Here is a 43202-nt window from a genome sequence, read left to right as displayed (position 1 = left end):
GTCGGGGTTTCCGACACGGGTGGGCTTGTGGTCTGAGTCAGCGGCGATTCCGAGACCGTGGCCGTCGGTGACACCGTGTCCGTGGGAACGTCGGTCGGCACATCTGTCGGCACGTCGGTCGGCGGAAGCGTGTCCGTCGGCGTCGGTACGGGCTGACAGGTGAACGTGGCCGTCACTGTCTCTGTGACAGTCGGGCCGGGCTCGGTGACCGTGGGACCTGGCTCGGTGACCGTGACGGTCGCCTGCTCTGTCACCGTTGAAGTCACGGTCACCGTCGCGGCCGGAGCCTCGGTGTCGGTGGCCGTGGGGCTGGCCGTCACCGTGACGGTCGGCCAGGGCAGCGGCGTCATGCTGACGGACGCCTTGCCCCTCTTCTTGTACGTGCCCTTGCCCAGTTTCTTCGTGGACGTTCCCGCGCCGGTGGTGACCGGGACCTCCGTGCTCGCGGTCTTACACGACTTGCTCTTGCACACCCTCTGCTTGACGGTGAAGCGCGCCGCCCCGTCGTACTTGACGGAAACGTTCAGATAGGAGACGCCCTTCTTCTTGACGACCTTCGTCTTGGCGGTGTAATCCCCGACTGTGGGACTCTCTGAAGGAGTCGGGCTTGTCGTCGTCGGGGCGGTGACTAACGCCACCTGCGCGCCTAGTGCGCCTAGAGGGCTGTCGGTGGATAGGGGATCGGTCGCTGACGTCTGGGTAATCGCAGCTCCGCCGGCTCCTGCCAGTGCGACGGTGCCGAGCAGCGCGCCCAGGATGGAGAATCTCATAATCCTGCTCTTTGGGAGATTTCAGGACGCAGATCATTATTCCGACTTGTCAAGATTGGTCAAGACTGAGACGCATGGACAGGCGCTTCCGGTTCCGGCGTGCGGCGAACTACATCAACCTCGCCACTCCGCTCGGACTGCTGATCTCTGTCATCGGTGGCACGTCCAGGCAGCCTGGTCCCAACGGGCTCATCCTGGCCTTCGGCTACCGCTACCGCTTTCCCATCGCGGGGGCGTTCACCGTGGGAAATGTGGTCCTGACCAAGTGGAACGCGCTCGACGAGCGGCTCATCCTGCATGAGGACCGGCACGCCAGCCAGTGGGCCTGGTGCGTCGGGCTGCCCATGCTGCCGCTCTATCTGATCTCGATGCTCGTCTCGGTGATCGTCTGTGGGCATCAGGCTTCGTACAACCTTTTCGAGCGACTCGCGGATCTCGATGACGGCGGCTACCCCCGGGAACCCCTGCGCTGGCGCCGGCCGACCGGCGACGCGTGACACCCCTCACCCGGGTGGGGCGCAGTCCTCGGGGTGGCGTAGTTCGGGCGGCGAGTGGTGCGGGTTTTCGGGTGGCGCACGGTGCTGAGTGATGCGGGGGCCCGGTGGCGAGCGATGCGGGTGCCCGAGCGATGAGGTGGTACGGCTCTTTGAGTGGTGCGTGTGTGGGCTATCGGGGGTGGTCGGTCAGGGGTTGGGGTGCTTCAGGTGCGAGGGGCGGTCTGTCGGGGTGGTGGCTTGCGCCCAGGACGAGGGCGAGGATGGCCAGGCCGGAGATCGCTCCGGCGCAGAGGATCGAGGCGGTCGACGGGGTCACGAGCGTGATGCCGGCCAGGGCCAGAGCTGAGACGGCGGTGGCTAAGGCGAGGTAGGTCCAGGTCGCCAGGCGTACGAGCCGGAGGCGGACGTGCTCGGGGTGCGGCGTGCGGGACAGGAGCCACGCCAGGGCCGGCAGGAGCAGGATGCCGTGCATGAACACGGCGTGGGCGGGCTTCAGCGTCACGGCCACCGTGTAGGCGAGCTGCTGGTTACCGGTCACCACCTCCACGACGCCACGGGCGATCATGACGGCGCCGAAGGCCATGGCCGCCAGCAGGGTCGCGAATCCGGCGCGCACGGCCAGGCGGGTGCTCGGGGCGAGCTCCGGATCGGGGCGGAACGCGGCGATCGTCATGATGATCACGATGGCGATGAGGATGCCGCCGCCCGCCGCCAGGGTCCTCGCTATGGCTGTGTCGAGGCCGGTCTCCATGTTGAAGTGGGACGGGACGCCTCGCCACGTCTGGAGGGTGATCAGGGCCACCTCCAGCGCGGAGGCGATCGCGAAGGCGCCGGTCAGCAGCCGGCGGGCGCGCAGCCGGATGAAGGTGGAGACCCAGGTCAGGGTCAGGACGCTCAGCCCGAACGACACGCCGAACGTGAACGGCTTGCGCCACGAGACCGCGCCCTCCCACGGGCCGCCGTCCACGACGAACACGCCCAGGTGGACGAGGCCCGCGAGCATCAGCGCGACTCCGATGAGATACCAGAGGCGATTCATGGCGCCATGGTGGCAGGCGGGTGGTGCTGGGCGCGTCGGCCCTGGGGTTGGACCGCGGCTACGACCGTGGTCGTATGGCCAGGGGAGAGCTGCCGCTGGCCATCAGGGGCCAGGGAAAGGCTGTTGGTTATCAGGGGCCAGGGGAGAGCTGCTGGTCACACGTCGGAGGAGAGCTGCTGCCGGTCACAGGTCAGAAGGGAGCTGCCGGTCGTGGGGTCAGGGGAGGGACTGCTGGTCGTGGGGTCAGGGGGAGAGGCGCAAGGTGTGTACGGCAGCCCGCTTGACCGATTCCGGCTTCGAGCGCATCGGCAGTAATTCCCCCTTGGCCCACGCCTCCGCCTGATCCCAGTAGTTCTCGTGGAAGGCGTGCCCGGAGGCCCCCGTCAGGTTGATCCACTGGGACTTGTCCAGGTCCGACAGGTCGATGATCATGCGCATCGACGGCACGGCCGTGACCGCGTAGTCTCGCTGGACGTTCCAGCCCGTCGCGTTCACGGCGTCCTTGCTCCCCGGCGCCGCGATCGGCCCCCGGTTGAACAGCGCCTCGACCGGCCCGATCCCCGAGGTGCCCAGCGAGCCGTTGACCAGTTCGAGCTGGTGCAGGTCGCCCCAGCGCCACGACTTGACGTCCGTCCCGAGCCGCTCGGCGAGCTCCTGGTGCGCGGAGGCCAGCGCCTGGCGCAGGATGTCGTCCCTGGTCTCCGTACGGTTCTTCGTCGTCACGTCGTCCCAGAACGGGTCGGACGGGGCGTCGAGCAGCCGCCTGACCACTTCGTACCAGCGGTCCCCGCCGCTCGGCCTGGCCTGCTCGGGCAGGTCGTCGTTGAACGTCAGCGTCAGCACCTGACGCCAGACCGCGTTGAAGTAGGCGGCGGGGGCGGAGTCGAGCCCCTGCGTACGGTCCCACGTTTTCAGCAGCTCCCTGGCCGCGCCGCTAGGCCCCGCCAGGTCCACCCGCATCAGCGCGGGGACGAGCGTCTCCGCGAAGCCGTTGTAGGTGTCCTGCTGGATCGCCGACATGGTCGCCGCGTCGACCTTGCCGCTCTTGATGGCCTCCTTGACGCGGTCGCGGATGCGCTCGGAGCGGTAGCCGTGCGCCCAGTCCTCGGTCAGCAGCGGCTGGTAGCGCTTCGGGTCGATGACGGCGTTGTTCGCGGTCACGACGAACCCCTCAGCCGGGTCCTCGACCGAGGGCAGCTGGTCGTAGGGGATGGGGGCGGTCTTCCAGTCGTACTCGCCGGTCCAGCCGGGCACGGGCCAGGTGCCGTCGCCACGCAGGCGTACGGGGATGCGCCCCGGCGCCTGGTAGCCGATCTTGCCTGAAGTGTCGGCATAAATCAGGTTCTGGGAGGGGACGTCGAACAGCGCCGCCGCGGCCTTGAACTCGTTCCAGTCGCCCGCCCTGTTCAGCGCGAAGACGGCGTCCATCGTCCGGCCGGGCGTCAGCGCCGTCCATTGCAGCGCGACCGCGTTGGCCTCGCCGTCCGGCCGCGCGTCCTCGATGACCTCGTTGATCAGCGGGCCGTGCAGGGTGCTCTTGACGGTGATCGTGACGGGGGAGCCGCCCGCCACCTTGATCTGCTCCTGCCTGGTCTCCAGCTTCTGCTGCTCGCCCTTGTGGAGGTACGTGTCGCCTTCCACCTTCTCCAGGAACAGGTCGGCCACGTCGGGACCCAGGTTCGTGAACCCCCAGGAGATCTTGTCCGTGTGCCCGATGATCACGCCGGGCATGCCGGAGAAGGTGAACCCGGTGACGTCGTACGGGCACTCCTCGGTGATCTTCCGGCAGTGCAGGCCCGCCTGATACCAGACCGACGGCATCTGCGCCGACAGGTGGGGGTCGTTGGCCAGCAGCGGCTTGCCGCTGGCGGTGTGCTCGCCCGAGATCACCCAGGAATTGGACCCGATGCCGTCGCGGTCCTCGGTGCCGATCATGTCGGGGACGGCGCCGAGGGTCGCGGCCCCCTGGGTGAGCGCCGGGGTGGCGCGCCGGCGCGGCTCGGCCCGCTGGTCGAAGCGTCCCCGGTCGATCGTGCCCTCGTTGACGATCGTGGCGTGCCTGTCGTACGGGTAGCCGGGGTAGAGCTGCTCGACCCGCTCCTTGGGCAGCTTGGTCAGCGCGAGCGCGCGGTCGATCTCGTCCTCCATGTTGGAGCGCAGGTCCCACGCCATGGCCTTGAGCCAGGCCACGGAGTCGACGGCGGTCCACTTCTCCGGCCGGTAGTCGCCGTTCTGGAGCTTCAGCACGGAGTATTCGAGGCTGCGGTCGGAGGCGTTGGGGTTGGCGGCGAGCCAGGCGTTCACACCGTTCGCGTACGCGTTCAGGTAGTCCTGGGTGTCCTGGGCCAGCTCGGGCACCTCCTGCTCGGCGACCTTGCGCCAGCCCATGGTCCGCAGCGCCTTGTCGGTGCCGAGCGTGGTCTTGCCGAAGAGCTCGGAGAGCCGCCCCGCGGTCGTGTGGCGGCGGAAGTCCATCTCGTAGAAGCGGTCCTGCGCGTGGACGAACCCCTGCGCGGTGAACAGGTCCGCGGCGGTGTCGGCGTAGATGTGCGGAATTCCTGATTTATCGCGATAAATCTCCACACTTCCGGTTAGTCCGGGGAGCCGCAGCGATCCGTCCACCTGCGGGAACGACTTCCGCACCGTGTAGACGAGCACCCCCGCCAGCACGAGGGCAAGTGCGAGAAGCACGGTCAACACCCGAGCGAACCACCGCAATGGCCGCGGCATCCACGCATAGGGCCTCACCGACACCTCCATCTTGCTGCCGAACTGGCACTAAGTCTGACAGCCCGGAATCACTACTCCGTCCGCTCGCACACTCCTGCAAAAGGGGCGATACGGCCGATGACCAGGGGAATCACCCGAGCGGCGTCGATCATGATCCAAAGCGTGGGCCGGTCAGCTCCAGCTCTGGCCCTCCGGCGTGTCGGACACGCGCACCCCCAGCTCGGCCAGCTCGTCCCTGAGCTGGTCGGCGGTCTCCCAGTCACCGGCCTCCCTGGCCCTGGCCCGCGACTCCAGCAGCTGCCCGGCCCCCGGCGGCAGCGTCGGCGACTTGCCGATCTCCGTCGACAGGTCCAGCCCCAGCACCTGGTCCAGGTGCAGGAACGACTCGAGCTTGGCCCCCGGCGCCACCGACTCGTCGCGCTCCAGCTCCCGCAGGACCCGCAGGGCCGAGGGCAGGTCGAGGTCGTCGTCGAAGGCGGTCTCGACCCGCTCCACGTAGTGGGCCGCCATGGGCGCGCTCGGCGACTCCGACCATTCGGCCACCCGCGCCCGCCACCTGCGCACCGTGCGGTCGGCCGCGCGCAGGGTGTCCCAGGTCAGGTTGAGCTGCTGCCGGTAGCGGTGCTCCAGGAACGCCATCCGCACGGCCAGCGGATCGAGCCCGGCCGCGACCACGTCGGACAGCAGCACCACGTTCCCCGTGGACTTGGCCATCTTGCGCCCGTCGAACAGCAGGTGCTCGCCGTGCACCCAGTGCCGTACGACCTCGTGCCCGGCCACCGAGTCGGACTGGGCCCGCTCGTCCTCGTGATGGGGGAAGCGCAGGTCCATGCCGCCGGTGTGCAGCTCGAAACGCGAGCCCAGGAACCGCAGCGACATGGCCGAGCACTCCACGTGCCAGCCGGGGAAGCCGCGGCCCCACGGCGTGTCCCAGGTCAGCTCGCCCTCAGCGGGCTTCCACAGGGCCCAGTCGGCGTGGAAGCGCTTGCGCGGATCGACGCCCTCGATGCGGTGCGCGGGCTTCAACGCGTCGAGGCGGTTGCCGGAGATCTCGCCGTACGACGGGAAGGTGCGTACGTCGAAGAAGACCGACCCGTCGGGCACCGTGTACGCGTGCCCCTTCTCGATCAGCTTGGCGATCAGCTCGACCATCAGGTCGATCGTCTCGGTCGCCCGGGGCGTGTGCTCGGGCGGGCGCAGGTTGAGCGCCGTCGTGTCGCTCCTGAACGCGTCCTCGTAGAAGCGGGCGAGCTCGCTCACCGAGCGCCCCTCGGCCCGCGCCTGGGCGAGGACCTTGTCCTCGCCCTCGCCCCCGATCTCCTCGGGGTCCTCGGCGAGGTGACCGACGTCGGTGATGTTCTGGCAGACCACCACGCGCACCCGCCGCCGCTCCAGGACCCGTCTGATCAGGTCGGACAGCAGATAGGTCCGCAGGTTGCCCACGTGCGCGTAGCGGTAGACGGTCGGGCCGCACGTGTACATCCGCAACGCCCGCCCGGCGGCGATCTGCTCGACCTGCCTGGCGCGCGTGTCGTAGATCCGCAACATCTCCCGAGCTTAGCCCGGCGTCATCCGCCCAGGAAACCGAGTATGTCCCGGTCACCGCGCTCGCGCAGCCTGGCCACGACCTCCTCGCGCGAGGCCATGTCGGACAGCCCGATCCTGGCTCCGATCAGCCGCAGCCCCTCCAGCTCCGAGTGGACCGGAGCGGTGTAGCCGAGGAGGTAGAGAGCCCGGTTCACGGGCGGCATCGCGATGGGGGCGGCCGGCAGGTAGCGGGTCAGCAGCTCGCCTCCGTCCGACACGGTCAGGAAGACGTGGTCGCCCTCGTTCGCCTTGAAGTCCACCAGCACGTTGCGGATCGACCCCATGGTGGGCTGGTTGTGCCAGCTGATCACCACGTCGCCGGACGGCGTCGAGGCGGTGAGCTGCCCGCCCGGGGCCATCCCGAGATAGGCGGCGAACCCCGTCGGCAGCGGCGATCCCGAGCCGCGCAGGTGCTCGGCGTTGACGTCCACGCGGTGCCACCAGCGCCCGTCGCGGGAGCGGAAGCTGCGCCGGGTCTCCGAGACGTCCTTGCGCGGCTGGTACGGCTCCACCTCCCCGCTCGGCGAGGTGCCGGCCACCCGGATCCAGCCCCGCTGCGTCCGCTCGAACCCTGGACCGCCCGAGTACGCGCGCACCGAGCTCTCGCTGACGTCGTAACGCGAGGTCAGGTTGGCCACGATCGTGCTCACCGAGGCCTCGCCCCCGGCCCGCTCGATCTCCCTGGCGATCATCTCCCTGATCCCCAGGTATTCGTCGCCGCCCCACCTGGTCAGCCCGTACTTGTTCCGGTCGACCCGGTGGAAGCGCTCGTCGGCGGTGAGCTGGTTGCGGATGCCGACCAGGCTGTAGTCCTCGCCGATGCGCTCCTGGATCTCCTCGGGAGACAGCGGCGCGCCGGCCACCGCCAGCACCGCCTCGGCCTTCTCGTTGATGCTGCGCGGCCACGGGACCACGTGCAGGCCGAGCACCCGCAGCTGCGGCACGGCCAGGATCCACCGCTCGGCCACGTCCTCGCGGACGCCGAGCTGGGCGACCATGGACACGGCCTCGCCGAGCGGGCGCGGGCCGTCGGCGAACAGCTGGCGCGTCTTCTCCCTCAGCTCGTCGGCCCCGCCCGCCACGAGCCACCCGTCGGACTGCTCGTAGCCGGTCAGCAGCGTGCGCACGAACCGCCACGCCGGGATCCCCAGCGACCGCAGCTCGGTCCGGTGCCACGGCACGGCGGCCTGCAGATCGTCGGCGGGCACGGCGGACCCCAGCCGGCCGCGCAGCCAGGACACGTGCGCGACCAGCGCCGTCGCGGCGGCGCCGCCCAGCCACGCCTCCACGTGGTCGCGCAGGTCGCGCTCGATCTGCCTGATCCGCTCCCTCGTCACGGAGAAGCGCTGCGCCAGCTCGTCCAGCGTGGCCCGCTGCGCCGCGTACAGCCGGTCGCGGGCGATGGCCCGCTGCCGGTCGTCCAGCGCGCCGAACAGCTCGTCGATCACGTCGGGCAGCGGCCTGTCCGGCCTGGAGGGCGCTGGCACGGCCTCCGGCACGGGTTCGAGCAGCCGCTCGAACACGCCGCTGAACAGTTTCTGCACCACGTCCTTGCCCAGCGTCTCCGGCGAGCGCTCGGCCTCGGCGGGGTCGGAGAATCGCAGCAGCGGCAGGATGTCGCCGAGCAGCAGATGCCCCCAGCAGGCCACGGCCAGGTCGGCCAGGTGGCCCGCCACGGTCTGCGTACCGACGATGGCGCAGGCGCGATCGAGGGGAATCGCCTGCCACCAGGCCTCGGGCAGCTGGGGCTCCTCCACGATCGGCGCGATCTGACCAGGGGAGGTCCAGCGCAGGGGTGGCGCGAGGTCGCTCAGGCTGAGGTTCATTGAGGTCCAACCGGCAAAGGGTAGATATCCGCAGTTCAGACTATGTGATCAGAGGGGTAGAAACGGGCTGCCTCTTCCGGAATGGGAGATATAGAGCATCGATCGAGCGCGGGTGCAGGCGACGAACAGTATGCTCCGTTCGCGTTGCAAGGCACGAGCCCGGGCTTCGGGCTCGTCCGGCAGCGGCTCGGGGACCACGCCCTCCGCCACGCCGATGAGTGCCACCCGCTCGAACTCGAGTCCCTTGAGATGCTGGAAGGTCGAGGCCCGCACGGACAGGCCGGTCAGCGCCCGTCTGGCGTCCCTGACGAGCCGGGGCGTACGCGCTCCGACGGCGATCTCCTCGGCGGGCACGCCGTCGGCCAGCCATGACTCGACCGTGGTCCGCAGGCCGGCCAGCTCCGACTCCGGGGTGTCGTACGCCCTGACCATCGGGCGCTCGCCGTTGTGCGTCGCGCGGTATCCGTACATCTCGGTCATGCCCTTGACCAGGCCGCTCGTGGGGCCGCCGCCGCGCAGCCGCACCACGAAGGACAGCAACTCCTGGGGCAGGCGGTAGGAGAGCCTGAGCGAGTGCTGGAGCGCGGGGATGCCGACCGCGCCGAGCGCCACCCGCGTGTCGGTGACGCGCTGGTGCGGGTCGCCGACCACGAACAGGTCGTCGTGCGCGTGCGGCGCCGCCGCGCGCAGCAGCCGCCACTGCGCCGGGCTGATGTCCTGTGCCTCGTCCACCACAATGTGACGGTACGGCTTACGGCCGGGATCCACGTCGTCAAGCAGATCTCCGGTCGCGATGGACAGCAGCCTGAGCGCCTCGTTCGTCAGCTCGGCCAGCGAGCGCGCCCCCGGCCCGACCAGCGGGGGACGGCGGCCCTCCGCGTCGGACACGATCCGCATGGCCAGGCGTTCCGCGTTGTCCACCTCGACCCGCTTGCGCAGGATGTCGTCCTCGATCAGCTGGTCCAGCCGCGCGGACAGCTCCTCCGCCAGCCCTTGCGAGAACGTCACCAGCAGCACCGGGCCCGAGCCGTGCGCGGCCAGGTGGGCGGCCCGGTGCAGGGCGGTGACGGTCTTGCCGGTGCCCGCCCCGCCCACGACCAGCACGGGATGCTCGTAACGGGCGGCCCTGGCCAGGCGGTGCTGCGGCGGGTACAGGAACGTGCACCACGAAGGCGCGTTGAGCACCCGGTCCAGCGCCAGCTTGTCGGGGACGAACGCCGCCTGGTCGGGGCTGCGCAGCAGCGCGGCGTACAGGTCCTCGGAGTCGACGGGACCGGTCTCCCCTTCGGTCGCGCGCCAGGCGTCCAGCTCGCGCCACGCCTCGGCGAGCGAGCCGCCGCGCGCCAGCACGGCCAGCGGGAGGTGCTGGGTGGGCGGCAGCAGCGGTTCGAGCGCGGCCACGTCGGCCTCGGTGGTGATCAGCCTGAACAGCGGCAGCGCGTGCGCGTCCAGGCCGAGCCCGAGCAGGTCGCCGTCGCAGATCGCGTCGAACAGCCCGTGTGATCTCGCGGATCTGCGTAATGCGGGCTCGACGCGTTCGAGGGCCTCGGCGTCCCACTCCTCGACGACGCCGATCGCCGGGTTGACGCCGTAGCGGTGGCGGCGGGCGTACGACCAGGCGTCGGGGCCGGGCAGTACCGTACGCAGCCAATAGACGTCCCGCTGCCGCACCACCACCCCACGATGCCCCTCGGCCAGCCGCAGCGTCGCGACCCGCGGGTCACGGGCGCCCCTGACCCGCTCGGGGTGCGGGGCGCCGGAGACGTTCAGCAGGAACCTGCGCAGCGCGACCACGGCGTCCCTGCGCACCGGCTGGGCCAGTGCGCTGAGCTCCCCGGGAAACTCGGGGCCGATCGCGAGCCGCGGCACCGGCTCAGTCCAGCAGGGCGAGCAGGTCGCGGTCTCCGCGCTCGCGGAGCCTGTTGAGCAGATCCGGCAGGCTTACCGGCCCCGTCATGCCGATCCTGGTCGCGATCACCCTGGCCGCCTGATCTCGGGTGCCGCCCGGGGCCGTGTAACCGACCAGGCGGAGCGCCTTGGTGATCTTCTCGGCCCCCTGCGCGGCGACCGGCAGGTGGCGGGCTCTCAGCACGCCCTCGTCCGACAGCGTCAGGAACAGGTGCCCGCCCTCGCGCGCTCCCACGTCCACGAGGAGGCGTTCGATGGATTCGAGCACCGGCCTGCCGTGCCACACCATGGTCAGCTCGCCGGCGGCGCTTCTGACCGTCCTGCTCTCGCCGGGCGAGAGCCCCAGGTACGACGCGAACCCCGTCGGCAGCGCGCACTCGCCGCCCGCCAGCTGCTCGGCGGTCACGTCGATGCGCAGCCACCACCGCCCGTCGGGCTGCCTGAAGCAGCGCCGGGTCTGGGAGACGTCCTTCAGCGGCTGGTACGGCTTGCCGGACTCCTCACCGGTGCCCCCGTTGGTCTCGCCCGCCGGGGGCGTGACCGGGATGAACGCCTGGAACTGCGGCGGTCCGGGCGGAGGCGGGGGAACCTGGATCGGGCCGAACGCCGACGGCGCCTGCTCGACCTGGGCCGGCTGCTCTTCGGGCGGGCCTGACATCGTGGCCAGCACGAACTGCCACGCCGGCACCTCCAGGGCCCGGATCTCCACGTTGTGCCAGGTGGCAGCGCCGATGAGCTGCTCCTTGGGCGCGGTGGGGCCCAGCGTCCTGACCAGCTCGTCCAGATGGGCCCGGTACGGGGCCGCCTCCTCGCTGGCCAGCCACTGGTCCAGTCGGGCGCGCAGCTCGGTCTCCGTGGCGGAGATCTCGGCCGGGGGCACGGCGAAGAGCTTGGCGAGCTGGTCCACGGCCGAGGGCTCGTCGGTGAAGACGCGGTTCTGGGCCACGGCCCAGCTCTTGTCGTCCAGGCCGGCGAACGCGGCCTCGATGAGCTCGGGCAGCGGCTCCGGGTGCTCCTGGCCGCCGGCCGCGGACCGGTCGGCCTCGTCCGGCTGCTCGCCGGACTCCCGGGCCGCCGCGAACGCCGCCGCGAGCTCCGGCGCCTCCTCGGCATCCTGGGCTTCCCCGGGCTCCTGGGCGTGCGCGAACTCCTGCGCATCCTCGGGCTCCCGGGCGGGCTCCTGAGCGGGCTCCTGGGCGTCGGCGCCGGCTTCCCCGGGCTCCGGCGTCGCGGCGGGCTCGGCGGCTTCGTCCTCGTAGGCGGCTTCCGCAGGCTCCGGACGCTCGCCGACGCCCTGGGCCTCCAGTGCCGCCGCCTCCTCGGCCGCGGGCAGCGGCGCGGGCTCGTCGGCGGCGCCGGGCACCGGCTCGGGCTCGGCGGCCTCCTCGGCGAGGGGCTCGGCATCGGCGTCCAGCACCGGCCGGTGCGCGTCCTCGTAGGAGGCGGCATCCTCCGGCGCGCCCTCGTACGACGCCGCACGCTCGTCCTCGGCGTCCCTGGCCTCGTGCTCGGCTTCGTCCCCGGCCTCGTCCTCGGACACGTTCTCCGCCTCGGCACGCTCGTCCGTGGCCTCAACCCCAATTTCGGGCTCAGGCTCGGACTCCGCGATGGGCGCGCCTTCGGCATGCGCGAAAGGCTCGGCGTGCCCGGACTCTCCGGCCCGGGCCTCGCCCTCGTCCGGCGTCGCCGGCTCCGGATGAGCGGCGGCGGGCTCAGAGCCCTGCTCCGCCGCGACCGGGCCGGAGGTGGCCTCATCAGTCGCGGGCACGTGCTCCGGCCCGTCTGCGACCGGCTCAGGCTCGTCGGCGGGCACAGCGGCGGGCACAGCGGCGGGCACGGCACCGGCCTGTGCCGGCCGGGCGAGCTCCGCGGGCGCGGGCGGGTGCGCCGCGTGCGGGTGCGGGATCCGCACCAGGACCGCGGAGAACAGCGTGTTCAGCACCGGGCGCGCCTGGATGAAGGGCTGGTCGACCAGCTCCCTGCTGGTCAGCGCCAGCAGCCCGGCCCACGAACCCGCCCGGTCGAGCGCGATCGCGACGGCGGGCTCGTCGGCCTCCTCCGGGTCGAGTACGTGCAGCGACGGCAGCACGTCGCCGATCGCCGCCGCGGGCCAGTGCTCCAGGGCGATCTCCGTCAGCAGCTCGCCCAGCGACTCGGGGCCGATGGCGGCCAGGACATGCGGCATGGGCAGGCTGCGCCACCACGCATCCGGCAGGTCCGGCTGCCCGGTGAGTAGCGTGATCGTCGACGCGTCGCTCCACCTCAACGGTGGTACGAGGTCGCTCAGGCAGAAGTTCATCCCGTTCCGTTCACCAGCCCCTCACGCCGCCGCAGCGGTGCAGCCATAATCTCGCCGCCCACGGAACAGACCATAGTCCGGCAAAACAGCCCTACGCATCCTGCACGACGCATCAACGCCGAACAGCGGCAAAGCGTAGACGCACGTAGTCGGCCATCCAGCCTGTTTCCCTGCGAAGAGCGGGCGCGGCCAGCTCGTTGACCCGTCGGAGCAGGGGCTCCACGATCTCGGGCGGGAGCCCTTCGAGCACCGACGAGGCGAACATGCGCACCCAGTCGGCGGCCCCGCCGGGGCACTCGTCGAGCGGGGTGGGCCGATCGAAGTATTCGAGCAGCCTGACCACGAACCCCTCCTGCTCGAGGCGGCGGGCGTACTCGGCAGGCGTGGGAAAGTACCACGGCAGCTCGGGCTCGCGCAGGCCGTATTCGCGCCAGGCGGTCAGCATCGCGGCGGTCAGCTCGGCACAGTTGCCCGATCCGCCCATTTCGGCGATGAAACGACCGCCCGGGGTGAGCGCCTCGCGCACGTTGGCGATCACGGCGGCGGGATCGCGGCTCATCCAGTGCAGCGCCGCGTTGGAGAAGACCGCGTGGTACGGGTCCACCACGGAGAAGTCGTGCCCGTCGCCGATGATGAAGTCGATGCCCGGGTACTGCGCCAGCGCCTTCTCGATCATCGCGGCCGAGCCGTCGATGCCCAGCACGTCCGCGCCTCTGAAGGCGATCTGCGCGGTGAGCACGCCGGTGCCGCATCCGAGGTCGAGCACGCGTTCGCCCGGGCGCGGGTCGAGCAGGTCGACCAGCGGCGCGCCCTGGGTGGAGACGTAGCCGAAGCTGCTGTCGTAGGCGCGACTGTTCCACCGCTCCAAGCTCGGTGTGTCATATCGCAAGACGATCAGCTCTCATTCGTCAGACATCGGGCCCCCGTGGCCGTGCTGTCTGCTCACTTTAGAGCCTGATCGTCCCTACGACATATCAAGTCACAACGGACTCATCCCACACTCTTGGTCCATTCCTTCTTCAGGTACGCCTTCGCCGCGTCTGCCTGGGGAATCGTCATCAGAACCGGCGGACCGGACGCCTTGGGCAATTTGCCCGCCTGCTCGGTGTCGAGCGTGCCCTTCATGAGCATGGCCTCGCCGCGCGCCGGGCGGGCGTACCCCTTCTGGAGCAGGTTCTGGCCCTCGTCGGAGAACAGGAACTCCTGCCACAGCCGGGCCGCGGCCGGATGCGGCGCCGCCTTGTTGATCGCCTGGACGTGGTAGTCGCCGAGCTGCGCGTCCCGGGGGATCGTCACCTTCCACGCCTCGGGCTGCGCGGCGCTGCGGGCGGCGTTCAGGTGGTCCCAGGCCACGATCACGTTGGCCTTGGCCGGGTCGGTGAGCCGGCCCTCCCGCTTGAGCTTGGCGAACAGCGCGACGCCCTGCTCGGGCTGCGGCGTGCCGGACCGCATGGACGCGGCCATCACGCCGTCGAACGCCGCCGCCGAGCGCAGCGGGTCGCCGTCGAGCGCGACGCGGTGGCCGGGTTTGAGCAGGTCGGCGAACGTGGCCGGCGCCTTGACCTCGCGGGGGTCGTACCCGATGGACATGTAGCCGCCGTAGGCGGCGTACCAGGCGCCGGACGGGTCCTTCACGTCGTCGGGCAGGTCCTGCCAGCCCTGCACCTTGTACGGGGCGAACTTGCCGGCCGCGGCCCCGGTCACGGCGACGTCCATGGTCAGGTCGAACACGTCGGGCTTGAGCTGGGCGGCGGCGTCCAGCTCGCGCTTGCTGCTGGCGCCGGGCTCCAGCTCGTTGACCTTGATGTCGTACTTGTCGGCAAAGGTGTCGATGAGCTCGCCGAAGTTCACCCACTCGCGGGGCAGCGCGATCACGTTGAGCTGGCCCTCGCGCTTGGCGGCCTCGACGAGGCGCTCCTTGGTGGCGAAGCCGTCCTTCATCGAGCCCGCCTGGACGTTGACCGGCGGAAGAGTCTTGTCGGACTGCGGCGAGGTCGATTCTGTGGACGACGCGCCGCATCCGGCGCTGGCGAGGATGGCTGCTGCGGCGGCGCAGGTACGTACGGTCACAGAACGAATACTTACTGTTACATCCGTCCAGGTCGAGGAGGCGCGACCGGAACGACCTTGGCGGCGACCAGGGTTTCCTCAAAGATCTCCACCAATGTGCCATCCTTTTTACGGACAGCGAGCACGCCGCCCTCCCACGACTCGAGGATGCCGACCGCATCGCGAAACCCGTCCGGGACGCGCCTTCGAGTGGTGATGCGTGCGCCTATGTCCTGAGTTGTGATGCTGATGACAAGGCGTGCGGCCACGAGTTTGCCACCCTCCGTTTCGGCCAGCTGGCAAGCACGGCAATACTAGGGCCTAGCAAACCGCGGTCAGAGTCATGCCATGGTGCGGAGAAGAAGGAGCTCGAGGTGACCTACGTCATCGCGCAGCCTTGCGTGGACGTCCTGGACAAGGCGTGCATCGAGGAGTGCCCCGTCGATTGCATCTACGAGGGCGAGCGCATGCTTTACATCCACCCCGACGAGTGCGTGGACTGCGGCGCGTGTGAGCCTGTATGCCCCGTCGAGGCCATTTTCTATGAGGACGACCTTCCTGAGCAGTGGAAGGACTTCTACAAGGCGAACGTGGACTTCTTCGAGGACCTCGGCTCGCCCGGTGGCGCCTCGAAGGTCGGGAAGATCGAGAAGGACCACCCGGTGGTCTCGGCCCTGCCGCCGCAGGCCGAGGAGCACTAGCCAGTCCTGTCACGCCGTGCACGGGGGCATCCGGATCGGGTGCGCCCCGTTCGCGCGGTGTGCCTTTGCGCCTCGTGGGGCAACGCGAGACCCTGGAGAAACGTGAACAAACTGCCTGACTTCCCCTGGGATCGGCTTGAGCCGTACAAAGAGCGGGCGCTCGCGCATCCCGACGGCATCGTCGACCTCTCGGTCGGCACGCCCGTCGATCCGGTGCCGCAGATCGTCCAGGAGGCGCTGACCGGGGCGGCCGACAGCCCCGGCTACCCGCTCACCCACGGCACCAAGGCCCTGCGCGAGGCCGCCGCCGGGTGGCTGCGGCGCAGGCACGGCGTCACGGTCGATCAGCAGGACGTGCTCCCGCTGATCGGCTCCAAGGAGTTCGTCGCCTGGCTGCCCACCTACCTGGGCGCTGGACGGGTGGTCTTCCCCGAGCTGGCCTACCCCACCTACGACGTGGGCGCCAGGCTGGCCGGCGCGGTGGCCACCGCCTCCGACAGCACGCTCGCGGCCGGCCCCGAGCACGTGGACCTGATCTGGGTCAACTCGCCGGGCAATCCCACGGGGCGGGTCCTGCCCGCCGAGCACCTGCGCAAGGTGGTGTCCTGGGCCCGCGAGCGCGGCACGGTCGTGGCCTCCGACGAGTGCTACATCGAGCTCGGCTGGGAAGAGCAGCCGATCTCCATCCTGCACCCCGACGTCTGCGGCGGGTCCCACGAGGGCCTGCTCGCCGTCCACTCGCTCTCCAAGCGCTCCAACCTGGCCGGCTACCGCGCCGGGTTCGTGACGGGCGACCCCGTCCTGGTCAAGCGGCTGCTGGAGACGCGCAAGCACGCCGGCATGATCATGCCGGCCCCGGTCCAGGCGGCGATGACGGCCGCGCTCGGCGACGACGAGCACGCCGACCGGCAGCGCGAGCGCTACGGCGCCCGCCGCGCCGTGCTGCGTCCCGCGCTGGAGCGGGCGGGGTGGACCATCGACCATTCGACGGCAGGTCTGTACTTCTGGGCATCGAACGGGCAGAACGCCTGGGATCAGGTGGCCAAGCTCTCCGAAATAGGCATTTTGGTCGCGCCGGGAGAGTTCTACGGATCGGCAGGTGGGCGGCACATCCGCATCGCTGTCACCGCCACTGATGAGCGGATCGGTGCGGCGGTCGCGCGGCTCCAGTAGGATCCCGCCTCAAGGCCCACCGAACGGGCTTGACACGCATAAATTGATAAGGGCATTTGCCGAGGCAGACCGCGAGTGGAGCGAGCTGATCGATGAGCATGACCTCCATGGTCGTACTCGGGCTGAGCATCGCCACCATCCTGCTGCTGTTAGGGGCATTTCTGGCCACCCTGCGGCAGGACAGGAAGGGCCGCACCAGCGCGGCGCCGGTAGAGATCGTCGCTCCCGTCGAGACCCCGCTGCCGGCGCCCGTGAGCGTGCCCGCGCATGCCGGATCCGACTACACCGACCCGCGAACGATCCAGGTCGGCGACCGGATCGAGGTGCATGGATCGCCTGCCCGCGTGCTCGGCGCCATGCACGTCTCCTGGCAGGGCACGCAGTGGATCGAATATCTGCTGCGTGATTCCCGCCGGCGCCTGCAGTGGCTGTCCGTCGAGGTCCTCGCGGGCGACCCGCCCCACCTGGAGGTCCAGCTCTGGACCGACGTGCCCACGCAGGGCATGGTCCCGGCCAAGAGCATGCTGATCATGGAGGGCGTGGAGTTCTTCCCGTTCGAGCGCGGCACGGCGGCGTTCAGGAGCGAGGGCGACACCGGGAACGCCGAGCGCGGGCTGCTCGACTTCGCCGACTACCGCGCGTCCGACGGGCGGCTGCTGTCCTTCGAGCGCATCCAGGGCGGCAAATGGACGGCCAGCTACGCCCAGCCTCTGCCGCCCGGCTCGATCTCCATCGTCCGCCGCGCGTCCTGAGGCCCGCGGGCCCGGATCAGGACAGCTCCACCTGGCGGTTGCCGGACTTCCCGCCCGCCTGCCAGCCGGTGAGCCGCATGTCGTTGGACCAGGTGGCGCCGCCGTAGCCGACCCGGCTCAGCGCGTATTTCTCGGCGTGGGCCACCGACCAGGCCGCCACCAGCCAGCCGCGCTTCTTCGTGGTGATCGCCGTGCTGCCGAGCGCCCTGGCGAGGTGCTTGCGCGCCTCGGTGGCCTTCGCCTGCGGCACGGGCGACTTGCCCGGCGGATACCAGCAGTGGACGGCCTGGGGGACACGCCCGGTGAACGCGCCGGCCAGGATCTTGGCGTCGCTCTCGTGCGGCGCGTACGCGTAGCCGCCCGCCGAGCGCTGCACCGCCTGCGCCGCCTCGGCCAGCGGCAGCTTGCGGTAGTTCTTCACCTTGACCAGCGCGGCGAAGAACTTGTTCGTGGCGTAGACCGGGTCCATGATCTGCTTCTCGGTGCCCCACCCCTGCGACTCGCGCTGCTGGAACACGCCGACCGAGTCGCGGTCGCCGTGGTCGAGGTTGTAGAGCTTCGACTCCTGCAGCGCCGTCGCGTACGCGATCACCACGGCCCGCTCGGGCAGCCTGCGCCGCGCCGCGACGGCCGCGATGGTGGCCGAGATCTGCGCCTGCTCGGGTGCGAGGTAGAGCTCGCCGTCAGGAGTGCGCGCGGTGCAGTGAGCCTCCGGAACGACCAGCGGGGCCGCCTTCTTCAGCAGGTGGTACAGGCCCACGGAGATGCCCACCGCGAGCACGACGACGATGATCGCGATGGTGATGACTCCACGGGAGAAGCGCAGGCGCACCCTGAAAAACCTACCCGGCCGGATAAGCTCCGTGGCCATGAGTCACGTGAGCACCTCGTCACCGATGCCCGCGGTCGTGGACGAGCTGTGGGAGCGCCGCGCGGAGCTGTCGCCCGCCGACGTCGAGGCGCGCCACCTGGTGGTCGGCGCGGTGGACCTGCTCGACAGGGGCGAGGCCAGGGCCGCCCGCCTGGTCGGCGGCGAGGTGGTCGTGGACGAGCGCGCCAAACGTGCGATCCTGCTCAGCTTCAAGGTCCTGGGCATGGCCCGCTCGCAGGTGGGGGACTTCCACCACCACGACAGGCACCCGCTGAAGAGCTCCTTCGACGGGGTGCGGGTGGTGCCGGGCGCGATCGCCCGCTGGGGCTCCTACCTGGCGCCCGGCGTGGTGCTGATGCCGTCGTTCACGAACATCGGCGCGTACGTCGACTCGGGCACCATGATCGACACGTGGGCCACGGTCGGGTCCTGCGCCCAGATCGGCAAGAACGTCCACCTTTCGGGCGGCGCGGGCATCGGCGGGGTGCTGGAGCCGCCCAACGCCGTCCCGGTCGTGGTGGAGGACGAGGCGCTGATCGGCAGCAGGGCGATGATCGTCGAGGGCGCCAGGGTGGGGCAGGGCGCGGTCGTCGGCGCTGGAACGATCCTCTCCGGCTCGATCCCGGTGATCGACGTGCAGACGGGCGAGGAGCTGGCCCGTGGCAGGATCCCCGCCTGGTGCGTGGCCGTCGGCGGCACCAGGCAGAAGGAGTTCCCCGGCGGCACGTTCGGGCTGCCGTGCGTGCTGGTGCTCAGGCACCTGGAGCCGGGGCAGCGGCATGACAAGGCGGCGCTCAACGAGGTGCTGCGCGAACACGGAGTGAACACCTGATGCTTGACCTGACGCAGGACGTACGCGCGCTGACCGCCGCGATCGTGGACATCGAGTCGGTGAGCGGCGCCGAGCGGCCGCTGGCCGACGCGGTCGAGAAGGCGCTGGCCGCGTTGCCCCACCTCAAAGTCGACAGATCGGGCGAGACCGTCGTCGCCCGCACCGAGCTCGGCCGGTCGGAGCGGGTGCTGATCGCGGGCCACCTCGACACCGTCCCCGTCGCGGCCAACCTGCCCAGCCGGGTGGATGGCGACCTGCTGTACGGCTGCGGCACCTCCGACATGAAGGCCGGCGTGGCGGTCGCGCTCAAGCTGGCCGCCACCGTGCCCGCCCCGAACAGGGACGTCACGTACGTCTTCTACGACTGCGAGGAGATCGAGGCCGAGCGCAACGGCCTCACCCGCGTCGCCACGGACCATCCCGGCTGGCTGGCGGCCGACTTCGCGGTGCTGATGGAGCCGACGGACGGCGTGATCGAGGGCGGCTGCCAGGGCACGCTGCGCGCCGAGATCACCGTGCCGGGCAAGCGGGCCCACAGCGCCAGGTCGTGGTTCGGGGTCAACGCCATTCACGGGATCGAGCCGGTGCTGGCCAGGCTGAACGCCTACGAGGCGCGGCAGCCGGTGGTCGACGGGCTCGAATACCACGAAGGGCTGAACGCGGTCGCCGTGCACGGTGGGGTGGCGGGCAACGTCATTCCCGATCTGTGCGTGGTGACCGTCAACTACCGCTTCGCGCCCGACCTGACGATCGAGGGGGCGCAGGCGCACGTGCGCGAGGTGTTCGACGGGTTCGAGGTGAGCTTCGTGGACGCCGCGCCCGCGGCCAGGCCGGGGCTGACGCATCCGGTGGCGGCGGCCTTCACCGCCGCGGTCGGCGGCACGCCGCGCGCCAAGCTGGGCTGGACGGACGTCGCCCGCTTCTCCGCGCTGGGCGTCCCCGCCGTGAACTACGGGCCGGGCGACCCGAACCTGGCGCATCAGCAGGGGGAGTACGTGTCGCTGCCGAAGATCGTCGAGAGCGAGCGGGCGATGCTGGACTGGCTCACAATATGAAAGTGGCCTTCCTCGCCGGCCATTTGGCGGGGAAGACCACTTTCAGTCCCGAGCAGCACCCTCGGCTGTTAGACGCGGGGGAGTCGAAATTCGGTTCCCTGCTTTTTTCAAGATTTTTTAATTGCCCGTGTTGCCCTGTCCACCAGGCGTTTCGCGGCCGCTTGCGAAGACGGCTAGCGTGATCCGCATGGAACAGTCACGTCGGGAACGCCGTCAGGGACAAGCGGTCGTGCGCGGCAGCCTCGTCCCCAACTCCACGCACGACCAGCGCCTGCTGGAGCGCCAGGGTCCCTCCGACTGGGTGCACATGGACCCGTGGCGGGTGCTGCGCATCCAGGCCGAGTTCGTGGAGGGCTTCGGGCAGCTCGCCGAGCTGCCGCCGGCGGTCACGGTCTTCGGCTCGGCCCGCACCACCACCGACTCATCCGACTACGTGACGGGCGTGCGCCTGGGCCGGGCGCTGGCCGAGGCGGGCTACGCCGTGATCACGGGCGGCGGGCCCGGCGTCATGGAGTCCGCGAACAAGGGCGCGCGCGAGGTGCCCGGCGCGGTGTCGGTCGGGCTCGGCATCGAGCTGCCCTTCGAGCAGCGCATGAACGACTACGTCGACCTCGGCATCGAGTTCCGCTACTTCTTCGTGCGCAAGACGATGTTCGTCAAGTACTCCTGCGGCTTCATCGCGCTGCCCGGCGGGTTCGGCACGCTCGACGAGCTGTTCGAGGCGCTCACCCTCGTCCAGACGCGCAAGGTCACCTCCTTCCCCGTCGTGCTCATGGGCACGGAGTTCTGGGGCGGGCTGCTCGACTGGATCAAGGGCACCCTGCTCAGCACGGGCAAGATCGCGCCGCAGGACCTCGACCTGATCAACGTCACCGACGACGTGGACGAGGCGGTCCGCATCATCGCCGACGCCGACCGAGCCCGTTCCAAGCAGCGCCAGGAGGAGCAGGAGGCTGCCGCGGCCCAGCGCGCGGAGCCCCAATAGGCTCTTTATGTGAACATCTGCGTCTTCTGCGCCTCCAGCCTGAAAATCGATAAGAAGTACCTCGATCTGGCCGAGCACGTGGGCACGGAGCTCGCCAAGCGGGGGCACACCCTGGTGAGCGGCGGCGCCACCGTCTCCTGCATGGGCGCCGTCACCTCGGCCACCCGCGCGGCCGGCGGGCGCACGATCGGCGTGATCCCCCAGGTCCTGGTCGACATCGAGGTGGCCGACCAGGAGTCGGACGAGCTGATCGTCACCGACGGCATGCGCGAGCGCAAGGGCCTCATGGACGAACGCTCCGACGCGTTCCTCGTGCTGCCCGGCGGGATCGGCACGCTGGAGGAGCTGTTCGAGATCTGGACCGCCAGGGTGCTCGGCATCCACGACCGGCCGCTGGTGGTCCTCGACCCCTGGGGCCTGTACGAACCGCTGCGGGCGCTGATCGGCAACATGTACGACGAGGGGTTCACCCGGGCCAACGTCTTCGACGCGATCTCCTTCACCACCACCGTGGACGAGGCGTTCGCCCACCTGGAGGCGCGGGCACAGCCGGTCAGGCCCAGCGTCGCCGAACTCGGCGAGGCCACCCCCTGAGCGGCGCGGCGGACGGCGCGTGACCTGGGCGGTCGCCGCGTCCACTGAGTCCGGAGACGCACCGGCCGCGGCAAGTGCGGGACCTCGTGCCCCGATGGTGTGAGTACGATGCCAATGTGCTGGTCATACTCGCCATCGCCGCCATCGCCATCCTGGCCTGCGTGGTCTTGGTCTCCCTCGGTAGGGGCGGTGAGCTGACCGAGTTCCCGCCGGATGTGCCGCCTCTCGACCTGCCGGAGCCGGGGCAGCTCACGGCGGTCGACTTCATGGCGCTCCAACTGCCGGTCAACCTGGTCGGATACCACACGCAGAGCGTCGACGAGACCCTGCGCAGGGCCGCGAGCGCCATCAGCGCGCGCGACACGCGGATCGCCGTCCTGGAGCAGCGCGTCTCCGAGCTGCTGTCGAGCCGGTTGCACGCGCGGCAGGAGGTCTACGCCGCGCCCGGGGCCGGCCTGCGTACCGATCACGAGCCGGAGGCCCCGGCGGACCCGCGGGAGCTGCCCGAGTCGGGCGACCCGGTGTCGGTGAGCGGGGCGACGGTGGACTGGGACTCGGCCGCCGAGCTGCGGCATCGGCCAGAAGACGCGGAATGGCGGGTCCCGCCGGGCAACGGCACGCCCGTCGCCGCCGCGCCCGAGGACCCGAAGCCCGAGGACCCGAAGCCTGAGGACCCGGAGCCTGAGGACCTGGAGCCCGAGGACTCGAAGCCTGAGGAGGCCGCCGAGCCCAAGGCAGCCGAGAGCGACGGCGCTCAGAGCGATGACGCTCAGAGCGACAGCGCCCGGAGCGATGACGCCCATGGCGATGACGCCCGGAGCGAAGACGACGAGCCCGCGGAGCTCAGGTCCGAGGACGTGAAGTCCGAGGAGGACGAGCCGGTGCGGGTCGCCCTGGCCAAGGACGCCGCGCCGGTCAAGGATGGGGACGAGCGTCCGTGACCGAGCTGATCCGCTGCGTCTGGGCGGGCATGGCCGACCCGATGTACATCGCCTACCACGACGAGGAGTGGGGCCGCCCGCTCAAGGGCGACGACGCGGTGTTCGAGCGGGTGGCGCTGGAGGCGTTCCAGTCGGGCCTGTCCTGGCTGACGATCCTGCGCAAGCGGGAGAACTTCCGCGCCGCCTTCGACGGCTTCTCCATCCCCAAGGTGGCCTCGTACACCGAGGAGGACGTGCAGCGCCTCCTCGGCGACGCCGGCATCGTCCGCAACCGGGCCAAGATCGACGCCGCGATCAGCAACGCCAAAGCCGCACTCGACCTGCCGGGCGGGCTGTCCGACCTGGTGTGGCAGTACGCCGAGCCCGATGCGCCCGTGCCGAGGTCGATGGCCGACGTCCCGGCGATCACCCCAGGCTCCAAGGCGCTGGCCAAGGAGCTGAAGCGGCACGGCTTCAAGTTCGTCGGCCCGACCACCGCCTACGCGCTGATGCAGGCCATCGGCCTGGTCAACGACCATATTGAGGGGTGCGTGGCGCGGACACGCTGAGCTCGGCCGAGTGGGTCCGCCCGCGCGATCCGGCGAGCTTGACGGTGATGGCCGGGACCCCTCCCGGCTGGACGCTGACGGTGTCGTCGGCCCGTACGACGCCGCGCCCGGGGCGGCCGATCCTGATGGTCACGACGTCGACGGTCCTGCTCGGGTCGGCCACGGCCACGAGGATGCGGCTGCTGGTCCGGCGTACGACCACCACGCAGGGCGCGTCGGCGCTGAGCCCCGGCACGGCGCCCGCCGACCAGAACGTGGCCGCCAGCAGCCCCTTCGTCTGCACCGCCTGCACCCGTGGCGTGTTGGCCAGCACCCGCACGGGACGCTTGCCGCGGAAGATCCTGGTCCGCTCGCGAGAGACGGCCGGCAGCACCATGTAGGCGTAGGAGGCGTTCACGGGGTTCACGCCGTGGTCGAACCAGAGCGTCACGTAGCGCCGCGAGACGGGATCGAAGGCGCCCGCGGTGTCGTCACCGGCGTTGATGTCGCGCCATCTGCCCGTACGCGTCTCCGCGAGGCTCCGCGCGCCCTCGAACACGTAGCCGCCCACGCCGGCCAGATGCGCCCAGCCGTCCCCGTGGTACAGCTGCGCGTCCGTGGCCCTGTTCTCCACCACGGTCTCGACCACGTGGCCGTCAGAGGCGCTGATGCCGCTGCCCAGCGCCACCACGACCCGATCCAGGAAGAACCACGACTTGCGGGCCCGCAGGCTCGTGCCGTCGCCGATCAGCTCCATGGCGGCGGCGCCGTACCGGTCCTCGAGCACCGCGCCGCCCGCGCACGCGTTGTCCGGGCGGTAGGCGCGAAAGGACAGGTCCTCCCGCACCCGGCTGTCGACCGTGGTCCCGGGCAGCCGGTACGGGTTCACCGTGGGCCAGAAGTCCGCCCCGAACTGGCCGAGATCGTCGGTGTAGAGGTAGGTCATGCCGTCACCGGTGTACCAGCCGTGCAGGTTCTCCCCGTTGATCGCCTCGTAGGCGGCGATCCGCCGCGACGACATGCTGATCGCGTACGACCAGCCGGGCCGCCGGTGCACCACCCGGTCCATCGAGGGGAACACGAACAGCCCCACGGGCCCGGGCACGGCCTCGACCGTCTCGTCGTCCAGCACCTCGGTCGCCAGCCGCGTCTCCCGCACTCCCGCGTGCGCCAGGTAGGGCCGCGCGTCGCCGCGCTCGATCCACCCCTTGGCCAGCCCCCTGAACCGGCTCCCGTACGGCTCGGGCGCGTCCTGCGCGAGCAGCAGCACGGCCCCGATCAGGCCGTGCCCCGCCACGCTGTCGGAGAACGCCTGCCGCGTGGCCGCCCGCCCCCTGACCGTGTCCATCAGCAGCCCGTCGTGGACGAACGGCGCGAACGACCGCTCGACCGCGTCCAGCACCACCTGCCGCCCCGGATCGGTCACCTCCCAGGCCGACCCGCTCAGCAACGCCAGCGTCTCGGCCACGGCGGTGAGCAGGGACAGGCCGTACGAGCCCGTGTAGGCGACGTCGCCGTGCTGGATGAACGACCCGTCGCGGTAGAGGCCGTCACCCGAGTCGACGTAGCCGAACACGCTGTTGCGCCCGCCGTCGCGCACGTCGGACAGGCCGTCGCGGGCCAGCGCGAGCTTGTCGGCGCAGCGCCCGGCCACGCCGCGGAAGGCGACGATGGCCGCCTTGTCGGCCCGGTTCGCCCCGCTCTCGCTCGCCTCCGGATAGCCGGCCCTGCGGTCGGCGTCGGGGCAGAACCGGTCGATCGCCGCCAGGTACGACCCGAGCCGGCCGGCGTCGAGCCGGTCGCCGAGCAGAACACACGTCCGGCTCAGCTCCGCAGGGGTGCCGATCTCCCAGAACCACCAGTTGCCCGTCTCGGGGAGCCGCTCGTTGTAGTAGTGCTCGTTGAGCAGATCGAGCGCGCCCACCACCCGCGCGAGCACGGACTCGTCGCCGTGCTGCGCGGTGCCCGGCGTGGCCCAGGCGGTGGCGATGAGCCGCAGGCGGGCGTGGCTGCCGGTGACGTTGCCAGGGCGGCCTTCGAGCGCGAGATCCGGCCAGAGCGGGCCGGGAGCCTGCGCCGCCGCCGCGGTCATGGAGGCCAGCCAGGCCGCCGCCGTATCGCTCAGGGCGGCCAGCGGTCTGGCGTAGGCCGGGTCGGAGACGTCGATGCCGCCACCGGTGAGCAGGTCCACGGCGGTGGCACGGAGGGTGTCGAACCCGTCGGGGGCAGGCGCGCGCGAGGCGTCGGAGTGCTCCATGGCGCTAGCAATACCCTAACGAGAGCGTGCCCGTATGGTTACTCCGCGTTGAAGATAGGCCGATCTTTTGCGAGAAACGCTCGGGTCGCGTGTAGATGGTCCCGGGTGGCCACACATTCGTCCTGAAGGTCGGCTTCCATGGCCAGCGAGTCGGGCAGCGAGTGCGTCGCGGAATAGGCCAGCGCCCGCTTGGTGGCGGCGTAGGCCAGGGTGGGGCCGGCCGCGAGGCGTACCGCGAGCTCCTGGGCGGTCTTCAGCACGTCGTCGGCGGGCACCACCCGCGTGACCAGGCCCAGCTCCAGCGCGCGGGCCGCGTCGAGCGGCTCGCCGAGCAGCATCAGCTCGGCGGCGCGGCCCTGGCCGACCAGGCGTTGCAGCGTCCACGACGCGCCCGAGTCGGGGGCGAGCCCGATGCCGGCGAAGGCCAGCGCGAACTTGGCCTTCTCCGAGGCGATCCGCAGGTCGCAGGCGAAGGCCAGGGACGCGCCCGCGCCTGCCGCGACGCCGTTGACCGCGGCCACCACCGGCTTGGCCATGGTGGTGAGCAGCTCCACGATCGGGTTGTAGTGCTCGCGGACGGTGTTGGCCAGGCCGCGGCCCGCCTCCAGGTTGTCGGCGTGCTGGCGCAGGTCCTGGCCCGCGCAGAACGCCCGCCCCGAGCCGGTGAGCAGGACGGCCCTGACCGCCGGGTCGCCCGCCGCGCGGCGCAGCGCGTCGAGCAGGGCGTCCTTGGTCTCGGCGGTGAGCGAGTTCATCGCGTCGGGGCGGTCGAGCGTGATGGTGGCGACGGCGTCGGCCACGTCATAGCGGATCAAGGCAACTCCCTGTCGACGAACGCGGCGGCTGCGGGCAGCAGCCGGGCGGCTTCCTGCTCGAAGTAGGCCCTGGCCTTCTCGCCCGGCCAGCCCGCGGGCAGCAGCTCGGGCGGCAGCCCCGGGTCGCGGAACAGGAAGTTGCGCCAGCCGTGCACGAGCCTGCTCCTGGTGGCGAACACCTGATCGGCCGGCGCCGACTCGGGCAGGCTGCTGATCAGCGTGACAGCCTCGGCGTGCCAGTGCTCGTACGCCTCGCCGATGCTCGTCAGATCCCACGCCCGCGCGACCAGCTCGCGGGGGTCGCCCTCCAGCGCCGCGTCGAACCGGTCGGCGCGCACCCCTTCGCCTTCGAGCAGGTTGTCCAGCTCGATGGACGACCTGGGGCCGATCCAGGTCGTCTCTGACAGAGAGGCGTAGCCGAGGAATGTCAGATCGGCTCGGAGCCGCTCCCTGCGTGGTCGTTCCTTGACCGGTTCGAAGACGATCAGATGCCAGCGGCCGTGCCAGGTCAGTGTTCCGGCTCGGTAAATTCTCAGTGCGGCCTCATCAAGGCGCCTGACGCATCTGGGCGTGACCCCGTAGCCCGCTCCCTGAGGAAGCTTGATCGAGTGCAGCCACCCCTGCCTGACCATGCGCGAAACGGCCGTGCGCACGGCGGGAGCGGCTATTTCCAGGGGTTTCATGAGCCGGACCAGGGCAGCGACAGACGCTTGCCCACCCCGCGAACGCAGGTGGTCTCCATAGAGATCGAACAGAGCGGCGCGAGCGTGCACGAAGTCCAGTTTGGACGTCATCGCCTGCCCCGACAACGCATTCTGGGAGGAGATCGTTACCCATGAGGGCTCTCGATGCGGGAGAATAGGACATCACAGAAGACGTGAATGCGCCGACCGCCCTCACGGAGGTCGGAAATCGCGGGCCGCGGGAGCCCAAGGCAGGAAGGGATGCACGCATGGCGGCGATGAAGCCGCGGACCGGCGATGGTCCGCTCGAGGTCACCAAGGAAGGGCGCGGCATTGTCATGCGGGTCCCTCTGGAGGGTGGCGGCCGGCTCGTCGTGGAGATTTCCGCCGACGAGGCAAAGGCGCTCGGCGAGGCGTTGAAGAACGTCGTCGGCTGAGAGCTCCCGAGAGACAACCTGATCCACGACCCTGGCGTAGTCCGGCGCCAGGGTCGCTGACGTTCGAGGAGAAATTCCGTGCCGATTGAGACCACTGTGTCGGTGGTCGCCGAGGTTCCTGTCGACGCCGAGCTGCTGGCAGTTCCCTACGCCGCTGACCTGAGTCCCGCCCACGCGGTCGACCTGCATCTGCCGGTGCCCGACCTGCTGGCCCACTACGAGGCCAAGGGAGAGTCCGGCGAGATCGTCGAGGTTCCCGTGGCACGGGCCGGCGGCGTGGGGCGCGTGCTGCTCTACGGCGTGGGCGACGGCTCGCCGCGGGCCCTGCGCAAGGCCGCCGCCGCGCTCAGCCGCAGGGCCAAGGGCAGAGACACGCTGACCGTGGTGGTGCCCGACGGTGACATGGCGGCGTTCGCCGAGTCGGCGTTGCTGGCGGCCTACTCCTTCAAGATCGGCAAAGAGGGCAAGAAGTCCGTGCGGGCGCTGGCGCTCGTGGGCGCGGACGAGGAGGCCGTGCGGCGCGGGCAGACCGTGGCGCAGGCCGTGGCGCTCGCCCGCGACCTGGCCAACACGCCGTCCTCGGTCAAGAACCCGGCCTGGCTCGCCGAGCGGGCGGCCGAGCAGGGCGTGCCCGTACGGGTGTGGGACGAGGAGCAGCTCCAGGCCGACGGGTTCGGCGGCATCCTGGCCGTCGGCCAGGGCTCGGTCAGCCCGCCGAGGCTCATCCAGCTCACCTACACGCCCGCCGAGCCTGCCGAGCGGCACGTGGTGCTGGTGGGCAAGGGCATCACGTTCGACTCGGGCGGGCTGTCGCTCAAGCCGACCGAGAACATGAAGACCCAGAAGACCGACATGGCCGGCGGCGCCGTCGTGATCGCCGTGCTCGGCGCGCTGGCCGCGCTGGGCGCGCCCGTACGGGTCACCGGGCTGGTCGCCGCCGCCGAGAACATGCCGTCAGGCACGGCCCAGCGGCCCAGCGACGTCATCAGGCACTACGGCGGGCGCACGGTCGAGGTGCTCAACACCGACGCCGAGGGCCGGCTCGTGCTCGCCGACGCGCTCGCCTACGCCGACGCCGTCCTCGATCCCGACGAGGTCGTCGACATCGCCACCCTCACCGGGGCGATCACCGTGGCGCTCGGCCGCAACGTCGGGGCCGTCTACGCCTCCGACGACGCGCTGGCCAAGCAGCTCGTGGACGCCGGGCAGGCCAGTGACGACCGGTTGTGGCGGATGCCGCTGGTCGAGGACTACACACCCGCGCTGGAGTCGTCGATCGCGGACCTGGCCAACGTCGAGTCCGGCTCAAGGTTCGGCGCGGGGTCGATCACGGCGGCGCTGTTCCTGCGGGAGTTCGCGGGGCGGCGGCCGTGGGCGCACCTCGACATCGCCGGGGTGGGGCGCAGCACTGTGGACGACGGGGCGCTGAGCAAGGGCGCGACGGGGTTCGGCGTGCGGCTCCTGCTGGAGTGGCTCACCCGGGCATAGCGGCGCACGGAGGCGGTGGGCCTGGCGTGCCGCCGCGCCCACCGTGTGCGGAGGCGGGGCCTGAGGCATCACCGGGTCCGCGGCGTGTGGAGGCGGGGCCTGGCGTGCCGCCGGGTCCGCCCGTCATTCGTACGGGACCCGGCGCTTCGGGTTCACCCGGCCTGCCGGGTGTCCGCGGCTACTTGGCGATCTTCACGGCGGCGAGCAGGCCGTCGCCCAGCGGGATGAGCACCGAGCGCAGGCGGTCGTCCGACTGCACCAGCTTGCCCACCTCGCGCAGCGCGACCGTGTCCGCGTCGCGTTGCGCGGGGTCGGCCACCCGGTCGCGCCACAGCATGTTGCCGAAGGCCACGATGCCGCCCACGCGGAGCAGGCGGACCGCCTCGGAGAGGTAGTCGGGGTATTCCTGCTTGGCGCCGTCGGCGAACACCATGTCGTAGCCGCCGTCCGACAGCCGCGGCAGCACGTCCAGCGCCCGGCCGGAGATGAGGCGTACGCGCCCGCCGGAGAAACCCGCCTCCGCGAAGGCCTGTCTGGCCAGCCGCTGGTGCTCGGGCTCGACGTCGACGCTCGTCAGCGTCCCGTCCGTACGCATGCCGCGCAGCAGCCACAGACCCGAGACGCCGCACCCCGTGCCGACCTCGACCACGGACTTGGCGTTGACCGCGGTGGCGAGGAAGCACAGGGCCGCCCCACCGCCGGGAAGGATGGGCGTGGCCCCCATCTCCAGCCCGCGCTGCCGCGCCACGTGCAGGATCTCATCCTCATGATGGAACTGCTCCGCATAGGCCAGAGTGGCCTCTACCGGACTGGTCATCGGCCTCCTCCCCCCACTTTCGTGCGATTGCCGCAGAAGGTCATAGACGTGATTGGCACCGATCGCAGCCTAGGGGAGACACGCCGGGACGGGAACTCAGGCGGGCCCCAAGGCGTTGCAGGTTTAAACGGGCTTTGCCGGTCCGGAAGGCAGGCAGTGCGCACGAAGGGACGAAACCAGGCACTATGGCGGTAGCGGTGGTCCCAAAGAGAGGAGTTCTGGTGGACGAAAGCGACCACCAGACGGATACTCCCGTGTCGTCTGACTGGACACCTCCCACGTGGGAGGAAGTGGTGCGGACTCACTCCGCACGCGTGTATCGACTGGCATACCGGTTGACCGGCAATGTCCACGATGCCGAAGACCTCACACAGGAGGTCTTTGTCCGGGTTTTCAGGTCGCTGTCGAGCTACACCCCTGGCACGTTCGAGGGGTGGTTGCACCGGATCACGACGAACCTGTTCCTCGACATGGCGCGCCGGAAGCAGCGCATCAGGTTCGAGGGGCTGGCCGACGACGCCGCGGAGCGGCTGCGCGGCCGTGAGCCGTCACCGGCGCAGGCGTTCGACGACGCCCACCTTGAGCCCGACATCCAGGCCGCCCTCGACGCGCTCGCACCGGAGTTCCGGGCCGCGATCGTCCTGTGTGACATCGAGGGCCTGTCCTATGAGGAGATCGCGGCCACGCTCGGCGTCAAGCTGGGGACGGTCCGAAGCCGTATTCACCGTGGCCGGGCGCAGTTGCGGGAGGCGCTCGACCATCGGGCCCCCCGTAATTCTCAACTCCCCCCGACCGTTATCCGTGGGGAGGAAGTCTGATATGGCCCATCTTGGAGAACGTGTTTCCGCGCTCGTGGACGGTGAGCTCAACCACACCGAACGCGATCGCGCGCTGGCTCATCTGACCTTCTGTGCTGACTGCAGGCACGAAGTCGAGTCGATGCGGGCGCTGAAGTCGCGCCTGCGCTCGCTCGACGGGCCTGCGATGCCGGCCGACCTGACCATGTCTCTGCTCCGGATGGCGGAGCCGGGCGGGCCGCTGCCGCCGAGGGAGCGCCCTTTCCCGTCGCGCACGTTCGGGGGCGTGCCGATCCCTGGCCCGCACAGCATCGCCCCGCTGGACAACCGTCCGCGCAGGGACGCCACTGGTGGAGCTTCGGGCCCTGGCAGGGGCGGTAGGCGGCGCTCGACCTACGTCGCGGTCGGCGTGGTCTCCGCGGCCGTCGCGCTCGGCACCTTCTTCGCCACCACCGGCGTGGGGCAGAGCAACCCGGCTCCGCCGGTGGAGCTGTTCCAGCAAGCTCGTAACTCTCCGACGAACGCTCCTTCGACCGCCACCCCTTGACGCCCGGATATGCCGGGCACACCGGTGTTGGCGTAGTCGGCGGCGCGCGGGGCATACGATCTGGGTTCGGGATTTGTCACAAGCGATTCCTGACAAATGCTTTATGACCCTCGTATGCCGCAAGAGCCAGGATTGCGGTGGCCGAGCCAAGGAGTGGTGAGACTTAGATGACCGACGAGACGCGCCCCACCGAAGGACGCACGCCGTCGGACTCCCCCGAGCCACAGGGGCGGCCGGACTTCCTGCCCGTGGACGACTCGCCGGAACAGCAGGGCAGGCGGCCGGAGCCGCCCGCCTCGTTCGGCGGCTCCTGGGGCGACCCGTCGGGCCGCCACGAGGTCGTCGGCACGCCGCCGTACGAGAGCCGCTCACCCGAGAGCGGCCCCTCCTACGCCGCGCCTTCGTTCGACGCGGGTGCGCGGCCCTACGAGGTCCCTTCGTTCGGCCCTCCGGAGACGCCCTCCTACGACAACGCCTCGTTCGGCCCCCCGGACAAGCCCGGTCCGTCGTTCGGCCCCCCGGAGCCGCGCTCCTACGAGAGCCCGTCGTTCGGCCCGAGCCCGTCGTTCGGGCCGCCGCCGGACAGCGGGGCCCGTCCCTACGAGAGCCCATCGTCGGGCGCTCAGGACGCGCGTCCCTACGAGAGCCCGACGTTCGGCTCCCCGGACAACAGCCCGACGTTCGGCTCCCCGGACAACGGGGCGCGGTCCTACGACAGCCCGGCGTTCGGCTCGCCGGACAACGGGACGCGGTCCTACGACAGCCCGGTCTTCGGCCCGCCGGACAACGGGACGCGCTCTTATGACAGCCCGTCGTTCAGCACGCCCGGCGGCGGTCCGCGGCCGTACGACGGCCCGCCGTTCGGGGGTCCGCCTCCCTACGGCGCCACGCCGCCGCCACCGCCGCGTCAGGCGCTCGGCATGGGCTCGGGCTGGGCGGCGCCACCGCCGCCCCCTGGCGCCCAGGGCGCCGGGTCGAGGCGCGGACCGGCGACCGGAGCCCTGATCGCGATCGCCGCGGCCATCGCGCTGGCGGCCTCGACGCTGGGCAGCGTCGGCACCTACCTGCTCACCAAGCCGAGCAGCGCCAACGACCCCTCCTACAGCCTGGGCCCGGCGCCGACCGGCGCGACGAACCGCGCGCCCGACTCGGTGGCGGGCGTGGCCTCGCGGGTGCTGCCGAGCGTGGTCTCCCTGGAGGTCGGCAACGGCTCCAACACCGAGGGCGCGTCGGGTTCCGGCTTCCTGATCAAGAACGGCTACGTGGTGACGAACAACCACGTGGTCTCCCTGGCCGCCAAGGGCGGCGAGATCCGGATCATGTTCAACAACCGGAAGACCACGTCGGGCCGGATCATCGGCCGCGACCCGGGCTCGGACCTGGCCGTGGTCAAGCCGGAGGAGACGTTCGGAACGCCGGAGATCACCCTGGGCAACTCCGACCAGGTCGTGGTCGGCGACCCGGTCATCGCCATCGGCTCGCCGCTGGGCCTGACGGGCACGGTGACGACCGGCATCGTCAGCTCGCTCAACCGCCCGGTGATCGCGGGCGACGACACGGGCACGAGCGCCGAGGAGCCCGCCTACATCAGCGCGATCCAGACCGACGCCGCGATCAACCCCGGCAACTCCGGCGGCCCGCTGGTCAACGGCAGGGGCGAGGTCGTCGGGGTGAACTCGGCCATCGCCACGCTCAGCCGCTCGATGAGCAGCCAGAGCGGCAGCATCGGCCTGGGCTTCGCGATCCCGGTCAACCAGACGCGGCGGGTGGCGGAGGAGCTGATCACCACCGGCAAGGCCAAGCGTCCCAAGATCGGCATCGTCCTGGACAAGGACTACAAGGGCCAGGGCGTACGGATCGCCTCCGAGCCGGCCGGCGGCCGCCAGCCGGTGGACGCCAACGGGCCCGCCGAGAAGGCGGGGCTGAAGGCCGGCGACGTGATCCTGGAGATGGACGGGCTGGCGCTGCAGGACGGGAACGAGCTGATCGCCCTGATCCGCAGCAAGGCGCCCGGCGCCAAGATCACCATCAAGTACCAGCGCGCCGGCCAGGAGCGCACCGCCACCCTCACCGTCGTCGCCGACGACGAGCCCACCCCGACGCCGTCCTGACTTTCCGCCGGTCCACCGTCCTTACGGCTGCGCACCGGATGGCTCGCCTGCCAGGAGGACGCCTACCGGTCTGCCCGCCGCGCCGCCGTGAGGGCGACGCGCGGCCGTCCGGGCGGCGGCATGGTGTGATGTGGCAGGCCGCGTGCGGGTGGCCGGGCGGGTCGGGCCGGTCCGGGGAGGCTCCGGCGGCGTGATCTCCGCTGATCTGAGGCAGGGGGGACGACCGACCTACCCCTTGGAGCCCTTAGTCTGTGGATAGGCCGGGGTTGTCCTCGGAGAGGTTGGACTGCGGTAGGAGTGCACGGTGTTCGGACTCGGGTGGTGGGAGATCGGGGCGCTGGTCGTGATCGCGTTGCTCGTCTTCGGTCCCGAAAAGCTGCCTCAAGCCGCCTCACAGGCCGGCAAGACGCTGCGCAACCTGCGCCGGATGGCGAACAACGCGCGTGACGACCTGCGGGCCGGGCTGGGCCCGGAGTTCTCCAACTTCGACCCCGCAGACCTCAATCCGCGCAACTTCGTCAGGAAGCATCTCCTCGACGACATCGAGGAAGACTGGAACAAGAAGCCGGACGAGCTGGAGCCCGCCGTCACGGCCCCGTACACGCCTGAGCCGGTGGACGAGCTCGGTTACGGCGAATTGCCGCCTTACGACGCAGAAGCCACCTGACAGGCCCGCACAGCGCTCTCCAGGCCCTCCAGGCCCCCAACGCCGGCCCGGCATCGGCTTTCGCATGCGAAAAAGAGGGCCCACTCGCACGAGGCGAGCGGGCCCGATGGTGCCGAGGATGGTCAGCCGCGGTTGGGGGAGAGGTTGAGGTGGAGCCCCTTCAGGCTGGACGACCGCTTGCTGAGCCCGCTGGCGATCTTCCGCAGCTCCGCGCCCGCGGGTGAGTCGGGCTCCGTGAGGACCAGCGGCTTGCCCTCGTCGCCTCCTTCGCGCAGCCGCAGGTCGATGGGAACCTGGCCGAGCAGCGGCACCCGGGTGCCGAGCGTCCGCGTCAGCGCGTCGGCGACCGTCTGGCCCCCGCCCTCGCCGAACACGGCGATCCGCTCGTCACAGTGCGGGCAGGGCAGCCACGCCATGTTCTCGATGACGCCGGCGATCTGCTGATGCGTCTGGGCCGCGATGGAGCCGGCCCGCTCGGCCACCTCCGCCGCGGCCATCTGCGGCGTGGTCACGACCAGGATCTCCGCCGACGGCAGCCGCTGCGCCACAGAGATGGCGATGTCGCCGGTGCCGGGCGGCAGGTCGAGCAGGAGCACGTCGAGGTCGCCCCAGTAGACGTCGGCCAGGAACTGGTGGAGCGCCCGGTCCAGCATCGGACCGCGCCACACCACGGGCGTGTTGCCCTCGGGCTTGAACATCCCGACCGAGATGACCTTGATGTCATGCGCCATCGGCGGCATGATCATGTCCTCGACCTTGGTGGGGCGCTCGGCGGCGCCCAGCATGCGAGGAATGCTGTGACCGTAGATGTCGGCGTCGACGATGCCGACCTTCATGCCGCTTGAGGCCATCGCCGCGGCCAGGTTGACCGTGACCGACGACTTGCCGACCCCGCCCTTGCCGCTGGCCACCGCGAACACGCGGGTGAGCGAGCCCGGCTGGTTGAACGGGATCTCCTTCTCCGGCCCGCGGTCGCCCCTCAGCTTGGTCTGGAGCGTCTTGCGCTGCTCGGTGCTCATGACGTCGAGCTCGATCTGGACGCCCGTCACACCTTCGATCTTGGCCACGGCGTTCGTGACATCGCGCGTGATCGTGTCCTTCATCGGACATCCGGCCACAGTGAGGTAGACCCCTACGCGCACCGCCCCGTCCGGGGCGATCTCGATGCTCTTGACCATGTCGAGGTCCGTGATCGGGCGACGGATCTCGGGGTCGATGACGGTGGCGAGGGCGGCCGTCACGTGTTCCTGGGTTAGTGCCATCGAAGTCTCGGCACGAGGGAGTGCCGTCCCTCCTTTGTCGGTATATGTGTGACAGGCGCTGGACGCCAGTGAGGATGCCCCTCCATGGTATGAACCGAAGGCCCCGCTGGGTTAATCCGTGCTGTTAGATGTCTGTGCAACAACGTCTTAAGGTTACTCCGTGACTCTTCTGCGCGACGAGGGACTGACCGTCGAGGAGCTGGCCGTCTGGCGGATGCTGCAGCGCGCCCAGGTGCGCATCGCCCGCCATCTCGAGGCGGAGCTCCTCGTCGCCCACGATCTGCCGCTCGCGTCGTACGAGGTGCTCATGCAGCTGGCCGAGGCGCCCGAGCGGCGGCTGCGCATGAATGATCTGGCCGGGCGCGTCCTGCTCTCCCGCAGCGGCCTGACCAGGCTCATCGACCGTTTACAGCGGGACGGGCTGGTCGCCAGGCAGGCGTGCGCGGACGACGCGCGCGGGCTGTTCGCCGTGCTGACCGACGCCGGCGCGGCCCGGCTGGCCGAGGCGACCCCCACCTACCTGCGCGGCATCAGGACCCAGTTCCTCGACCTGCTGGGCGCGGCGGAGATCGGTCAGGTGCGTGAGATGCTCGGCAAACTCGACGGTGACGCGTAACGCCTGAGAGGCGTCAGTGGCGCTCCTTGAGCTCCTCCAGCAGGTGCCCGAGCTCGGAGCGCAGGTAGTCGCGGGTGGCGACCTCGTTCAGCGCCAGGCGCAGCCCGGCGATCTCGCGCGTCAGATATTCGATCTCGGCCTGGTTGCGCTCCGCGACCTCGCGGTCCTGCTCGTACTGGACGCGGTCGCGGTCGTCCTGCCGGTTCTGGGCCAGCAGGATGAGCGGCGCGGCGTAGCTGGCCTGCAGCGACAGCATCAGCGTGAGAAAGATGAACGGGTAGGGGTCGAACTTGAGCGAGGCCGGCGCGGCGATGTTCCAGATCACCCAGACGGCCACGAACACGGTCATGTAGACGATGAACCGCGCGGTGCCGAGGAATCGGGCGATCCGTTCGGAGAGGCGGCCGAACGCCTCCGGGTCGTAGTGCGGCCGCAGCGAGCGGCGCAGCGCCCTGGGCTGGTCGAGTCGTTCGATCGTCACGATCGGCCTCCCTCACGGTCGTCCCCGTCGTCCTGCTCGTCGTCCCTGCCGCCGGCCGCCTCGCGCCAGTCCTCGGGAAGCAGGTGGTCGAGCACGTCGTCGACCGTCACCGCGCCCAGGAGCCGGCCGAGCCCGTCGACCACGGGCGCGGCCAGCAGGTTGTAGTGGGCCAGGTAGTAGGTCACCTGGAGCAGCGTGAACTCCGGCCTGATCGGGTCGATCGAGGGGTCGAGCACCTTGCCGAGCAGCGTGGACGGCGGCTCGCGCAGCAGCCGCTGGAAGTGCGAGACGCCCAGGAACGTGCCGGTCGGCGTCTCCGTCGGCGGCCTGGTCACGTAGACCTGGGCGGCGACGGCGGGCGTCAGGTCGTGCTGCCTGATGTGCGCGAGCGCCTCGGCCACCGTGGCGTTGGGCGGCAGGACCACCGGCTCGCTGGTCATCACGCCGCCCGCGCTGTCGTCGGGGTAGGGCAGCAGCCGCCGCACGGGCGCGGCCTCCCGCGGCTCCATCAGCGCCAGCAGCTTGGCCGCCTGCTCCTCCGGCAGGTCGTGCAGCAGGTCCGCGGCGTCGTCCGGGCCCATCTCCTCCAGCACGTCGGCCGCGCGCTCCGGCTCCAGGGTGTCGAGGATGCCGATCTGGTCGTCGGGCGGCAGCTCTTCGAGCACGTCGGCGAGCCGGTCGTTGTTCAGGGCGCGGGCGATCTCGACCCGGCGCTTGCTCGGCAGCTCGTGCAGGGCGCTGGCCATGTCGGCGGCCCGCAGCGTCTCGAACGCGGCGATCAGCCCGGCCGCCCCCTGGTCCTTCTGCAGCTTGTCGAACCCGGACACCTCGCTCCACGCGACCGTACGGGGCTCGCGCCGCCTGCCCTTGTAGAGGGCCACCTTGGTGATCTCCCAGGCGGACGGTTTGACCTCCTCCATGGCCACGTCGTAGACGGTCATGGGCTGGTCGCCGAGGCGCACTTCGAGGTCCAGCATCTCGCCGATGACCAGCGTCTCGGTGTCGCGCTGCTCGAACCTGCGCATGTTGAGCCGGCCGGTGAAGACCACCGATCCGGCCTCGATGCGGCGCACCCGGGTGATGGGCAGGAACACCCGGCGCCGGGGCTGCACCTCCACCACCAGGCCGTGCACGTTGGGCCGGCGGCCGATGCGCAGGCCGACCACCAGGTCGCGGACGCGGCCGATCTTGTCGCCCGCTGGGTCGAACACCGGGGTTCCCGGCAGCCGGGCCACGAAGATCTGCACGTGGTCAGGCTAACAGTGCTGTCCATTGCGCCTCGGTCACCCGACATGTCAGTATCAACCGTTCTTAACGGTAATTACTCCGCAGGTGGTGTGCGATGAGGTATGCGGGACTCGGGCTCGCGTTCGTGTCCGCGTGGTGTTTCGCGTTCTCGGGGCCGATGGCCAAATACCTCATCGCGGCCGGGCTGGCGCCCATCGAGGCCGTGTGGACGCGGATGGCGGGCGCCGGGCTGCTGCTCGTCGCGGTGCTGGCCGTGGTGAAGCCGCGGGCGCTGCGCATCCCGAGGTCCAGGCTGCCGTTCTTCGGCCTGTACGCGGTCATGGCGGTGGCCGGGGTGCAGTCCCTCTACTTCGTGGCGATCACCCGGCTGCCGGTCGGGGTGGCGTTGCTGCTGGAGTTCATGGCTCCGGTGATGGTGGTGGCGTGGGTGCGGCTCGTCAGGAAGGTCCGGCTGGCCAGGCCCGCGTACGTCGGCGCCGTCCTCGCGGTCGCCGGGCTCGCGATCGTCGTCGAGTTCTGGCAGGGGATGCGGGTGGACGCGCTGGGCCTGCTGCTCGGCCTGCTGGCCGGGGCGTGTTGCGCCGGATATTTCCTGATGAACGATAGCTTCGGGGACGACGTGGACCCGCTCGGCCTCATCGCGTGGGGGATGACGGGGGCGGCCGCGGTGCTGATCCCGTTCGCCCAGCCGTGGAACATCCCTTGGGACGCCTTCACCGTCACCGTCACGCCGGATGGCGGCCGGGCGCTGCCGGTGCTGGGGGCGTACCTGTGGATGGTGCTGATCTCGACCGTGGTCGCGTACATCCTGGGGGTGAACGCCGTGCGGCGGCTCTCGGCCGCGGTCGGCGCGACCGTCGCGTCCCTGGAGATCATCGGCGGCGCGGTCGTGGCGTGGGCGCTGGTCGGCGAGACGCTCGGCGTCTTCCAGATCGTGGGCGGCCTGATCCTGCTGTCGGGCGCGCTCCTCGCCCAGAGCTCCACCGCCGCGGCCCCCGCCGTACCGGTGGAGCCGGGCCTGGAGGCGCGGCCGGTCGGCGTCACCGCCGAGCCCTGAGCCCCTTCAGCGCTCGGGTCGCTCGGGCGTGAGTCGCAGGACGGTGGCGTCGCGGGCCCAGCGCTCGGTGAGGTGCTCGCTGTCGGGGGCGTTGAGCCGCTCCTTGGCCAGCACCGCCACGGCGTCGGCCGCCGCGGCCTGGTCCACCACCGCCACCGCCGCCTCGAACTCCACCAGCCTGGCCCCGTTGTCCTTGCTGCGCAGGGTGACGTGGACCCGGTCGAGCGCGTCGAGGCCGGGCAGCTGCTGCTCACCGTCGCCGGTCACCAGGTAGATCGCGCCTTCGTGCCAGGCGTGCCAGGCCAGCCGGGGGCGGTCGAGGGTGAGCCAGAGGATGCCGGACTTCTTGGCGCCCTCCTCGATGGCCGCCTCGGCGGGTGCGGTGTTGTCGCTCACAGCTCGAACTGTAGTCACAGAACCGGCCCGTGCGGAGGGCTCGCTGCCGACCGGGCGGCGCAGCCGTTAGCGTGTGCGCATGCGCTCACGTCGTTCCGTGCTCGCCGTGCCCGGCAGCAACCCCCGGTTCCTGGAGAAGGCCCAGACCCTGCCCGTCGATGAGGTCTTCCTCGACCTGGAGGACTCCGTCGCGCCGCTGGCCAAGGAGAAGGCGCGCGAGAACATCGTGGCCGCCCTGCGCGAGGGCGACTGGTCGGGCAAGACCCGGGTGGTCAGGGTCAACGACCTCACGACGCAGTGGACGTACCGGGACGTGATCGCGATCGTCGAGGGCGCGGGCGAGCACCTCGACTGCGTGATGCTGCCCAAGGTGCAGGACTCCACGGAGGTCGTCTGGCTCGACACCCTGCTCACCCAGATCGAGAAGACCATGGGCTTCGAGGTCGGCCGGATCGGCATCGAGGCGCAGATCGAGAACGCCCGCGGCCTGGTCAACGTGGACGCCATCGCCGGGTCGTCCAAGCGGCTGGAGACGCTGGTGTTCGGCCCGGCGGACTTCATGGCGTCCATCAACATGCGTACGCTCGTCGTCGGCGAGCAGCCGCCCGGCTACGTCGAGGGCGACGCCTACCACTACATCCTCATGCGGCTGCTGATGGCGGCCAGGATGCACGACCTCCAGGTGATCGACGGCCCCTACCTGCAGATCAAGGACGTCGAAGGCTTCGAGCGGGTGGCCAGGCGGGCCGCCGCCCTCGGGTTCGACGGCAAGTGGGTGCTCCACCCCGGACAGGTCGACGCGGCCAACGCGGTGTTCTCCCCGGCGCAGGAGGACTATGACCACGCCGAGCTCATCCTGGAGGCGTACGACTACTACACCTCGGTGGAGAAGCGCGGCGCGGTCATGCTCGGCGACGAGATGATCGACGAGGCCTCGCGCAAGATGGCGCTCGTCGTCGCCGCCAAGGGGCGGGCCGCGGGGCTCGCCCGTACCAAGAGCTTCACACCTTGAAGCCGATCGCGGTGAAGAACCAGAACGACGACGTCAGCCAGAGGCCGATGAGCGCCGTGAAGGCCAGCCCGCCGAACACCGGCAGCGTCCAGCCGGGAGTGTCGCGCTTGGGGAGCGCGAGCAGCTTCGCGGTGAACACGCCGTAGAAGAAGCACCCGAGCAGCGAGTGCGCGAGCACTCGCGGCACGTCGTACTGCAGGCCGAGCGCGTAGAGGCAGTGGAAGGCGACCGGGATCGTCAGCAGGAACGCCAGCCGCCCCGACCAGCGGTGCACGGCCGGCGGGATGGTGATCCCGAGCTTGCCCCACATCGACAGGGCCGAGACGACCTGGACGATCGCCAGGACGAACGCCCCCGTCGTCAGCCACACCTTCATCGGCAGCGCGGCCGAGAACCCGGCCACGCCCACGGCGAACCCGGTGGGCGTGTGCGCCCGCCCGAAGACGCCCAGCGCGACCACCACCAGACCGCCGATCAGCAACGGCACGAGCAACGTGGTCACGCCACGGGACTGCTGCGGTAGGGCGGTCATTGCATCTCCTCGATGAAGCCGTCGACGTCCTTCGGGTAGACCGTGGTGTCGTCCACCGTCACGGGCGCGGTGGGCTGGTCGCTGTTCAGCTCGGGGATGTCGTACTGCTCCTCGCCGACGAAGGCGGTGCCGACCTGGTAGTAGCCGCCCGCCGGGTTCTTGACCAGGATCCAGCCGGCCCTGAGCTTGGCGCCCCTGACGAGCGCGGTGGCCCGGTAGAGGCCCGACGGCTTGACGATCGTGGGCGCGACGAAGCTCCACTTCCTGCCGCCGACCGCGACCCAGCCCTTGGCCTGGCCGCCGCCCAGCTCGGCCGTCACGGTGGACTTGGGGTTGGCGACGCCGGTCAGGTTCAGGTCGCCGTCCGACTCGTTGCCCTTGAACCAGGACTCGGTCTTGCCGTCGCAGAAGTAGCCGACGGCCTTGCCGTTCCTGATCGAGATCGCGATGAGGCCGCCGTTGCCTTTGACGCGGCCGCCGTAGTCGGCCTTGGCGATCTTCTTCGCCTCGGTATTGGTGGGGGACGGCTGCGCGGTGTTCTCCTCCGCGGTGTTCTGCTCTGCGGGGCTCTCCTCTCCAGAAGGCGCCTCCGCAGCGGTGCCGGCGGCCGTGTTCTCGGCCGCGGGTGTCGCGGTGATGCTGGCGACACCCAGCCCCAGGGCGAGCACTGCTCCCGCCGCGAGGGTGATGAAAGGTCCCAGCCTTGACATGGACTGCTCCCAGGGTTGAAATGCCTACGCCTCTGAGCATCCGCCTAAAAGGGTGGACCGTCTGTGAACTAATGCGCACCAGATGGACAGAATGTATAGATGCAGGAGAATCCAGGGGCTTATCCGCCGTACGACGCGCCCCCGCCGGGCTATCCCTACCAGCCGCAACGTCCGTCCTGGTTTCTGCCGGTGCCGCACGGGGCGCGTTACGACCATCTGGCCCGGATTCCCGGCGCGCATCCGTGGCGGGCGATCGTCGGCTCGCTGATCATCGCCGTCGGGTTCTTCGCGATCGGCGTGGTGGTCGTCTACGCGGGGCTGGTGCTGGCCTCGCTGCTCGGCATCTCGGCGCCGATGGACCCGTCGGGAGCGCTCTTCGGCGACCCGGTCTTCGGGCTCGTGGTCGTGCTGCTGTCGATCGTGCCCGTGCTGCCGCTGGTGTTCGGCACGACGGCGCTCGTCCAGCGGCGCCGGCCGGGGACGCTGTCGTCCGTGGCCGGGCGGCTGCGCTGGCCGTGGCTGCTGCGCTGCGCCGGGCTGGCGGTGCTGGCGCTGGTGCTCGGGCAGGGCACGCAGATCGTCGCGCTGTCCCTGTCGGGCCAGGGCGGCGACATCTTCGGCTGGATCGGATGGGAACGCTTCCTGCCGGCGCTCATCGTGCTCGTGCTGCTGGTGCCGTTCCAGGCGGCGGCCGAGGAGTACGCCTTCCGCGGCTGGTTCCTGCAGGCCGTCGGCGTGCACGTGCGCAATCCGATCTGGGCCATCCTGATCGGGTCCGTGCTGTTCGCGTCGTTGCACGGGTATTCGTGGGTGGGCCTGATCGACGTGTTCTCCTTCGGGGCCGTCATGGGCTGGCTGGCCGTGCGGACCGGGGGGCTGGAGGCGCCGATCGCGCTGCACGTCATGAACAACCTGCTGGCCTTCGGATTGAGCGCCGCGGCCGGGCAGCTGGACGACGCACTGGATCAGGGGAAGGTGCCGGTGCCCTGGCAGGCGTTGACGGGGACCGTGGTGCAGCTCGGGGTGTATGCGTTTGGTGTGTTGTATCTAGCTAAAAAGCGGTCAGTAGACACTGTTTCGGGATAAATCCGGCGAGAGGTGCCGGGAATCTCGCTAGAGAGGTCTCGTAATTCCGGCTCAAGCATGCTGGTCTGGTTGCTGTGGGGGAAACGGCGAGGGTTTCCCGGAGGTGATCGTTTCGGTGCGACGGGGTAGTAGTAGGCGCGTGTGATACATCGTCCGATAAACGTATGAGGAGCGAAACGCCGCATGAGGCGGACGGCGTCCATGGAACGGTCCGCGGGTCGCGACCATCCACCTACCGTCCGCGCACACGATCCGGTTGGCCAGGTCAGATTCGACGAGTTCCACCTGTACGACGAGTTCGACTAGGAGGTACGGCGCGTGGCCTCCGGCCCCAGCGAAACGCCACGGCGACCGCAGGGTGACGACGACCCGCATCCCGAGGGCACGTCGGAACCGCATTCTTCGCAAGAGCCCAGGATCAGGCACTCTCCACCCGGTCCCACGGACGGCCGGGCTCGCGGCTTACCCCTGACCTCCCCTTGGGGCATGCCGCCGTTCTCCGCCCCCATCCCGGAGGAGGAGCCGCAGGAGCTGCCCAAGGGGCGCAGGCCGTACAGCTCGCCGACGGCGGAACCCGAGACGGAGCCGCGCCGCCGCCCCCGCCGCATCGTCAACCGCCCCGACAAGCTCGTCGCGGGCGGCCCGCTCGGGTCCGCCCCCGCGCCCGAGCGAACCGAGCCCGCGCCTGTGCAGCCCGAGCCCGTGCATTCCGAACCCGTCCAGTCCGAGCCCGTGCAGGACGAGCCCGTGCGGCCTGAGCCGGCGCGCGCCGAGGCGGAGCAGCCGGAGCCCGTGCCTGAGCCCGTGCCTGAGCCCGCGCCCGAGCAGGAGCCTGAGCGGGACGACGACCCGCCCATGCGGGACCCGCGTACGGCGCCCTACCGCCTGGTGTATCCCGTCGAGAGCAGCGCGGCCACCGAATGGCAGCGCGACAGGGACGAGCCCCAGGAGGACGAGCCGCCCGCGCCGGAGGACGAGCCCGGCGAGGACGAGCCCGGCGTGCGGCGCGTCGGACGCCCCCCGGCCGGCCGCCCCACGAGACCCGAC

40 protein-coding genes and 2 pseudogenes are annotated in these 43202 nt (G+C 70.5%); 21 read left to right on the top strand and 21 right to left on the bottom strand.

All coding sequences use genetic code 11. The annotated features are described in order from the left end of the window. Positions 1–770 (bottom strand): annotated as a pseudogene (locus ETD85_RS26090) (hypothetical protein); the annotation flags it as partial. Positions 771–844: 74 nt separating this feature from the next. Between ETD85_RS26090 and ETD85_RS26085 the strand changes: the two are divergent. Continuing rightward, complete coding sequence (locus ETD85_RS26085) at positions 845–1267, top strand: hypothetical protein (RefSeq protein ID WP_138692413.1); 423 nt, start codon at positions 845–847, stop codon at positions 1265–1267. A gap of 169 nt (positions 1268–1436) precedes the next feature. On the opposite strand, the gene ETD85_RS26080 is transcribed toward ETD85_RS26085, so the two are convergent. The 9 genes from ETD85_RS26080 to ETD85_RS26040 form a co-directional block, all read right to left on the bottom strand. Further along, complete coding sequence (locus ETD85_RS26080) at positions 1437–2306, bottom strand: hypothetical protein (RefSeq protein ID WP_206058575.1); 870 nt, start codon at positions 2304–2306, stop codon at positions 1437–1439. A 243-nt stretch (positions 2307–2549) separates the two neighbouring features. Further along, positions 2550–5036 carry a penicillin acylase family protein gene (locus ETD85_RS26075; RefSeq protein ID WP_138692419.1) on the bottom strand — a complete coding sequence of 829 codons (2487 nt, stop codon included), beginning with the start codon at positions 5034–5036 and terminating at the stop codon, positions 2550–2552. Between the two features lie 171 nt (positions 5037–5207). Then, positions 5208–6584, bottom strand: a complete 1377-nt coding sequence (cysS, locus tag ETD85_RS26070) for a cysteine--tRNA ligase (protein WP_138692412.1) — start codon at positions 6582–6584, stop codon at positions 5208–5210. A gap of 20 nt (positions 6585–6604) precedes the next feature. Beyond that, entirely contained in the window at positions 6605–8449 is a 1845-nt protein-coding gene (locus ETD85_RS26065) for a sigma factor-like helix-turn-helix DNA-binding protein (RefSeq protein ID WP_138692411.1), read from the bottom strand. Positions 8450–8497: 48 nt separating this feature from the next. Further along, positions 8498–10318, bottom strand: coding sequence for a UvrD-helicase domain-containing protein (locus ETD85_RS26060; protein WP_138692410.1), 1821 nt, complete (start codon positions 10316–10318; stop codon positions 8498–8500). A 4-nt stretch (positions 10319–10322) separates the two neighbouring features. Further along, positions 10323–12656, bottom strand: a complete 2334-nt coding sequence (locus ETD85_RS63285) for a hypothetical protein (RefSeq protein WP_170246841.1) — start codon at positions 12654–12656, stop codon at positions 10323–10325. 112 nt (positions 12657–12768) lie between these two features. Continuing rightward, positions 12769–13545 (bottom strand): class I SAM-dependent methyltransferase, encoded by a 777-nt coding sequence (locus ETD85_RS26050; protein WP_138692409.1) that lies wholly within the window; start codon positions 13543–13545, stop codon positions 12769–12771. 101 nt (positions 13546–13646) lie between these two features. Continuing rightward, entirely contained in the window at positions 13647–14726 is a 1080-nt protein-coding gene (locus tag ETD85_RS26045) for an ABC transporter substrate-binding protein (RefSeq protein WP_240779424.1), read from the bottom strand. A gap of 17 nt (positions 14727–14743) precedes the next feature. Beyond that, positions 14744–14974, bottom strand: a complete 231-nt coding sequence (locus ETD85_RS26040; protein ID WP_138692408.1) for a putative acetyltransferase — start codon at positions 14972–14974, stop codon at positions 14744–14746. A 105-nt stretch (positions 14975–15079) separates the two neighbouring features. Between ETD85_RS26040 and fdxA the strand changes: the two genes are divergently transcribed. The 3 genes from fdxA (at position 15080) to ETD85_RS26025 (ending at position 17331) form a co-directional block, all read left to right on the top strand. Further along, positions 15080–15406: a ferredoxin gene (gene fdxA / locus ETD85_RS26035; RefSeq protein WP_138692407.1), complete on the top strand. Its 327-nt coding sequence runs from the start codon at positions 15080–15082 to the stop codon at positions 15404–15406. 102 nt (positions 15407–15508) lie between these two features. Continuing rightward, the gene (gene dapC, locus ETD85_RS26030; RefSeq protein WP_138692406.1) at positions 15509–16579 is read left to right on the top strand and encodes a succinyldiaminopimelate transaminase; all 1071 of its coding nucleotides are present in this window, start codon (positions 15509–15511) and stop codon (positions 16577–16579) included. 92 nt (positions 16580–16671) lie between these two features. Further along, complete coding sequence (locus ETD85_RS26025; protein WP_240779423.1) at positions 16672–17331, top strand: DUF4178 domain-containing protein; 660 nt, start codon at positions 16672–16674, stop codon at positions 17329–17331. Between the two features lie 16 nt (positions 17332–17347). Here ETD85_RS26025 and ETD85_RS26020 read toward each other — a convergent pair whose 3' ends face one another. Next, on the bottom strand, positions 17348–18163 hold the full coding sequence (locus ETD85_RS26020) for a hypothetical protein (protein WP_240779422.1): 816 nt from the start codon (positions 18161–18163) through the stop codon (positions 17348–17350). A 37-nt stretch (positions 18164–18200) separates the two neighbouring features. On the opposite strand from ETD85_RS26020, the gene ETD85_RS26015 reads away from it, so the two are divergent. From ETD85_RS26015 to ETD85_RS25990, 6 genes are all read left to right on the top strand, one after another. After that, positions 18201–19034, top strand: a complete 834-nt coding sequence (locus tag ETD85_RS26015; RefSeq protein WP_138692405.1) for a 2,3,4,5-tetrahydropyridine-2,6-dicarboxylate N-succinyltransferase — start codon at positions 18201–18203, stop codon at positions 19032–19034. Continuing rightward, entirely contained in the window at positions 19034–20089 is a 1056-nt protein-coding gene (dapE, locus tag ETD85_RS26010) for a succinyl-diaminopimelate desuccinylase (RefSeq protein ID WP_138692404.1), read from the top strand. Before ETD85_RS26015 ends, dapE begins: the two co-directional genes overlap by 1 nt. Before the next feature lie 187 nt (positions 20090–20276). Continuing rightward, positions 20277–21074, top strand: a complete 798-nt coding sequence (locus ETD85_RS26005) for an LOG family protein (protein WP_138692403.1) — start codon at positions 20277–20279, stop codon at positions 21072–21074. Between the two features lie 9 nt (positions 21075–21083). Further along, positions 21084–21668 (top strand): LOG family protein, encoded by a 585-nt coding sequence (locus ETD85_RS26000; protein ID WP_138692402.1) that lies wholly within the window; start codon positions 21084–21086, stop codon positions 21666–21668. A 116-nt stretch (positions 21669–21784) separates the two neighbouring features. Continuing rightward, the gene (locus tag ETD85_RS25995) at positions 21785–22609 is read left to right on the top strand and encodes a hypothetical protein (protein ID WP_138692401.1); all 825 of its coding nucleotides are present in this window, start codon (positions 21785–21787) and stop codon (positions 22607–22609) included. Then, a complete protein-coding gene (locus ETD85_RS25990; protein ID WP_138692400.1) occupies positions 22606–23157 on the top strand; it encodes a DNA-3-methyladenine glycosylase I in 552 nt (183 codons plus the stop codon). The genes ETD85_RS25995 and ETD85_RS25990 overlap by 4 nt, the downstream gene beginning before the upstream one ends. On the opposite strand, the gene ETD85_RS25985 is transcribed toward ETD85_RS25990, so the two are convergent. From ETD85_RS25985 to ETD85_RS25975, 3 genes are read right to left on the bottom strand one after another with little or no spacing between them, the layout of a single operon-like run. After that, positions 23117–25393 carry a polysaccharide lyase 8 family protein gene (locus tag ETD85_RS25985; protein WP_138692399.1) on the bottom strand — a complete coding sequence of 759 codons (2277 nt, stop codon included), beginning with the start codon at positions 25391–25393 and terminating at the stop codon, positions 23117–23119. The genes ETD85_RS25990 and ETD85_RS25985 overlap by 41 nt on opposite strands. 38 nt (positions 25394–25431) lie before the next feature. Next, the gene (locus ETD85_RS25980) at positions 25432–26208 is read right to left on the bottom strand and encodes an enoyl-CoA hydratase/isomerase family protein (RefSeq protein ID WP_138692398.1); all 777 of its coding nucleotides are present in this window, start codon (positions 26206–26208) and stop codon (positions 25432–25434) included. Next, the gene (locus tag ETD85_RS25975) at positions 26205–27002 is read right to left on the bottom strand and encodes a PaaX family transcriptional regulator (protein ID WP_240779421.1); all 798 of its coding nucleotides are present in this window, start codon (positions 27000–27002) and stop codon (positions 26205–26207) included. Before ETD85_RS25975 ends, ETD85_RS25980 begins: the two co-directional genes overlap by 4 nt. Before the next feature lie 158 nt (positions 27003–27160). On the opposite strand from ETD85_RS25975, the gene ETD85_RS25970 reads away from it, so the two are divergent. Then, complete coding sequence (locus ETD85_RS25970; protein ID WP_020545024.1) at positions 27161–27328, top strand: DUF3117 domain-containing protein; 168 nt, start codon at positions 27161–27163, stop codon at positions 27326–27328. A 78-nt stretch (positions 27329–27406) separates the two neighbouring features. Then, entirely contained in the window at positions 27407–28816 is a 1410-nt protein-coding gene (locus tag ETD85_RS25965) for a leucyl aminopeptidase (protein ID WP_138692397.1), read from the top strand. 178 nt (positions 28817–28994) lie between these two features. Here ETD85_RS25965 and ETD85_RS25960 read toward each other — a convergent pair whose 3' ends face one another. Continuing rightward, entirely contained in the window at positions 28995–29633 is a 639-nt protein-coding gene (locus ETD85_RS25960) for an O-methyltransferase (RefSeq protein WP_138692396.1), read from the bottom strand. 185 nt (positions 29634–29818) lie between these two features. On the opposite strand from ETD85_RS25960, the gene sigE reads away from it, so the two are divergent. The 4 genes from sigE to ETD85_RS25940 all read left to right on the top strand — a co-directional run bounded on the left by sigE (position 29819) and on the right by ETD85_RS25940 (position 33755). Then, positions 29819–30451, top strand: a complete 633-nt coding sequence (sigE, locus tag ETD85_RS25955; RefSeq protein WP_138692395.1) for an RNA polymerase sigma factor SigE — start codon at positions 29819–29821, stop codon at positions 30449–30451. Between the two features lies 1 nt (position 30452). Continuing rightward, entirely contained in the window at positions 30453–30977 is a 525-nt protein-coding gene (locus tag ETD85_RS25950; protein ID WP_138692394.1) for an anti-sigma factor family protein, read from the top strand. A gap of 167 nt (positions 30978–31144) precedes the next feature. Further along, entirely contained in the window at positions 31145–33088 is a 1944-nt protein-coding gene (locus tag ETD85_RS25945; RefSeq protein WP_138692393.1) for a trypsin-like peptidase domain-containing protein, read from the top strand. Positions 33089–33392: 304 nt separating this feature from the next. Then, positions 33393–33755: a sec-independent translocase gene (locus ETD85_RS25940; protein ID WP_138692392.1), complete on the top strand. Its 363-nt coding sequence runs from the start codon at positions 33393–33395 to the stop codon at positions 33753–33755. A gap of 122 nt (positions 33756–33877) precedes the next feature. Here ETD85_RS25940 and ETD85_RS25935 read toward each other — a convergent pair whose 3' ends face one another. Then, on the bottom strand, positions 33878–35017 hold the full coding sequence (locus ETD85_RS25935; RefSeq protein WP_138692391.1) for an Mrp/NBP35 family ATP-binding protein: 1140 nt from the start codon (positions 35015–35017) through the stop codon (positions 33878–33880). A gap of 160 nt (positions 35018–35177) precedes the next feature. Between ETD85_RS25935 and ETD85_RS25930 the strand changes: the two genes are divergently transcribed. Beyond that, positions 35178–35633, top strand: coding sequence for a MarR family winged helix-turn-helix transcriptional regulator (locus ETD85_RS25930; RefSeq protein ID WP_138692390.1), 456 nt, complete (start codon positions 35178–35180; stop codon positions 35631–35633). A 13-nt stretch (positions 35634–35646) separates the two neighbouring features. Here the strand turns inward: ETD85_RS25930 and ETD85_RS25925 are convergent, their stop codons facing one another. Then, a complete protein-coding gene (locus tag ETD85_RS25925; protein ID WP_138692389.1) occupies positions 35647–36114 on the bottom strand; it encodes a DUF1003 domain-containing protein in 468 nt (155 codons plus the stop codon). Next, positions 36111–37361: a magnesium transporter MgtE N-terminal domain-containing protein gene (locus tag ETD85_RS25920; RefSeq protein ID WP_240779420.1), complete on the bottom strand. Its 1251-nt coding sequence runs from the start codon at positions 37359–37361 to the stop codon at positions 36111–36113. The genes ETD85_RS25925 and ETD85_RS25920 overlap by 4 nt, the downstream gene beginning before the upstream one ends. Positions 37362–37456: 95 nt before the next feature. On the opposite strand from ETD85_RS25920, the gene ETD85_RS25915 reads away from it, so the two are divergent. Further along, entirely contained in the window at positions 37457–38419 is a 963-nt protein-coding gene (locus tag ETD85_RS25915) for an EamA family transporter (protein WP_138692388.1), read from the top strand. A 6-nt stretch (positions 38420–38425) separates the two neighbouring features. On the opposite strand, the gene ETD85_RS63280 is transcribed toward ETD85_RS25915, so the two are convergent. Continuing rightward, positions 38426–38815, bottom strand: coding sequence for a hypothetical protein (locus ETD85_RS63280; protein WP_170246840.1), 390 nt, complete (start codon positions 38813–38815; stop codon positions 38426–38428). 79 nt (positions 38816–38894) lie between these two features. Here ETD85_RS63280 and ETD85_RS25905 point away from each other — a divergent pair, with 79 nt between their 5' ends. Continuing rightward, the gene (locus ETD85_RS25905; RefSeq protein WP_138692387.1) at positions 38895–39827 is read left to right on the top strand and encodes an HpcH/HpaI aldolase/citrate lyase family protein; all 933 of its coding nucleotides are present in this window, start codon (positions 38895–38897) and stop codon (positions 39825–39827) included. Here the strand turns inward: ETD85_RS25905 and ETD85_RS25900 are convergent. Together ETD85_RS25900 and ETD85_RS25895 are read right to left on the bottom strand one after the other, a co-directional pair. Next, on the bottom strand, positions 39817–40359 hold the full coding sequence (locus ETD85_RS25900) for a DUF6529 family protein (RefSeq protein ID WP_138692386.1): 543 nt from the start codon (positions 40357–40359) through the stop codon (positions 39817–39819). The two genes, ETD85_RS25905 and ETD85_RS25900, sit on opposite strands and share 11 nt — an antisense overlap. After that, positions 40356–41069: a hypothetical protein gene (locus ETD85_RS25895; RefSeq protein ID WP_138692385.1), complete on the bottom strand. Its 714-nt coding sequence runs from the start codon at positions 41067–41069 to the stop codon at positions 40356–40358. Before ETD85_RS25895 ends, ETD85_RS25900 begins: the two co-directional genes overlap by 4 nt. Before the next feature lie 99 nt (positions 41070–41168). Between ETD85_RS25895 and ETD85_RS25890 the strand changes: the two genes are divergently transcribed. After that, positions 41169–42155 carry a CPBP family intramembrane glutamic endopeptidase gene (locus ETD85_RS25890; protein ID WP_138692384.1) on the top strand — a complete coding sequence of 329 codons (987 nt, stop codon included), beginning with the start codon at positions 41169–41171 and terminating at the stop codon, positions 42153–42155. A 486-nt stretch (positions 42156–42641) separates the two neighbouring features. After that, positions 42642–43202, top strand: a pseudogene (locus ETD85_RS25885) (hypothetical protein); the annotation flags it as partial.

The sequence above is a fragment of the Nonomuraea zeae genome (genome assembly GCF_005889725.1).
GTDB lineage: Bacteria > Actinomycetota > Actinomycetes > Streptosporangiales > Streptosporangiaceae > Nonomuraea > Nonomuraea zeae.
Note: the sequence above shows the minus strand (reverse complement) of the source record. Positions and strands in the feature narration are given on the sequence as shown.

What these genes read in the sequence shown, in the direction of transcription:
- ETD85_RS26085 (WP_138692413.1), top strand. Translation starts at nt 845, where the DNA reads ATGGACAGGCGCTTCCGGTTCCGGCGTGCGGCGAACTACATCAACCTC.
- ETD85_RS26080 (WP_206058575.1), bottom strand. Translation starts at nt 2,306, where the DNA reads ATGAATCGCCTCTGGTATCTCATCGGAGTCGCGCTGATGCTCGCGGGC.
- ETD85_RS26075 (WP_138692419.1), bottom strand. Translation starts at nt 5,036, where the DNA reads ATGCCGCGGCCATTGCGGTGGTTCGCTCGGGTGTTGACCGTGCTTCTC.
- cysS (WP_138692412.1), bottom strand. Translation starts at nt 6,584, where the DNA reads ATGTTGCGGATCTACGACACGCGCGCCAGGCAGGTCGAGCAGATCGCC.
- ETD85_RS26065 (WP_138692411.1), bottom strand. Translation starts at nt 8,449, where the DNA reads ATGAACCTCAGCCTGAGCGACCTCGCGCCACCCCTGCGCTGGACCTCC.
- ETD85_RS63285 (WP_170246841.1), bottom strand. Translation starts at nt 12,656, where the DNA reads ATGAACTTCTGCCTGAGCGACCTCGTACCACCGTTGAGGTGGAGCGAC.
- ETD85_RS26025 (WP_240779423.1), top strand. Translation starts at nt 16,672, where the DNA reads ATGAGCATGACCTCCATGGTCGTACTCGGGCTGAGCATCGCCACCATC.
- ETD85_RS26015 (WP_138692405.1), top strand. Translation starts at nt 18,201, where the DNA reads ATGAGTCACGTGAGCACCTCGTCACCGATGCCCGCGGTCGTGGACGAG.
- dapE (WP_138692404.1), top strand. Translation starts at nt 19,034, where the DNA reads ATGCTTGACCTGACGCAGGACGTACGCGCGCTGACCGCCGCGATCGTG.
- ETD85_RS26005 (WP_138692403.1), top strand. Translation starts at nt 20,277, where the DNA reads ATGGAACAGTCACGTCGGGAACGCCGTCAGGGACAAGCGGTCGTGCGC.
- ETD85_RS25985 (WP_138692399.1), bottom strand. Translation starts at nt 25,393, where the DNA reads ATGGAGCACTCCGACGCCTCGCGCGCGCCTGCCCCCGACGGGTTCGAC.
- ETD85_RS25975 (WP_240779421.1), bottom strand. Translation starts at nt 27,002, where the DNA reads ATGACGTCCAAACTGGACTTCGTGCACGCTCGCGCCGCTCTGTTCGAT.
- ETD85_RS25970 (WP_020545024.1), top strand. Translation starts at nt 27,161, where the DNA reads ATGGCGGCGATGAAGCCGCGGACCGGCGATGGTCCGCTCGAGGTCACC.
- ETD85_RS25960 (WP_138692396.1), bottom strand. Translation starts at nt 29,633, where the DNA reads ATGACCAGTCCGGTAGAGGCCACTCTGGCCTATGCGGAGCAGTTCCAT.
- sigE (WP_138692395.1), top strand. Translation starts at nt 29,819, where the DNA reads ATGGCGGTAGCGGTGGTCCCAAAGAGAGGAGTTCTGGTGGACGAAAGC.
- ETD85_RS25950 (WP_138692394.1), top strand. Translation starts at nt 30,453, where the DNA reads ATGGCCCATCTTGGAGAACGTGTTTCCGCGCTCGTGGACGGTGAGCTC.
- ETD85_RS25945 (WP_138692393.1), top strand. Translation starts at nt 31,145, where the DNA reads ATGACCGACGAGACGCGCCCCACCGAAGGACGCACGCCGTCGGACTCC.
- ETD85_RS25935 (WP_138692391.1), bottom strand. Translation starts at nt 35,017, where the DNA reads ATGGCACTAACCCAGGAACACGTGACGGCCGCCCTCGCCACCGTCATC.
- ETD85_RS25915 (WP_138692388.1), top strand. Translation starts at nt 37,457, where the DNA reads ATGAGGTATGCGGGACTCGGGCTCGCGTTCGTGTCCGCGTGGTGTTTC.
- ETD85_RS25905 (WP_138692387.1), top strand. Translation starts at nt 38,895, where the DNA reads ATGCGCTCACGTCGTTCCGTGCTCGCCGTGCCCGGCAGCAACCCCCGG.
- ETD85_RS25900 (WP_138692386.1), bottom strand. Translation starts at nt 40,359, where the DNA reads ATGACCGCCCTACCGCAGCAGTCCCGTGGCGTGACCACGTTGCTCGTG.
- ETD85_RS25895 (WP_138692385.1), bottom strand. Translation starts at nt 41,069, where the DNA reads ATGTCAAGGCTGGGACCTTTCATCACCCTCGCGGCGGGAGCAGTGCTC.
- ETD85_RS25890 (WP_138692384.1), top strand. Translation starts at nt 41,169, where the DNA reads ATGCAGGAGAATCCAGGGGCTTATCCGCCGTACGACGCGCCCCCGCCG.